The sequence below is a fragment of the Methylobacterium sp. P1-11 genome, assembly GCF_008329595.1.
Lineage (GTDB): Bacteria > Pseudomonadota > Alphaproteobacteria > Rhizobiales > Beijerinckiaceae > Methylobacterium.
The window spans coordinates 56226-103877 of record NZ_NPKS01000023.1 but is presented as its reverse complement, the minus strand read 5'-3'; the positions used below and the strand labels follow the sequence as shown (position 1 = coordinate 103877).

Genomic DNA, 47652 nt, shown 5'->3' with positions numbered 1-47652 from the left:
CTTCAAGCGCTTCACTCCGCAGGAGTGCCGCAACTACATCGCCGGAGCCGGCTACGAGAACGACTTGGCCGTCGCTACCTGACCGGGAACAGCTCTAGCCGGGCCGCTCTCGAGCAAGGAAGACGGTGCATGGTCTGCCGGGAGGGGTGAGCAGCCGGTCGCCCTCCTTCAAACGCCGGGGATCGCCACGAGAAAACACCGGCCACGCTGTGGGGCGGGAGCCGGGGAAGGAAGGCCGGCGCGTGACCGGGCCGTTCGGGTGTGGAAAAACCATCTCCATCGCGTCAGGCCTACGCCGGCAGCTTGACGACCACCGCGCCGAACGACGGATTGTCGTCCGGGTTGCGGTGCCGCGTCTCTGTCGAGGCGACCTCTGCCACAACTTGAAAGCTTGGCAACACAGTCGGGCTGAATAAACGACCGGCTCACGAGCTCAGCGGTATCCGGGAATAAAGCGAGGCATGCGGCGCGGCTACCCGACCTGACGCCCGCCTCGCCCGGCCTCACTCCGATCGAACTCGCCTTGGCCAAGTTCAGGGCCGCCTGCACGTCGAGGCACCGCACGCACCCATCAAAACCTAGCCCATGAACAAAGCCGCCTTCCGGCGCTTCACCCCAGATGAGTGTCGCAACCACCTCGCTGCGGGCAGCGACGAGGCCCATGATGCAACCCGGTCGGTTGCTGCTCCTGCCTCTGGCACGATTGGACGCTCAGATCTTGCTCATTGTTCACCTCCCGCTGCCGCCTTGCAGCGCGCAGCCGATTTGCGCGCCCGAGTTCTGCTGTAGCGTGCGATCAACGTTTCATCCTCGTGATGACATCCGGGAAGCGAATGGGATTCACGGGCCCAGGCGAAGCCCTGGAATAACGCGTCGCGACGGCCGTTCCGAAGCCGGTCTATCTTTTTACCTGCTCAAGCCTCTGAATTTTCTTGGATCCAGAGCAAGAATATGCAATATATGGCATTTGGAGAGTTCCTATTTTTATTAATCGACTGACGATCGTGATATGCTGCTCCCGGAGCATTGCCGAAAATACATGAACGATGAAACGGTGAGGGATGGAAGGATGACTTACGAGCGACCGCCGTCCTTGGCAGTCATCATAAATTGCTTCAATTACGAGAAATATATTAAATGCGCAATTGACAGCGTCCTCTCACAGAACAACAAGTCGTGCGAAATCGTCGTTGTCGATGATGGTTCGACCGACAATTCTTGGAATATAATTCAAAGCAGCGGAGTGCGTGCATTCCGCAAGGAGAATGGAGGTCAGGTCAGCGCTTGTCTGATGGGGCTCGACAATACGACGGCGCCGTTCGTTCTATTTCTCGACGCAGACGACAAACTACTGCCGAACTCGTTGGGAAAAATAATGGGCGCACTCGATGTCAGCGTCTCAAAACTTCAGTTCCAGTTGACCCGAATAAATGAGAACGGGTCGGTGATTGCCCCGCCGTTTCCAGCTCTTCAGGCAGGACGCGATCGAGATAAATTCAAAAGATTTGTGAGCGAAGCCGGAACTTACATCTCGCCGCCTACATCGGGGAATGTTTTCAGGAGAGATGTGTGCGAGTTTCTGCGCGGCGCCTCCTATGATAGCGCGGTCGACGGCGTCATTTTGCTTGCCGCACCCTTTTTTGGCGATATCGTCAGTGTCAAGCATCCGCTTGGATGCTATCGCATACATGGAAAGAATAAATCTGGCGTTCGAAATAACCCATCAATAGCGCTACTTGAGAAACATAAACGAAGATTCAAGGACCGCGTCTCCCATCTCGAGGCTATTTTACGGCAGAGGAACCTCACTGACGCCATAATACCCCCCGAGCAAATGTATTTTTACAGTATTTATCAAATAAATCAGGACATTGTCACGGGGCGCGGAATAAAGCTAAGGCAAGCGTTGAATGCCGTCATTCGTTTTCCGTCCTGGTACAGCCCGCACCGGAAGGCGGCGACGGCGCTGGCGATCGTTCTCGCTGTCGTGCTTCCAAATGCGGTGAGCGTGCAGTTTTTGAATTCATGGCGGTTCGTGCTGGTGCGGCTTGTCACCTCTTTCACCCATATCCGGGCTCTCTGGGCGCCCCAACGTTCCGCAGTCCGCTCCCCTCTTTCCAGAAACTCCCGATAGACTTTCCGCGATCTCATCGAAGGATGGAACGATACGAGCATGTATCGATGCCATTAAAGGCCCGCTATTCAATGATCGGCAGATGCATGGGCGGCTGAAGGCAACGTTTCTTGCGGCTCAATTCGAGTTCCGAGAATCGTGGTGAGCGCCTGATCCCAACGCCATGTCCGCGGGGTGCTGGCTGCAGCCGGTACCGGCACGCAAAGGTGAGCCCTGGATCCCATTGAACGGATCCGCGCTGTGTGCGCGTTTTTGCGCGCATTGTGACCCTGGAGGGGGGATGCCCTATCCCGCAAACGCCTCTGAACGAATCGATTGCCATTGTCCCACGGAGGCGGAGAACGGGGCGACGAGCAGACGAGGTCTGCCGGAAGATGGGCGTGTCCGAGCCGACCTTTTCCCGACGGAAGAAGCGGTTTGCCGGCCCGCTCCGCCACCCGGGCCTGTGTTGTGGACGGCAGGAAGGTTGAGGCAAATGGCAGCGTTTCAATTCTCGTGCAGAAGCATGGACCAGAGACCGACGTCTCGCCACCATTGGCCGCAACGGCATCAGAGACAAAGCGCTGCGCGGTTCGCAGTTCTTCTGGGATTACGAATTCTTCTGTCACCATGCGCCATTCTTGTGCTCGCAGCTGGAGGCGCCTCAAGCACTACCGGCATTCTGTTGCCGATGCCGACTCGGGGTGGGTTTCGGCAGGGTAGTCGCTGAGCCGCGCGCGCGACCCCGGCCACAAACAACTCCTTCCGCGATGCCGTGCAGGATCACGGGCCCCAGATAACAAAGGCGGAGTAGGGCCAGGCGCACGGCGTAGTGGGCCGACGATGCGGCAAGTGGGCAGGCGTCCGAGAAGCAGCGCACCGGCCTTGCAGTCGGCGACCTGCCCTCCGGTCAGCAGGAAAGCGAGCGGGCGGCAAGCGCGGTCGGTGAGCGCGTGGCTCTTGGTCGTGCGTCCGCCTCGCGAGCGACCAATGGCCTGAATCTGCTCTCCTCTCCGCCCCGGCGGCGCAGCGGTGAGCCTTCACCACGGACGCGTCGATTAGAACCTGGGCGGTCCACCAGCCTGAGCGAGCGCCGCAAACAGGCCAACCCAAACCCTCTTGGCTGTCTGGCGCACGGAGCGGCTTTAGAGAGTCTTCTTCGGGCCGTAGTTCTCGCGCGGTGCGTCTGTCCAACGGCCGCCGGATTTCAGCACGTGGACGATGCCGCTGATGACGCGCCGGTCGTCCACGCGCTCCTTGCCCCGCGTATCGGTGGGCAGATGCGGGGTGATCTTTGCAAACTGCTCGTCCGTCACGCCAGAAATGATCCATCGGCTCTTCCAGCACGAGCCGTGAATCACATCATCGCCGCCAGCCCTACGTTTATGGGTCCGGACGCTAGTTTTACAGGAACAACAATTCCTGATCATTGTTCTTCGGCTTTTGCATGGAATTCGCTGCGACATATTAATTAAAACAATTTACATTTTTGTACTGATGACGGCTCTCACGGCGCATAGCGTGTGAAGACAAAATCGTTGTCTGACGATCCGCGAGCATGGCATGGCGCGCAGGTCTTCATCAGGTCTTCGCTCCGGTTGGGCTTGCCACCTTCAAATTGCCCGTATCCCCATCCGCCCGTATTGGCGAATTTTTTCGAGTCCTTGACGCTGAACTGGACAGTCGTCGGGGAGCCGGCAACGAACGATTGTGCTTGACCGAAGATCGCATTGTTTTCGGCAGATGGCATATACTCCCAAGCTAACCGCGCGATGATCGCGCCATCCGGGAATGGACGCGCGCCCTCACGATATGCCTTGATAGCGATGTCGTTTCCAAGAACGGCACGAATGTCGTTGAGACTGCCCGCCTCGTGCGCCACGCTGATCAATTTCCAGTCGCGATACCTGTCAGGAAGTCTGACGCCGAAGATCGGAGAAGCATCGTCATCAGCGCTTTCGACCCCCAAAGGAGTGAAGGACCCGATGCAGGCGCCCAGGATGCATGCACCAAACCGAAGAGATACCGTTCTCATGGTGTCCTCCCCTGGATTCTGTACTGAACATTTTCTCGATTGATGCGGCGCCGGCAGGTAATGGCCGATCCGTGGCGCGGCGTCAGCAGAAGTCGCCACACGCGACCTAAAGCGCTCCCCGTGGTTTCGCCGGGCCTGTTCCGGCAGCCTGAAGTACGCAGGCCTCGAGCAGCCGCAAGAGAGCCTTTGCGGCATGCCTCGGATGGCCCTCCGTCAAGCCGTGACGCTCCGCCAGCCGCAGGGGTCGTCGTAACCGATCCAAGTTCGATCCGCCGGATCGCACCACATAAGGGCGCGCAGGGGCAGGTCAACGCCGATGGGTTGGTTTGCCTGCATCAGAGGAGTCCCACCTTCTGCCCTGCCGAACATGAGCAGCTGGGTCGGGCGCAGGTCGAGCCCCGCCTGGATCGCCGCGGCCGCATGATCGAGTCGAAGAAAGACCGCCAGGCCGCGCTCCGCCACGGCGCCGGCCAGGTTATCCATGGTCTCACTGGGCGGGAAACGGCCCTGATGCTTGATGAACCCGGCCGTTATGAGCGAGACTCCGCGTCCCAGCGGGCCGCAACCTCACCCCTCTTCGCTGCCAGTTCGCTCGGGGGCAGGATACGCTTCGCGAACAGAATGTTGGCGAACGTGGCGATGCAGCGCTCGTAGCAGCTGAGCGCGCCGACCATCTCCGCTCCGAGCGCTTCGCCGTACCTGCGGCCCATATTGCCACTCCTCCCGTCAAATCGCGCTCGGCCGGATCGTCCAGCGCTGTCGTCAACTCGGTTTTTGAGTTGGCCCTCCTCGCTCAGACACCTTCGTGAACCAGTCGAGTGAAGAGCGCCGGCGTAATGACGAACTGGCCCCAGACTTCGTCGAAGGCTGCCGTAGGTCTCGCCGCCACGATCTCTTCCAATGAGCGTCCCTCCGCCTTCAGCCCGGCGACCTGGTCGCGGACCGTGACGAGCATGTCGCGGAACCGCTGCAGCCCGGCACGGTCGCTCACGGGAAAGCCGTGGCCGGGGATGACGATCGTGTTCTCGGTCGCCTGGGCAAGATTGGCTTCCGCAGCACGGATGCTCCCGTCGATGCTACCGCCGGTCGAATAGTCGATGAAGGGGTAGATACCGTTCCAGTAAGTGTCGGCTACATGCAGGACGTCGAGCTCCTCGAAGTGAACCGAGATGTCGCTGTCCGTGTGGGCAGGTCCATAGTGACGTAATCCCAGGGTAGTGCCGTCGAGGCTCAGGCGGAGATCCGTCGCGAACAGCTCGGTGGGCAGAGCCGCTTCTGGAAGCGGCGCGAAATCGAAGTCCCAGTCGTCGACACGCTGCGTGGTCGACAGATGCCGGCGCGTGTTCTCGTGGGCTATGATCGTCGGAGACAGCTCGTGCAGCCACCCGTTTCCGTCCGCGTGATCGAAGTGCCAATGCGTGTTGACGAGGTGTGTGACCGGTTCCGGGCCGAGCGTCGCGAGAGCGGTGGCGACCTGCGGGCGCGACACGGCGATGCCGGCATCGACCAAAACCTTGCCGTCGCGGCCGCTGAGAACCGCGATGTTGCCGCCGGATCCTTCGAGGACCGAGATGCCGCCGCGGAGATGGTGGATCGTAATGGGAGCTCTCGCCGCCTCGGACTTGATCGTCTCGACGATCCCGCGCGCTTTAGCGAAGGATCGCCTCGGGGAGAGCCACGTGCCGTTCGCCCCGAATGTTGCACCCGGTGTGCCACAGAGACAGACGCTGCTGTGGGAGGGCTGGAACTTAGATGGCGCCATCAGGCGGCCCTCCTTCCGACGGGTGCGCCGCTAGGAGGCCGACAGGTCGTCGCGGAGCGGAGGGCGTCGAAGGTCTCTATCGGCGTTCCGTCTGGATTGTCGTCGCTCCTGAGCATCAGCGGCGGGATGGCGCCGATCAGAACGGCCTTCGCGACCCGATCCGTGCCGTGCCTGCCGATGTAGCGGGCGCCTTCGCCCCCTCCCGTCGAGTGGCCGACATGCACGACCTGTCGAAGGTCGAGAGCCCGGACCCTGCGCGGCCAGGGCGTCCGCGTCGGTATCGCGGTCGTTGCCGGTGCAGGGCTGGCTGGAGCGGCCGTGCCCCCGCCGGTCATGCGCAATGCAGCGGTACCCCTGGCGGGCGAGGAAGAACATCTGATTCTCGAAGGCGTCGGCGCTGAGAGGCGATCCGTTGCTGAAGACCACGGGTTGCCCCTCGCCCCAGTCCTTGAAGTAGATCTCGGTGCCATCTTCGACCTTGATCGTGCCCCGACACCGTCCCCTCGCGTGCCATCTGCATCTCAGCGGCCGCCAATGTTACGGTCGAGGAAGTCTCGAATCATGGGCGCCATGACGTCGAGCTTGTCTTCGAGGGCGAAGTGCCCGGTATCGAGCAAATGAAGCTCGGCATCGGTTAGGTCCCGCAGGTACGGATGTGCGCCGTCAGCCGGGAAGATGGTGTCGTTCCGGCCCCAGACGATCAGCGTCGGCGGCTTGCGCTCGCGGAAGAAGGCCTGGAATCGCGGGTAGAGCGGTACGTTGGTGCCGTAGTCGCGGAACAGGTCGAGCTGGATATCCCTGTTGCCCGGCCTGTCGAGGAGCACCTGGTCGTGCAACCAGTTGTCCGGATCGATCCGGGATATGTCGGCCACGCCGTCGACGTACTGAAACTTCGTCGTTTCCGGTGCGACGAGGAAGGCGAGAGCGTTGCGCCGCTCCGGCGTATCCTCGCGCCAGTAGGCCTTGATGGGATCCCAGAACGCCTTCAGCCCCTCCTCGTAGGCGTTGCCGTTCTGGACGACCAGCGCGCTGACGCGTTCAGGATGCTTGAGAGCGAGCCGATAGCCGACCGGGGCGCCGTAATCCATCACGTACATCGCGTAACGGTCCACACCCAATTGGGAGAGCAGGCCGTCGACGAGATCGGCGTAGTGCGCGAACGTATATGCGAACTCCCGGTGATCGGGCGCATCGCTGCCCCCGAAGCCGGGATAGTCGGGCGCGATGACGCGATAGCGATCCGCGAGGAGCGGGATCAGGTTGCGAAACATGTGCGATGAGGTCGGGAAGCCGTGCAACAGCAACACGACTGGTGCGCCCGTGGGGCCGGCTTCTCGGTAGAAGACGTTCACGTCCTCTAACTTGGCTGTGCGGTAATAGGTCACCGGAATGCTGGTGGGATAGGTCACGCACGCCCCTTCGCATCGAACCAGTTGATCGAAGGTAACGTGTTGTGATCGACGGCAAAATGCCTAATCTATGGAATCCTTGATTTCGCGAGGCGGAACAATGATCGACCGTCTCAATGCGATGCGGGTGTTCGTCACCGCCCTGGACGAAGGCAGCCTCGCATCCGCTGGCCGGCGCCTCAATCGCTCGCCCGCCGCCGTGACGCGGGCCATGGCCGCGCTTGAGAGCCATGTCGGAGCTCAACTCCTGCACCGGACGACACGACGGCTGCAGTTGACCGAGGCTGGCGAGATGTACGCCGCCGTCTGCCGCAAGGTACTGACGGACCTGGATGATGCCGACCTCGCCGTTGCCGGGAACCGGGCTGCCCCGCAGGGCGTCCTGACCGTCACCGCCCCCGTGATGTTCGGGACGCGGGTCCTGCGCCCGGTCGTGGGTGAGTTCCTGAAGGCATATCCTGCGATGCAGGTCCGCTACCTGCTGCTCAATCGAATGACGAACCTCCTCGACGAGGGCATCGATGTCGCGCTCCGGATTGCCCCGCTGCAGGAATCCAACCTGATAGCGGTACGCATCGGTGAAGTTCGCCGCGTTCTGTGTGCATCGCCGAAATACCTGGCTGGCCGGCCGCCAATCGCATCCCTGTCCGATCTGGCGCAGCACGACTTCATCGGCATAGAGCCCACGGGCCCGGACGATATCTGGAGCTTCCCGCCCTTAGCCGCAGGCAGAATTCCCCGTACGGTCCGGGTTAAGCCGCGCCTGATGGTCAACACCGACGAGGCCGCCGTCAGCGCGGCGGTCGACGGCGAGGGCATTGCGCGGATCTTCTCCTATAAGATCCAGCACGAAGTCTCGGGCGGCAGCTTGGTCGTTCTGCTTCCCGAGGACGAGCCGCCTCCGGTGCCGGTACATCTCATCACGCTCCCTGGCCGGCTGTCGCTCGCCAAAGTGCGGACCTTCATGGACTTCGCCGCCGTCCGCCTCAAGGCCGACTTCGCCCGCACCCCGCCCCACCCCGAGGACCGACGTTCATCCCGGGAACGGCTCGACGCCGAGGTCTCGCGCCAGAGATTGACGCCTCAGCGAAATGCCGCCGGCCGGCCGTCGAGATCTCCGTGACCGGTCGCCGCGTGGATCTCGCGGCATTCCGATCCTTCACCGCCTCAATATCGGATCGTCCTGCGTGACGCGGCTGCGCAGGGTGAAGACGCCGCTTCCGGACAGGATGGCACTCCGGGCGAGGAGACGGCCGCTTTGCCAGTTCGACAGCCCGAGCTCGGGCTGGTTCAGGGCGTATTGTCCGTCGACCCAGCGGGTGAACCCGTCGCCCACGAAGGGCGCGTTCACCGTGTCGTAGAAGCGCCGATGCGCCTCCGGGTCCCGGCTGATCAACGATGCGGCGAAACGCGGGCTGAGGCGATTGAACAGCATCACCGCGTGATCGAGATCATCCACGATCTTCAGGCTGACCTCGGGCGTGTCTTCCCATTCCCACTCGCGGCCGAGATCATCCTCGGACTGGATCTCCGTCAGCGGCTCGGTGCGTTCGCCTTCGGCGCGCCGGACGCGGACGGCGGCGGTGCGCCAGCCGTCCGGCAGGGCAGTCTCGTCGCCTGCTACCACGTGGAGCTTGCATCCGAAGCCGCGTGCGCGGCCGGCGGATTCCAGGGCGGTCAGAAAAATCGGCACCAGATCCGTTATTCGGGCGCGATGGATGCAGCACACGTTCAGGGTGTTGCAGACCTTCCGGTCCAGGGACGCTTCGACAGCCGCGGAGAAGAGCTCCGCATCCGCATCGCGGTCGGCGACCATCCAGGCGCCTCCGGTTCCGTGCAGGCTGACCGCCGTACCGGCCTGTCGGGCGACGCTCCCGAGTTGCGCCACGGCCCGGCCCGACCCGCGCGCCACCGCCAGCGAGAGCCGACGGTCAGCGAAGAGGGCCCAGCCTGTCGACCGCTCCAGGCTCTCGACGAGCGAGATGGCTCCGGGCGGTAGGCCGGCCTCGTTGAGCGCGGGCACGAGGGCGTGCCGCATGATGGCCTGTGCGGTGCCGAGCGCGTCGCTGCCGATGCGGAAGACGGCCGTGTTGCCGCTGCGGAGGACGCCCGCTGCATCGGCGAGCACGTTCGGGCGCCCCTCGAAGACGAAGCCGACCACCCCGAGCGGTGCCGCCACCTGCTCGATGGTCCAGCCGGTGTGGACGATGCGTTCGACGACCCGGCCGCGCAGCGTCTCGCTGTCACGCCACGCCCGCAGGCCCGCGATCATATCCTGCCGCATCCGGTCGGTGGCGACGAGCCGGGTCGTCGAGCGGCCACCGCCCTGGGCGCGCTCGACATCCTGGCGGTTCGCCTCGGCGATGGCACGCCAAGCCGAAGGGTCATCGAGGAGCGCAGCGAAACGGTCGAAGAACCGCTCGATCGCCTGATCCGGTACGGCCGACATCGCCACGAAGGCTGCATGCGCACGGTCCACCGCGGCGGCAGCCACTGCGATCTGAGCCGCGGGAATGTGCAGGAGGTCTCCGGTCTCCTGCAGGACCAGCAGATGATCACCGGGCTGGAAGGCCTCCGCGAGTTCAGGCGTGATCACGGTCACGCGGTCACCGCCGAAAGGCACAGGCATTCCCGATACGAGGCGCGCGATGGTGGTTGTCATGGGAGCGGGCATAGGGCGATCTCGGTGTGGAAACCAAGCCGTGCCGTCGTGGAAAGCGACCACCCAATCGAGCGGTGCGCCGACGGTCGGCGGGCTTGGAGCTTCTCTGCCGCTCCGGAGGGATCTGGTCGGCGAGGTGAGCACGGCGCCGGCATCACCATACCCGGAAGGCGCTGACCCGACTGCAGCACACCTCTTGCGGAGACCACGCGTTCACGGCGTTGATCGACGCGATTGCTGACGGGGCGCGCCCTTGGCGCGGGCCGCGATCGAGCGTCCCGCTTCGTCACGACCGGACTTTTCAAGACCCGTGACCAAGATATCGACGAGGCGCATGGCCGATTGCCTCCGGTCCGGGCCGGAGCTGGTCACGCTGGCCACCGCCCGCAGCAGGTCGAGCGGCTCCATGTCCAGTTGGATCTCCCCGGCGGCAACCGCGCGGTCGCACAACATGGCCATGGCCTGCTTAATCTGGGCGCCGGAGGCGGCATACAGGCTGGCTGGCCCGTCGGCCGTGGCATTGAGGGCCTCCGACATGCCTTGCTTCGTCGCCATATAGTCGACGAACACCAGCATCCATTCCCGCAACGCTTCAGTTGGGGAACGGGTGGCTGTGAGCCGCTCCGCGGCCTCAGCGAGATGTGCGGTCTCATTCCTGTAGACCGCCTCGATTAGGGCGTCGCGGGTCGGGAAATGGCGGTAGAGCGTGCCGACACCCACGCCTGCCGCGCGCGCGATCTCCTCCAAACTGGCGGCCGCACCTTTCTCGGCGAAGGTCGCCTTCGCCGTGTCGAGCAGCCGGAGGCGATTGCGTTCGGCATCGGCACGCGGCCTGCGGGCGGTCGGACGAGGATCCTCATCGTCCACGGGCCAACACCTCTTGCTAAACGGAGGATCCCTCCGTATTTAAACGGAGGCAACCTCCTCTTATCGACTGAGAGGCCGGCGAACAATGGTTTCGCGGGCGACGGGCGAGGTGTGTCCACTGACAAGAAGAGCAACATGACCGCAACATTCGGGGCGACCTCGACCACCGATGAGGTGCTCGCCGGCGTCGATCTCAACGGAAAGCGCGTGCTCGTGACCGGCGTCTCGGCAGGACTTGGCGTGGAGACGGCCCGCGCCCTTGCCGCGCACGGGGCGGAGGTCGTCGGCACGGCGCGGGATCTCACCAAGGCCGGGTCGGCGACTGCCGTGGTGCGCGATCAGGCGGCGCAGGGCGGAAGTCTCGAACTGGTCGCGCTCGACCTCGCCTCGCTGGCCAGCGTCCGTGCCTGCGCCGACGCGCTGCTGGCGGATGGCAGGCCGCTCGACGTCGTCATCGCCAACGCCGGCGTCATGGCCACACCGCTGGGTCGCACGACTGACGGCTTTGAGACGCAGTTCGGAACGAACCACCTCGGCCACTTCGTCCTCGTGAACCGGATCGCGTCCTTGATCCGGGACGGCGGCCGGCTGGTCATGGTCGCCTCGTCCGGTCATCGTTACGCGGAACCCGATCTCGACGACCCGGGCTTTGAGCGTACGCCCTACGACCCGATGGTCGCGTACGGGCGCTCGAAGACGGCCAACATTCAGTTCGCGGCGGAGTTCGACCGGCGGCACAGGACGCGCGGGGTGCGGGCGACGGCTCTGCACCCTGGCGGCATCGAGACCGAACTCGGCCGGCATTTGGGCCAGGGCGCTATCGCCTTATCGGTCGAGCGGATCAATGCCGACCTCGCAGCGGCCGGTAAGCCAGCTTTTGCGTGGAAAACCATCCCCCAAGGAGCTGCCACATCAGTCTGGGCGGCTTTCGTGGCGTCAGCGGAGGCAGTCGGCGGTCGCTACTGTGAGAACTGCCACGTGTCCGAGATCACCGACGGGTTGATCACTCCCGTCAGCGAAGGCGTGCGCTCCTACGCGCTGAATCCCGAGCGCGCGCGTGCGCTCTGGGCGAGGAGCGAGGAAATGGTCGGCGCGCGTTTCTGACGGTCGTCGTGCAGCTGGTCGAGGTGTGGCACACGCTAGAGTACAGCGACTGTGTGGCATACATGCCGCTCGCTCGACTGGGGCGTCTCCGCAAAGTCATGTGAGCCAGAGCCTGGTCATGCCAAGCGTGCCCATGGCGAGGTAGTTTGCGGCTCGCTTCTCGTCGCGGGCGGCGATTCGGCGATACTGCTTGAGCCGTCCGATCAGCCGCTCGACCTTGTTGCGCTCGCGGTAGGCGGCGTTGTCGTAATCGAGCCGGTGGGGCTGATCCTTGCGGGTCGGGATCACCGGCTCGATCCGGCGTTGTCGGAGGCGGCAACGGGCCGGCGGACGGGAGCAGCCCCGGTCGCCTGCCGTCCGGCGGGGACGCGGGCGCGGGCGGCCGCGCGTGCGCAGGATCCAGAGCATGCCGTTGAGGACTTGCCGGTGATCCTCCGCAGGCCGGCCCGTGCGCGGCTTCTGCGGAGGCAGCAGCGGGACGATCTGCTCCCACTGCGGTCGGTCCGTTCAAAGCGTCGCATCAAGCCCACATGGGCCTGACCACCCAGCCTGCGAACCCCTTTGCAGAGACGCCGTAGATTGAGCGCAGATTCTAGAAGGGAGAATACTCCTCGCTAAACGACTGAGACTCTCTTCGACGTCTGCTTAAAGGATGCAAGCAAGAGCGGTTGAATGGCCGCAATGGGCGCGAAGCAGGTAGGATTAAAGGCCGCCCCTTCGAATCAAGGCTCGTCCGAGCTGGCCTCAAAAGCCAGTCGTTCGTAATCCTGTTTCAAATGGTATGAATTTTGGCGCGCCCGAAAGGATTCGAACCTCTGACCCCCAGATTCGTAGTCTGGTGCTCTATCCAGCTGAGCTACGGGCGCCTGACGCGGCGGGGTCTTGGCCCGCCGGCGTGAAGGGGCTTCTAGAGGCTCAAATCCGGCTTGGCAAGACACTTCGGACAACGACCTGCGCGGCCCAGGCGTCGCGCGCCGCAGCCGAGGAGCCTTACGGAGCCCGGGCACTCGCGCGCACGCGCTCCTCCGCGGCCCGGATCGCCTCCGGCGTGCCGACATGCAGCCACTGACCGTCGAGCCGCATCCCGAACAGACGCCCCGCCGCGATCGCCCGGTCGAACAGCCGGTTGAGCGAGAAGGCACCGTCCGGCGTGTCGGCGAACAGGCTCGGCGTGAGGATCGCCACGCCCGCATAGATGAACGGCGCCACCGCGCGCTCGCCGCGGCGCTCCAGGCGGCCGTCGGAGTCCATCACGAAATCCCCGGCTCCCTCATAGCCGAGGCTGGTGGCGGTGGGCGCCACCAACAGGAGGCCGTCCATGCGGCTCGCATCCCAGCTCTCGATCAGCCGGCGCAGGTTGGAGGCCGGCCCCTCTAGCCAGAAGGAATCCGAGTTCAGCACCACGAACGGCGCATCCCCTAGGAGCGGCAGCGCCTTGCGGATGCCGCCTCCCGTCTCCAGCAGTGCCGCGCGCTCGTCGGACACGACCGTCGACGGCCCCCGGTCCGGCCCCTCGGCTCGACGGGCCAAGTGCCCCTCGATCAGGTCGGCGAGATAGTGGACGTTGACGATTGCGGTCCCGATCCCCGCCTCGGCCACCCGGTCGAGGGCGTGATCGAGCAGCGCCTTGCCGGCCACCTCGACCAGGGGCTTCGGCACGGTGGCAGTCACCGGCCGCATGCGCTTGCCCAGGCCCGCGGCCAGGACAAAGGCGCGGCTGACGGCGGGGCTGGGATCGCTCATGCGGTCGGGAATCCGGAGGTCAGGGTTCGGGCGCCGGGGCGACGAGACCCGGCAGGTGGTCCGCGTGCCAGGCCCGCAGCCCGGCGAGCGCCGGATGGGCGAGGTTGCGGGCGAGATAGCCCTCGATCCGCGGCAGATGGGCGAGATAGCCGGGCTTGCCGTCGCGCCGGTCGAGGCGCGCGAAGATGCCGAGGATCTTGGTGGCCCTCTGGGCCGCCAGCAGCGCGTAGGCGGTGGCGAAGGCCCCGACATCGAAGGCCGGGTCCCGCCCGCGGCGCTCGCGGGCGTAGAGGCCGAGCAGCCGCAGCTCGAACTCGGCGCTGGAATCGACCCGGGCATCCTGGAGCAGCGAGGCGACGTCATAGGCCGGGTGGCCCATCACGGCATCCTGGAAATCGATCACCCCCACCCGCTCCAGCCCGTCGCGCTCGGGCAACCAGATCAGGTTGGGGGAGTGGTAGTCGCGCAGGGTCCAGGTCGGCCGGTCCGGGATCGCGCCCCGCAGCGCCTCCCGCCACAGGTCGAGGAAGGCCGCCCGCGCCTCCGCCGACAGGCTGACGTTCCGGATCGCCGGGGCATACCATTCGGGCATCAGTTCCGCCTCGAACAGCAGCGCCTCCATGTCGTAGGGCGGCAGCACGTGCTCGATCCCGTCCGCCACCGGCAGAACCGGGGGGAGCGGGTTGGCATGGAGCTTGGCCAGCACACGCACGGCCTCGGCATAGCGCTCCGGCCGCGGGGCGCCGCCTTCGATCACCGGCTCGCTGCCGAGATCCTCCAGGATCAGCAGACCCTCGGCGAGATCCTCGCCGTAGATCCTGGGCGCCGAGAAGCCGAGCGCGCGCAGGCCGCGGTCCAGGGCCACGAAAGCGTGGACACTCTCGGCGAGGTGCACGATCGCGCTGTAGGGCTTGCCGTCCCGCACCGGCGGGCCGTCGGGGCGCGGCGGCGCGATCATCAGCACGGCGCTGGTGCCGTCGAGCTTGGTCAGGCGCTCATAGGCGCGGGAGGAGGCGTCGCCCTGCATCAGCGTCCGCTCGGCGATGTCCCAGCCGCTGCGGTCGAGGAGGCGGCGGACCGCCCGCGCCCGGTCCAGGCGGGCGCGCATGCCGCCGCTGCCGTCGATCCGGGCCAGCCGCGCCTCGGGGCCGAATTCGGCCCGCAGAGACAGGTCCACGGTCAGCACCGGGCTGCCGCGGGGCGGCATCCGGTCGGGCCACTCGACCAGGGTGATGGCGCCCTCGGCCATCTCGTCGAAGCCGAGTTCCACCAACTCGTCGGGGTCGCGCAGCCGGTAGAGGTCGGCATGGACGACCGGCCGACCGTCGCGGGCCGCGTAGGGCTGGATCAGCGTGAAGGTCGGGCTCGGCACCTCAAGCTGCGCGTCACCGGCGAGTTCGCGGATGATCGCGCGGGCGAGCGTGGTCTTGCCACCCCCCAATCCTCCGGACAGCGCCACCACGTCCCCCGGCAGCAGGAACTCGGAGAGGAACAGGCCGAGATCCTCGGTGGCCGTCTCTTCGGGCAGCACGAATTCCCAGGGGACCGGCCGCGCGGATGCACCCGTCGCCCCATCGGCCGTCTGTCCGTCCTGCTCGTCTCCGCCCAAAATCCGCCTCCGAGACCTGAAGACGCATGGTCCGAAAACACGCACCGGATGCAAGCGTTTCCGCCGGGAGCCGCGCGCTTCCCGTCCGCCCGGTGCATCGAAACCACGCTCGCGGAGGCGGCGATCACCGTCCCGGAGGCCTGGCGGAACTCCGTTCAGGCCGGGGCGGTGCGGGATCGCTGCCAACGATCGGGGCGGTCGGACGGCCCGCCGCGCCGGCCCGCCGCGTTCCAAGCGGCCGTCGCCGGCACGGGCGTCGGCCCGGGCGGCCGCCAGCCCAGCGACCTAGGGATCGGATCAAGGATGCGCCGGATCAGCCGCGCGAGATCCCGTGAGCCTTGATCCGCGAGGCCAGCGTCGTCGGGCGCAGGCCGAGGAGCGCCGCCGCGCCCCCCGGGCCGGAGATCCGGCCGCCCGCCAGCGCCAGGGCCGCGACGATCTCGGCGCGGTCGCGCGCCCGGCGCTCGGTCTCCGTGGCGGGCCGCCCGGCCTGCGCCGCGGCGGGCGCGGCCGGGTCCGTGAACCCGGTCGCCTCGCCATCGGGCAAATCGAGGCGGAGGCGGCCCCGGGCGGAGAGGATCACCGCCCGCTCGATAACATTCTCCAGCTCGCGGACATTGCCGGGCCAGGGATAGCGGCAGAGGCGACGGACATCGCCCTCCGAGAGCCGCGGCTCCGGGACGGTGAGGCGACGCGCGGCGACCCGGAGCAGGTGCTGGGCGATCGGCGGGATATCCTCGGGCCGCTCGCGCAGGGGACGCGCCTGGATCGGGAAGACGTTGAGACGGAAGTAGAGATCCTCCCGGAAGCGGCCCGCCCGGATCTCGGCGCGCAGGTCCCGGTTGGTGGCCGCGACCACGCGCACGTCCACGGCCCGCGTGCGCGCTTCGCCGACCCGCTCGAGCGAGCGCTCCTGCAGGACGCGCAGCAGCTTGCCCTGGAGGTCGAGGGGGATCTCCCCGACCTCGTCGAGGAACAGCGTGCCGCGATCGGCGAGTTCGAACCGGCCGACCCGGTCGCGGAGCGCCCCGGTGAAGCTGCCCTTGGCGTGGCCGAAGAACTCGCTCTCGAACAGCTCGCGGGGGATCGCCGCGCAATTCACGCGGATCATGGGGCCGGCGCTGCGGCGGCTCGCGTCATGGATCGCCCGGGCGATCAGTTCCTTGCCGGTGCCGGATTCGCCGGTGATCAGCACGGTGGCGTCGGTCCCGGCCACGCGCTCGATCTGCCGGAGCGTCGCCGCGATGGCCGGCGAGCGGCCGATGATGCCCTGATGCTGGCGCTCGGCCCGGATTTCCTCCTTGAGATACGCGTTCTCCAACTCGAGGCGCTCGCGGAGGGAATCGACTTCGGCCAGCGCGCTCGTCAGGCGCGCCTCGTCCTCCCGGCGCTGGCTGATGTCGCGGAAGACGATGACGGCACCGAGCAGGCTTCCCCGGTCGCGGATCGGCGTCGAGGTGTACTCGACCGGGAAGGACGTTCCGTCGGCGCGCCAGAACACCTCGTGATCGACCTGATGCACGGCCCCGTCCCGGAACGCCGCATAGATCGGGCAGTCGCGATGGGGGTAGTGGCTGCCGTCCGGGCGGGTGTGATGCACGGCGGCGTGCATGTCCCGGCCGACGAGGTCGGCGGCCTTGCAGCCGAGCATACGCGCGGCGGCCGGGTTGACGAAGGTGGTCACGCCCTCCGCGTTGACGCCGTAGATCCCCTCCCCGGCCGCGCGCAGGATCAGCTGGTTGCCCCGCTCGATGTCGCGGAAGATGCGCTCCATGCGCTGCCACTCGGAGAGGCCGGCGCGCATGTGGGCCTCGGCCTCGCCATCGACTTGACGGCGGTGGATCGCATCCGGGTCCGCAAGCGTCACGAGGAGGCGCATCGGCCTGCCGGGAAGCGGGAAGGCCACGGCTTCGACCCGCAGGTCGCGGCCCGCCGCGTCGCGCGGCGACAGCGCCCGCGTCCACCAATGCCCCTTGGCCAGGGCGGCCTGGGTGAAGACCGTGAGGGCGGCGCGCTGGCCCGGGAACAGCCCGCTCGCCCGCGCGCTCCGCAGCGCCGAACGCCCGTGGCCGAGCAGACGCGCCGCCGCCGGATTGGCGTCGGCGATCCGATCCTCCTCGGGGGCGAGCACCAGCATGGGCTCCGGGCTCCCCTCGAAGACCGGCCCGAATGTGCCGGGAACGCCGAACTCACGAGATATCGTCATCAGCTCACGATATCTCGTTTCCGACGAGATGTCGTGATCGACACCCAGCCGGCCAAGCTCTTGTCGAGACTTATGTTTCCGTGACGGCGCCGGGTGGCATACCGTTTGCCGAATGAACGGGCCCGCGTCCGATTGCGGCCGCATCCCTTCACGGTTGCGATCCCGACGCGCACCTCGCATCGGGGTGGGTGGGGCCGCCGGCCAAGCGGCCTCACCGGACCGATCGACAAGTCAAACCTGGGAGCCGACGATGAAGCGCGAGGACCTCACCGAGAAGCTGCTCGACATCAAGCGCGAGAAGGGCTGGAGCTGGAAGCACATCCACGAGGAGATCGGCGGCCTGTCGCCGTTCCTGATCACTGCGGCCTGCATGGGCCAGATGAAGCTGCCGAAGGCCCAGGCCAAGCGGGCCGCCGAGCTCTTCGGCCTCACCGCCGCCGAGGAGCGGATGCTCAACGAGCCGCCCTATCGCGGCTCGATCCCGTCGATGCCGCCCACCGACCCGCTGATCTACCGTTTCTACGAGCTGGTGATGGTCTACGGCACGACCTTCAAGGAGCTGATCCAGGAGGAGTTCGGCGACGGCATCATGTCGGCGATCGACTTCAACATGGACATGGCCCGCGAGGCCAACAACAAGGGCGACCGCGTGCGGCTCACCATGTCGGGCAAGTTCCTGCCGTACAAGTATTACGGCAACGACGACGACACGCCGGAATATGGCTTCAAGGAGGGGTGAGCGACCCGGAAGGGCATCCCCCGATCAGGATCCGATGTTCATACATCCGGATCGGGCCAGCGATACTGGCGGCGGAGCGCGACGCGCCCCGCTCCCGTGCGGGAGAGGGGACCCGAGGCTCGTCCTGCCGCCGCGGTGCCTCACGCCGCCGCCGGCCGGCCCTCCGGCTCCAGGTAATCCTGCACCGGCTGCGCCGCGCCGCCGCGCATCAGCACGTAGAGGAACGGCACCAGCAGCAGGGTCGCGGGCGTCGCGAAGGCGATGCCGCCCATCACGGCCCGGGCGAGCGCCGCGTTCTGCTCGCCGCCCTCGCCGGTGCCCAGCGCCATCGGGATCAGTCCCAGAAACATCGCCGAGGCGGTCATCAGCACCGGCCGCAGCCGGGTCTCGCCGGCGGTGATCGCCGCCTCCAGGGCGCTGCAGCCCGTCGCCTCCCGATGCTCCTTGGCGAAGGTGACGAGCAGGATCGAGTTCGCCGAGGCGATGCCCACCGACATGATCGCCCCGAAGATCGACGGGATCGAGAAAGCCGTTCCCGTGACGAACAGCGCGAAGGTGATCCCGCAGAAGGCCATCGGCAGGGCGGCGATCACCACGAACGGGTCGCCCCAGCTCTGGTAGTTCACCGCCATCAGCAGGTAGACGGCGATCAGCGCGATGCCGAGGCCGATCTCCAGCCGGAAGAAGGCCGAGCGCATGTTTTCGATCTGGCCGCGCACCACGATCTTGTCGGGTGCCTCCAGGTTCTTCTGCTCGTCCTGCACGATGGCGTCGATCTCGCGGGCCACCGAGCCGAGGTCGCGGTCCTGCACCGAGGCGAAGATGTCGAAGGTCGGCTGGATGTTGACGTGGCTGATCATGGTCTGCGTCGGCATCCGGCGGATGTCGGCGAGGCTGGAGAGCAGGGTCAGCACCCCGGGGCCGGAGCCGGAGGTCGCGGCGGCGCGCACGAACATCGGCGTGTTGCGCAGGTCGGTGAGCGAGCTGTTGCGATATTCCGGCGTCTGCACCCAGAGCTGGTAGGGGATGCCGGTCTTCGGATCGGGCCAGAAATTCGGCGTCACCTGGTAGCTGCCGGACAGCGAGATGTTCATGTTCTGCGCCACCTGCTGCTCGGTGAGCCCGAGTTCGGAGGCGAGGCGCCGGTCGACATCGACGTAGAATTGCGGGGCGTTGACGATCTGCTGCAGGTGGACGTCGACGAGGCCCTTGGTGCGCTTCAGACGCTGGACGATGCGCTGGGCGACCTCCAGATCCCTCTCCTTGTTCCGCCCGGAGACCTGCACGTCGATCGGCGTGAGGACGCCGAAATTCAGGATCTGGGTGATCATGTCGGCGGGCTGGAAATAGACGGTCACGTCGGGGAAGCGCTTCATCAGCACGTCGCGCAGGCGCTTCGCGTAGCCCGCCACCGGGCCGTGCCCCTGCTTGAGACTGATGAGCATCTGCCCGTCATTGTAGGAGACGAACGAACCGTCCGAGAACGCGAAGTTGTAGTTGTTCGAGGGCAGGCCGAGATTCTGGAGGATCTGGTCGACCTCGCCCGCCGGGATCACCTCGCGGACGGTGGCCTCGACCTCGGCGAAGACCTGCCGGGCGGTCTCGATGCGCATGCCGGTGCGGGTGCGCAGATGCATGGTCATCTGGCTCGCCTCGATCTGCGGGAAATAATCCTGGCCGACGAAGACGAACAGCGCGCCGGTCATGCCGAGCACGCCGCCGACGGCCCCCAAAGTAACGATCCGGTGGCGCAGCACCGCGTGGAGCAGGCCGACATAGCCGCGGTGGAACCGCGCGAAGCCGCGCTCGAATCCGCCATGGATCCGGCCAGCGAGCCGCATCAGGGGAGCGCCGACGAGACCGAACGCCCGGGCGATCCGCCCCCGCCGGGGCGGCTCGTGGGCATCGCGGTCCTTGGCGTGCTTCTGCCGGTATTCCGGCGCCACGATCACGTCGATCAGCAGCGGCACCAGGGTCCGCGACAGCAGGTAGGAGGTCAGCATCGCGAACACGACCGCGAGCGCCTGCGGGGTGAACAGGTACTTTGGCGTGTCGGTGAGCGCGAACACCGCCGTGAACGCCGCGCAGATCGCCAGCGTCGAGATCAAAGCCGGCTTGGCGATGCCGGCAGCGCCGTGGACCACGCTCTCGCGGAACTTCTCGCCCTCCTCGAACAGGCGGTAGGTGTTCTCGATCGCCACCGTGGCGTCGTCCACCAGGATGCCGACCGCGAGCGCGAGGCCGCCCAGCGTCATCACGTTGATGGTCTCGCCGAGCGCCGCCAGCATGGCCAGCGAGGTCATGACGCAGAGCGGGATCGAGATCAGCACGATGATCGTCGAGCGCCAGGAGCCGAGGAACAGCAGGATGGCCAGCCCCGTCAGGGCCGCCGCGGTCAGCGCCTCGTGCAGCACGCCCTCGATGGCGTTCGACACGAAGACCGACTGGTCGAAGAGCGGCTTGATCGACAGGCCCTCGGGCGCGGCGGCGCGGATCGTCGGCATCGCCGCCTTGACGTTGTTCACGACGTTCAGCGTCGAAGCGTTGCCGTTCTTGATGATCTGCATCAGCACGGCCTGCTGGCCGTCGGCGCTGACCACATTGACCTGCGGCGGCCCGCCGTCGCGGACATAGGCGACGTCGCGCACCAGCACGGGCTGGCCGGCCACCACCTTGATCGGCGCGAGGTTCAGGGTCTCGATCGAGGGGGGGGTGGCGTTGAGCTGGACCGGGTATTGCTGCTCGCCGATCTTGGCGAGGCCGGACGGCACCGTCAGGTTCTGGGCCGTCATGGCGTTGGTCACGTCCAGCGGCGTCAGGCCCAGCGCCTGCAGGGCGTTGAGGTCGAGATCGACCATGATCTGCCGGGGCGCGCCACCGAAGGGCGACGGCAGGGTCGAGCCCGGGACCTGGGCGAGGGTCTGGCGGATCCGGTACTGGGCGTAGTCGTAAACCTCGTTGAGGCTCTGCTTCGTCGAGGTCAGGGCGAGTTGGATCACCGGCACCGAGGAAGCGGAGTAGCGCACGATCACTGGCGGCTGCGTGCCGGTGGGCATCACGGCGCGGATCGAGTTGGTCGAGGACACCACCTGGGCGATGGCGAGATCCAGGCTGACCGAGGGGTCGAAGTAGATCCGCTGCACCGCCGTGCCCTGGAGCGTCGTCGACTCCATGCGGCGGATGTTGTTGACGTTGTTGGAGATGCCGTACTCGGCATAAGTCGTGATGCGCTGTTCCATCTCCGGCGCGGACAGGCCGGTATAGGTCCAGACCACCACCACGACCGGGATGTCGACGACCGGCAGCACGTCCTTGGGCGTGACGAGGATCGCGCCGACGCCGCCGAGCATCATCAGCACGGCGAGCACGTAGGTCGTGATCCGGAACTTGAGCGCGTAGAGGACGAGGCCCATGCGGTCTCCGCCGTCCGGCCCCGGGCCGGCAACCCCGCGTTCTATACCGGCTCACCGGCTAAACCCGGACTGTTTCGCTATCACGTCCGGTCAGGCAAGGGACGGGCCGCGTCGCCGCAGGTTTGCGGTGGCGACCCTTTCATGCACCGCACCCCACCCGCGCCCTCATCCTGAGGGGCCCGCGTCAGCGGTCCTCGAAGGAGGGCTCCTTCGAGACCTCCTCTGCGCTCCGGCTCCTCGGGGGGCGACCCGGAAAAAGTCGGCGCCGGGCCGCCGCGCCCGCCGGATCAGCGCAGCAGGGCGGACTTGTCGACCAGCAGCGCGGCGGCGATCTCGTCGAGCGCCTTGTGCTCGACCGCGCTGATCCCGTCGATATCGGCCACGTCCGCGCCGATCAGGAATACGTCCTGGCGCTGCTCGATCGGCCGTTCCGCGATGGATCCGACGTGGCGCAGGTTCTCCAGCCGCCCGGCCCGGGTCTTGGCCCGAGCGATCGCCTCGTAGAGTTCCTGCTCGACACGCAGCGTGTCGTAGGACTTCTCCAGAATCGGGTTGGCGCGGATGCCGCTGATCGCCGATTCGATCTCCTCCTCGCCCACATCCCCGTCCGCCACGATGACGTTGGCCGCGGACGAGACCGCGGCCTGCAGGAAGACCGCGTCGCCCGCATACGACATGATCGTGCGGCCGAACCGAAGGATGGCGTCCTGGAAAATGCTCATGCCGACCTCCCGTTAAGCCCAAGATGGCGGATATTGTGGTCACCGAGTCAAGATGCGGCCGAGCTTGCGCCGGGGATGCCGCCTTCAGGTGGCGGGCTCGTGGCCCGGCCAGTCCCGTCCGAGATGGGCCGCCACGCGGGCCGGATCGTCGCCGACGGCCGCCACGGCGGCCTCGACCTGCTCCACCGGGACCATGAATCGGCGCGCCCAGTAGGCCCGCTCCCAGGCATGGGCGGTGTTGACGGCTTTGGGCTCAGGGGGATCCTGTACGCTGTCTTCGGTCATCGGCCTTCCGCATCTGGCGAGGGCTGGACGGCCCTCCGGCGTGGAGAACGCCGGCTGGGCCGGATCGGGTCCAGATCAGCGGCAGCGGAACCTGGACACGTCCGGATTCGCAGCGGGCGTTCTCGCGGTTGCGGAGAAACGCCGCCTCCACCGGTGCCCTGTCGGGATGGGGTCGGCCTGGCCATGGTTCTCACCCGGCATCGAGAGCCCGGGCAGCGGCCGGGAGGGCGCAGTTCATGCGGCTCCGCCAACCCCGACCGGTGGCCTTGAACGCCGCGACGGTCTCGGCATCGAGGCGCAGATTCACGAGCTGCTTGGTCGGCGGCTACTGCGGTCCACGGGAGCGGCGCAGGGTGGCCGCCAGCTCAGGAAAGGCCTCGGCCAAGGCGCGCGGCCCGCGCCTGCTCGGCGCTGACCTCGGGATTGTCCGGATCGTCCGCGATGCCGGCCCGGAGCCGCGTCCGCGTCCGTGATCGGCGTCGTGTCGCGCTTAGACATTCTCGAACAGCAGGCGGTCGCGCATCCGCGAAATCGAGGCCGTGCTTGGCGAGATCGCTCTCCCGCTTCGGCCCGTCCCACACCAGAGGCATGCCTGACGGTACGATCCGGACCGCAATCGCTCGATCAGACCGTAGATACGATTTGCACTTCCCGACCGGAGGAACCCCGCCGTCGGCCCGCTGCTCAGCAGCAGCGGAAGCCCGACGTGTTGCCGACCCCGAAGCGGGCGTTCTCCCGGTTGCGGAAGAACTCCACCTCGGTCATCGGCGCCTGGTCGGGATGGGTGCGGCGGACATGCTCGGCATAGGCCGCGTAGTCCCCCTGCCCGACCATCAGCCGGGCGCCGTCGCAGACGCATTTGGACAACGTCCGGATCCGGTCCCGCAGGTTCGACGACTGCAGCATGGCGCGCCCTACTCCGCCGCGACCATGCGGGGCTCGGTTTCCAGCGCGGTCCAGCGATCCGCGCGCCACGCCTTCAGGCAGGCGGCGATGCCGAAGCCCGCGATGGCGACGACGAGGCCGATGAACAGGGCCGCCAGCACCGCGTCGATCCGGTCGTTGAGGATGATCTGGCTCATCTGGTCGGCGTTCTTGGCGGGCGCCAGGATCTTGCCCTCGGCGGCAGCCGTTGCGTAGCGCTCGGCATGGGCCAGGAAGCCGATTTTCGGATCGGCCGAGAAGATCTTCTGCCAGCCGGCCGTGAGGGTGCACAGGCATAGCCACGCGGTCGGGATGATGGTCACGAACGCGTAGCGCTCGCGCTTCATCTTGAAGATCACCACCGTGCACAGCGTGAGCGCCACCGCGGCCAGCATCTGGTTCGAGATGCCGAAGAGCGGCCACAGGGTGTTGATGCCGCCCAGCGGGTCGGTCACGCCCTGGTAGAGGAAGTAGCCCCAGGCCCCTACCGAGATGGCGGTCGCCGCGATGCTCGGCCCCCAGGCGGTCGTATTCTTGAAGGCCGGCACGGCGAGCCCGACGAGATCCTGCACCATGAAGCGGCAGGCGCGGGTCCCAGCATCCACCGCCGTGAGGATGAACAGCGCCTCGAACAGGATCGCGAAGTGGTACCAGAAGGCCATCATCGTCTTGCCGCCGATGGCCGACGAGATGATGTGGGCCATGCCGACCGCCAGTGTCGGCGCGCCGCCCGCCCGAGAGATGATCGTGTGCTCGCCGACATCCGCGGCGGTCTGGGTGATCACCTCCGGAGTGGTGGCGAAGCCGAGCTTCGTCACCGCGGCGGCCGCGGTCTCGGGCGTCGTGCCGACCAGCGCGGCGGGCGAGTTCATGGTGAAGTAGACGCCGGGGTCGATCACGCAGGCCGAGACCAGCGCCATGATCGCCACGAAGGATTCCATCAGCATGCCGCCGTAGCCGATGAAGCGGGCATCCGCCTCGCTGGCGATGAGCTTCGGGGTGGTGCCCGACGAGATCAGCGCGTGGAAGCCCGAGACCGAACCGCACGCGATGGTGATGAACAGGAACGGGAACAGGCTGCCCGCCCAGACCGGGCCGGTGCCGTCGACGAACTTGGTGATCGCCGGCATCTGCATGTGCGGCGCCACGAAGGCGATGCCGAGCGCGAGACCCACGATGGTCCCGATCTTGAGGAAGGTCGACAGGTAGTCGCGCGGGGCGAGGAGCAGCCAGACCGGCAGGATCGAGGCCACGAAGCCGTAGCCGATCAGCATCCAGCAGAGCTGTGGGCCCGTGAAGGTGAAGGCCGGCCCCCAGACCGGGCTCGACGCCACCGAGCCGCCGGCGACGATCGCCAGCATCAGCAGGACGAAGCCGAGGATCGAGACCTCGCCGATCTTACCGGGGCGGATGTAGCGCGCGTACACACCCATCAGCATGGCGATCGGGATCGTCGACATCACCGTGAAGGTACCCCACGGACTCTCGGCGAGCGCCTTGACGACGATGAGGGCCAGCACGGCCAGCAGGATCACCATGATCAGGAAGGTGCCGAACAGGGCGATGATGCCGGGGATCGTGCCGAGCTCGGCCCGGATCAGCTCGCCGAGCGAGCGCCCATCGCGGCGCATCGACACGAACAGGACCATGAAATCCTGCACGGCGCCGGCTAGGACGACGCCGGCCAGGATCCAGAGCATGCCGGGCAGGTAGCCCATCTGGGCGGCGAGCACCGGGCCGACCAGCGGGCCGGCCCCCGCGATCGCCGCGAAGTGGTGGCCGAACAGGACGCCGCGGTTGGTGGGGACGTAGTCGAGCCCGTCATTGTGGCGCACCGCCGGCGTCACGCGCTTCGGGTCGAGGCGCATCACCTTGTCGGCGATGAACTTGGCATAGTAGCGGTAGGCGATGAGGTAGACGCAGACCGCCGCGACCACGATCCAGAGGGCGTTGATCGTCTCGCCGCGCTGGCTCGCCACGATCGCCAGAGCCGCGGCGCCGAGCGCCCCTACGAGGGCCCACGGCCCATGCCTGCCGATCGCCGAACCCATGTCCCACTCCCTGACCGACTGCCTCGCGCGCGGCGCCCCGGAGGCCGCCGGCTGGGACTCGCGGGTCCCGGGCTACACGGGCGGTTTATCCTCTTCGTCCGCCGTTGACGCAAGCGATCCGAGCTGTGATGCAGCTTTGGCGGCGGCACGACGTCCAATCTGTCAGGTCGGGTCTTCGGCACGGCTCCGATCACCTTCACGAACCGGCGGCCGGGTCCCGTCGCCGCCTGTCGTGAGCGAAGGAAGGGCGCCGGCACGATCCGGCCCTGCGAGGAGCGGACAACCATGGCGAAGGTCGCATTCCTGGGTCTCGGCGTGATGGGCGGGCCGATGGCCGGCCACCTCGCCAAGAAGGGTGGCCACGACGTCACCGTCTACAACCGTACGACGCCGAAGGCCGAGGCCTGGGTGAAGACCTATGGCGGCGCGTTCGCCCCCACCCCCCGGCAGGCCGCCGAGGGCGCCGAGATCGTGTTCGCCTGCGTAGGCAACGACGACGACCTGCGCAGCGTCGTGCTGGGCGCTGATGGGGCGCTCGCCGGCATGAAGCCCGGTGCGATCTTCGTCGATCACACCACGGCCTCCGCCGAGGTCGCCCGGGAACTCGCCGCGGCTGCCGAGGCCAAGGGGCTCGGCTTCATCGATGCCCCGGTCTCCGGCGGCCAGGCGGGCGCCGAGAATGGCGTGCTCACCGTGATGTGCGGCGGCGACGCGGCGACCTACGCCAAGGTCGAGGGCGCGATCGGATCCTTCGCCCGGGCCTGCCGGCTGATGGGCCCGGCGGGGGCCGGCCAGCTCACCAAGATGGTCAACCAGATCTGCATCGCCGGCCTCGTCCAGGGCCTGTCGGAGGGCGTCCACTTCGCCAAGCGGGCCGGCCTCGACGTCGAGGCGGTGCTCGACGTGATCTCCAAGGGGGCCGCCGGCTCCTGGCAGATGGAGAACCGCGGCAAGACCATGAACGCGGGCAAGTTCGACTTCGGCTTCGCGGTCGACTGGATGCGCAAGGATCTGGGTATCCTGCTGGACGAGGCCCGCCGCAACGGCGCCAAGCTGCCGGTCTCGGCCCTCGTTGACCAGTTCTACGCCGAGGTGCAGGCCATGGGCGGCAACCGCTGGGACACGTCGAGCCTCGTGGCGCGGCTGGAGCGCTGACACCTTCCCTCACCCTGGACTGAATGACAGCGTGAGACGCGACAGGCTCCCTGTCCCTCCGCCGACGGATCTCGGGCCCGCCCGAGATCCGCACCGGTACCACCAAGTCGGGCAAGCCTCCTGCGCTCAGCGGATGGGCCGAACTCATCAGGTCAGGTCTTCGACCTTCGCCCCTTCCGGATCCACCCAGCGCCAATCCTCCCCCATCTGGTGGCGGAACCACGTGAACTGGCGCTTGGCGTAGGCCCGCGTATCCGCCTGCCCCCGACCGATCGCCGCTTCAAGGCTCACGGCCCCGTCGAGATGGGCGATCAGCCCCGGAACGCCGTGGGCGCGCATGACCGGCAGCATCGGATCAAGCCGGCGCTCCCGCAGGCGGGCGACCTCGTCCAGCGCGCCCTCCGCGATCATGGTCAGGAAGCGGGCGTCGATGCGGGCGCGCAGCACCGCGCGGTCGGGTGCGAGGAAGATCTTCCGGAGGTCCCAGCCGGCGAGAGGGCCGGGCACGGGATCGCCGTAGAAGCTCGCGATCGGCCGCCCCGTCGCGCGAAAGATCTCCAGGGCGCGCATCACCCGCATCCGGTCGCTCGGCCGCAGGCGGGCAGCCCCCTCGGGATCGTGTCGGGCGAGGTCGGCATGGAGCGCCTCGGTAGGGCGCCCGTCGGCCTCCGCCCGCACCTGCGTGCGGACCGCTTCCGGCACGGGCGGCAGTTCCGAAAACCCCTGCTCCAGCGCCCGGAAATACAGGCCCGTGCCACCGACGAAAACCGGCATCTGCCCACCGAGCGTCGCCAGCAGCGCCGCCGCGTCCCGCGAGAAATGCCCGACGGAGTAGTTCACGGCGCCGTCGACATGGCCGTAGAGCCGGTGGGGCACCCGCGCCTCCTCATCCGGATCGGGCCGGGCAGTCAGGCGGCGCAGATCCGCGTAGACCTGCATGGAATCGGTGTTGATCACCACGCCGCCGTGACGCTCCGCCAGCCGGGTGGCGAGCGCCGACTTGCCCGAGGCGGTGGGCCCTGCGATGAGGATCGCCGCCGGGCGCCCCCCGGCCTCCTCCCGGTCTGGCGGCAAGGCGAAACTCCACGATGCTGGTCGCGGTCCTGATAGCAAACCCGGATCGGCCGTCCATCACCGACGCGGTGCTGGCCGAGACGCGCGCCGTGCTGCGGACGGAGCACCAGCCCCGAATCCTGCACGGGGAGGTCGCGGCCGAGGTGCTGGTGCCGGGTGAGCCCGGGATCGCCCTGGCCCTTACGGAGAAGCTGCGGGCGGCCCTGGCCGGGGAGCCGCTCGACCTCGCGGTGCTGCCCGCCGACGCGCACCGGCGCAAGCGCCTGTTCCTGGCCGACATGGATTCCACCATGATCGAGCAGGAATGCATCGACGAGCTCGCCGGGACGCTCGGCCTCAAGGACCACGTGGCGGCGATCACCGAGCGGGCGATGCGCGGCGAGATCGCCTTCGAGCCGGCGCTCCGCGAGCGCGTGGCGCTCCTGAAGGACATCCCGGTAAGGGTGGTCGATGAACTGATCGCCCGGCACCTGACCCTGACCCCGGGCGGCCGCACGCTGGTCCAGACGATGCGGGCGCACAACGTCCACACCTGCCTGGTCTCGGGTGGTTTCACCCTGTTCACTGGCCCGATCGCCGCAATGATCGGCTTCCACGAGCACCGCTCGAATGTGCTCGGTGTGGACGAGGGGCGGCTGACCGGGACGGTGGAAGCTCCGATCGTCGGCAAGGCCGAGAAGCGCGCGTCGCTGATCGCGCTGCGCGGGACGCTGGGCCTCGGTCACGTGGATACGCTGGCAGTGGGCGATGGGGCCAACGATCTCGACATGCTGGGCGAGGCCGGCCTCGGCGTGGCATTCCGGGCAAAGCCCGCGGTCGCGGCCGCGGCGCGGGTCCGGGTCGAGCACGGCGACCTCACCGCGCTCCTGTACCTGCAGGGCTACGCGGCGGCGGAGTTCGTGGGGTGAGGCTCAGTGCAGGGTGCGGGTCGGGGCGATGACCGCGCCCAGAACCGCCAGGTCTGAAAGCCGATCGCACCGACCAGCCAGCGCTTCGTCTCGACCTTCGCGGAAGCGGTCGCGCCCTTCAGGGCTTCGATATCGCAGCGGACGACCTGGATATCCGCTTGCACATCACGGATGTCGGCTTTCGTGGCGATGTTTCCGTCAAAGGTGTCGACAAGCGCGTCGGCCAAGCCCTCCGCCCGCTCGGGCGACAGCTTCGCCGTCTCCCGCAGGGCGCGGGCGAATTTCAGGGTGTCGAAGGCGACGGCCGTCTTGGGGCCGGGATCGTTCGAGCCGCACCGACTCGCGCCGCCGCCAGTGTGCAGCGCCGCGTCAATGCGAGCCCCTGAACGCGCGAGGGCCGCCGCTCCTCGCGAAGCGACGGCCCTCTTCAGTGCAGATGAGGCCGCTCAGTCGAGGCCGACGGCCACGAAGCGCACGTCGCCGGTGGCGCTCGCCACCAGCAGCAGCACCGACTTGCGCCCGTCCTTCTTGAGGGCGTCGATCCGCTTGGTCACCTCCGCGGGGGTGCTCACCGACTCCTGGCCGACCTCGACGATCACCTCGCCGGGCTGGATCCGCTTGTCGGCGGCAGTCGAGTTCGGGTCGACGCGGGTGACGACCACGCCCTTCACGGTGTCCTTGATGGAGTACTTCTTGCGCAGTTCGTCGGTCATGCCGGAGAGGTTGAGGCCGAGCGCCTGCCGGGTCGCGCTCTCGGGCTCCGGCTGGCGCAGGTTGGCGAGTTGTGGCTTGTCGCTGTCCTCCAGGCGGCCGAGGGTGACGGGCTTCGTCACCTCCTCGCCCTTGCGCATGACGACCACGTCGACCTTCTGGCCGACCGGGGTCGAGGCGACGATGCGCGGCAGGTCGCCCGAGGCCTTCACGGGCGCGCCGTTGAACTTCAGGATCACGTCGCCGACCTCGATCCCGGCGGATTTAGCCGGTCCCTTCTCGTCGACGCCGGCGACCAGGGCGCCTCGCGGCCCACCCTTGAGGTTGAGCGCCTCCGCAGTGGCATCATCGACGTTCTGGATGCGCACGCCGAGCCAGCCGCGGCGGACCTCGCCGAAATCGCGGAGCTGGTCGATCACGGGCTTGGCCGTGCCCGACGGCACCGCGAAGCCGATGCCCACCGAGCCGCCGGTCGGCGACAGAATCGCCGTGTTGATGCCGATCACCTCGCCATCCATGTTGAACAGCGGCCCACCCGAATTGCCCTTGTTGATGGCCGCATCGGTCTGAATGTAGTTGTCGTAGGGTCCGGACTCGATGTTCCGGCCCCGGGCCGAGACGATGCCGGCGGAGACCGAGCCGCCGAGCCCGAACGGGTTGCCGATGGCGATGACCCAGTCGCCCGGCCGCATCTTGTCGGAATCCCCGAACGGCACGGCCTTCAGCGGGCGATCGGCAGTGGGCTTCACCCGCAGCACCGCGAGGTCGATCTTCGAATCCTTGCCGACGATCTCGGCCTTCAGCTTGGTGCCGTCGTGCAGGATGACCTGGATGTCGTTGGCGTCGCCGATGACGTGGTTGTTGGTCACCACGATCCCGGAGGCGTCGATGATGAAGCCGGAGCCCAGGGAGTTCGACTTGCGCTGCTGGCGCGGCGCGTCGTTGTCGCCCCGCTCGCCACCACCGCCGCGGCCGCCGCGGCGGTTGAAGAACTCCTCGAACAGATCCTCGAACGGTGTGCCCGGAGGTACCTGCGGCCCGGCGCGGCCGGCGCGCGCTTCGACCGTCGTGGAGGCGGAGATGTTCACCACCGCGTCGGTAACCTGCTCGGCGAGGTCGGCGAGCGAGGCCGGCCCCTTGGCGAAGGCAGGAACCGGCAGGGCAGCGGTCGCCACGGATGCGCCGACCAAGATCGACGCCATCAGCGCGCGGGCGCGGGATCGGGGCTGCGCCTTGGCGCGGCCGAAGGGCGCCTCAGCGGCGCTCGCGACGGGGTGCATGATCGACCTCTTCATGAACGCGTTTCCGGCTCCGCGGGCTCCCGACCCGAAGTCGGCCGCCCGCGGATTTTGACTCGTGGGGTGTCGGGGCGCCAGCGCGCCGGCACCCGCCCGATCAGCGCCCCGTTCCGGCCGTCGACCCGGTCATGGCACTCGGATCGACCGGTCCGCGCGGTCCGCGCGCCGCCGAGGCAGCCGCGCGTCCCTGCGGGTCGCTGAAGTATCGGAAGAAGTCCGAGCTCGGGCTGATCACCAGACGGGTATCGGATCCCTTCAGCCCGCTCTCGTAGGCCTGCATCGAGCGGTAGAAGCTGAAGAAGTCCGCATCCTTGCCGAACGCGTCGGCGAGGATGCGGTTCTTGTCCGCGTCACCCTGTCCGCGCAGCTGCTCGGATTTCTGAGTGGCCTCGGCCAGGATCACCGTCACCTCGCGGTCGGCCTTGGCGCGGATCGTGGCGGCAATCTGGTCGCCGTTGGCGCGGATGTCGGCGGCCTCGCGCTCGCGCTCGGTCTTCATCCGCCGGTAGACGGCGGCCGAGTTCTGCGCGGGCAGGTCGACGCGGGTCATGCGCAGGTCGACGATCTCGATGCCGAGCGCCTTGGCCTGCCGGTTCACGTCCTCCTGGATCTGGTGCATCAGCTGCCCGCGATCGGTCTTCACAATCGCGTCGCGGGTCGAGCGGGCGAGCACGTTGCGCAGGCCGGAATTGGTGAAGCTCGCCAGCCGCTGGTTGGCCAGGCCGATATTGCCCACCGCCTGATAGAAGCGCAGCGGATCGACGATCCGGTAGCGGGCGAAGGCGTCCACCTCCAGGTTCTGCCGGTCGGCGGTGAGCACCGTCTGCACCGGCAGGTCGAGGTCGAGCACGCGCTTGTCGAAGATGACCACGTTCTCCATGAACGGGATCTTGAAGTAGAGGCCGGGCTTGTCCTCGCCGGTGGCGTTGAGGACGGCGCGGACGCGGCCGAACTGCAGGACGAGCGCCTGCTGCATCTGGCCGACGGTGAAGATCGATGCGTAGAGCCCGATCGCGACGATCGCCGCGATCGCGATCAGGCCGGTGCGGAGTGCCTGTTTCATCGGGCGGCTCCCGTCTGGCTCTGGGCCCGGGCGCCGAACTCGGAGAGCGGCAGCACCGGCAGCACGCCGGCCGCGGTCGCGGCGCCGGGCTGGGTGCCGTTCTGGTCGATGATCACCTTGTTCACGGAGCCCAGGACCTTCTCCATCGTCTCCAGGAAGATCCGCTCGCGGCTGATCGCCGGGGCGGCCTTGTAGGAGGCATAGACCTCGCTGAAGCGCGCGGCCTGGCCGGTGGCGTCGGCGGTCGCCTTCGTCCGGTAGGCCTCGGCCTGCTGGACGATCTGGGACGCCTTGCCGCGGGCCTGCGGCACTTCGCGGCTGGCGTAGGTCTTGGCCTCGTTCTGCGCGGTGTCGGCGTCCTGCTGGGCGGCGTTCACGTCGATGAAGGCAGGGCGCACCTCCGGCGGCGGGTTTACCGAGACGAGCTGCACCACCTCGATGCGCACGCCGGCGCCGTACTCGTCGAGCCCCTTCTGGACCATCTCCTTCACCTCCTGCGCGATGCTCGACTGCTCGTTGGTGAGGATCGCCTGGATGTTGCGGCGGCCGATCACCTCGCGCATCGCGCTCTCGGAGATCGCCTTGATGGTGCCCTCCGGGTTCTGGAGGTTGAACACGAAATCGGAGGCCTTCAGCGGGTTGACCCGCCACTGCACCTCGAAGTCGAGATCGACGATGTTCTCGTCGCCGGTGAGCATCAGGCTCTCGTCGGGCACGTCGCGGGTACGGCCCTGGCCGTTCGGACCGGAGCGGAAGCCGATCTGGATCGAGTTCTGGGAGCCGACATCCGGCTTCACCACGCCGCCGATCGGATAGGGGAAATTGTAGCGCAGGCCCTCGCCCTTGGTGCCGACATAGCGGCCGAAGATCGTCTCGATGCCGACCTGACGGGGGTAGACGGTGTAGAAGCCGGTGGCGAGCCAGATGGCGACAGCCAGGACGGCGATCACGGCCGCGCTGCGGCCGCCGCCGACGCCGGTCGAACCGCCGCCGCCATAGCCGCCGCCCGAACCGCCGCCGCCCGGGATCAGACCGCGCAGACGGTCCTGCCCGCGCCGGAGCAGATCCTCGAGGTTCGGCGGCGTCTTGCCACCGCCGCCGCCACCACCCCAGGGACCGCCGCCGTTACCGCCGGGCCGGCCCCAGGGGCCCCCGCCGCCGCTCTGATTGCTCCAAGGCATCCTAGCCGTCGTCTCCTGCCTGTCCGCGCCCAGCCCGCACCCCGGCCCGCGCCCCTTGCCTGAACGGCCACGCTCGCCCGCCTAGTCCCGGCCAAGCGGACCGATCGCGATGCGACCTCGTCCGCGTGGAGGCCTTAAGAGCCTGCACGCGCGCATTTTCCCGCAGGATGCGCATGCCCGGCGTGAGCCTGCGCACCTGACAGGCACCTGCGGGCGCACGCCCCATGCTGTCAAGGCTGGCAGGTGGGCATGCGCGGTGCGGAACGCAAATGCGGCGGCGCGCCTCAGCGCACGCGCTCCCAATCGACGAAGGCGAAGGCGTGCTCGTCCCGCGGGCCTGCCGGGTGCGCCTCGCGGAACGTCTCCCGGAAGCGGCCGCGGTCGACGACCGGGAATCGCACATCGCCCTCGGGCTCGGCCGCGACCTCGGTGAGATGGAGCCGGTCGGCATGCGGGAGCGCGAGTGCGTAGATCTCGGCCCCACCCACCACCATCAGCTCCGTCCCGGCGGCAGCCAGCGCCGTTTCCCAATCATGGACGGTCTCGACCCCCTCGGCGCGGAAGGCGCGATCCCGCGTGAGCACCAGGGTGCGACGCCCCGGCAGGGGGCGGCCGATCGAATCCCAGGTCCGGCGCCCCATCAGCATCGGCTTGCCCATGGTCAGGGCCTTGAAGCGCTTGAGATCGCTGGAGAGATGCCAGGCGAGCCCGTTGTCGCGGCCGATCACGCCGTTGCGGGCGACGGCGGCGACCAGGGAGACGATCGGGCTCATACCGCGACCGGGGCCGCGATGGCCGGGTGCGGCTCGTAACCCTCGATGGCGATGTCCTCGTACCGGAAGGCGAACAGGTCGCGGACCTCCGGATTGAGCCGCAGCTGCGGCAGCGGGCGCGGGGTCCGGCCCAGCAGCGTCCGGGTCTGCTCCAGGTGGTTCCGGTAGAGATGCGCGTCGCCGAAGGTGTGGACGAAGTCGCCGACCCCGAGGCCGGTCACCTGGGCGATCATGTGGGTCAGGAGGGCGTAGCTCGCGATGTTGAAGGGCACGCCGAGGAAGGCGTCCGCCGAACGCTGGTAGAGCTGGCAGGAGAGCCGCCCATCGCTGACGTAGAACTGGAACAGGCAGTGGCAGGGGGCGAGCGCCATCCGGTCGAGGTCGGCCGGGTTCCAGGCCGAGACGATCAGGCGGCGGGAATCGGGATTGCGCCGGATCTCACCCAGCACCCAGGCGATCTGGTCAACCGTGCTGCCGCCGGGCTTCTCCCAGGAGCGCCATTGCTTGCCGTAGACCGGCCCGAGATCACCCTGCGCGTCCGCCCACTCGTCCCAGATCGTCACGCCGTTCGCTCTGAGCGCGGCCACGTTGGTATCGCCGGTGAGGAACCAGAGCAGCTCGTGGATGATCGAGCGCAGGTGCAGCCGCTTCGTGGTGACCAGCGGGAAGCCCGCCGAGAGATCGAAACGCATCTGGTGGCCGAACACCGAGAGGGTGCCGGTGCCGGTGCGGTCGTCCTTAACGGCGCCCTCGTCGAGGATGCGCCGGAGCAGGTCGTGATATGCGTCCATCGGGCACTCCTGCATGCCAGAATGGCGGCTGGCAGGTTCCAAGCCCGTATATGTGCATGGCGAGCGCGAGTCTCGATGCGGGACGGCTCTTGGGCGTGGTTTCTGACGCACTCTTCAGGTTCGGACCGGCGTCTTCTTGGGCGGCGAACGCATTACCCCGGCCAAAGCAGGTAGGTCACGAGGGCGAGGTTCGACCAGCCGTGCAGGGCGATTCCGGGCCAGAGCCGGCCGGTGCGCCAGCGCAGCCAGCCGAGCGCCAGGGCGAGCGGCAGCAGGGAGATCGGCCGCGCGAGCCCCCAGGACGAGATGTGGGCGGCGGCGAAGATGAGCGCGGTGACCACGATCGCCCCCGCAGGCCCGACCGCCGCGCTGGCGCGCGCGAAGGCCTCGCCGCGCAGCAGCAGCTCCTCGGCCACGGGCGCCAGGATCGCGAGATAGACGAGCCATGCAGTGACCGCGGCCTGGCTCATGAAGGGCGACAGCCGCACATGCTGGCCGAAGCTCGCGCCGAACAGCTCCGCCGTGCCGGTGACCCAGGCGATGTGCAGCACCGGCCAGACGAGGAGGAGGCTCAGCAGCGCGACCGGCCGCATCCCGTTCGGCCGCTCCCGGTCCAGGGCAAGGCGGCGGCGCCAGGCAGCCCGGTCGCGCCACCACGCGCCGCCGAGCACGAGGGCCGCGAGGAAGACCTGGCGCAGGGCGTCGATCGCGAAGGCCCGGTGGGCGAGTTCCACCGCGCCGAGAAACGGGCGCCGCTCCGGGGGCAGGAACGGGTCGATCCCGTTCCACAGGTCGAAGCCGACGCGCACGGCGGCCAGCGACAGCAGGCTCGCCGCCCCGAGATAGAGGATCACGAGGGCGACGATGGCGCCGAGCTGCCATGTCGCGGTCCAGAGACGGCCGAGAGGACCTCGGGTGCCGGGGGCGCGCGATTGCGCACTTCCGGCAACAGCTTCGCCCGGAGGCTCCAAATGAGACGGCGGCGCGACACGATCGGGCTTCAAAACCGGACCGATCCCCTCTATATCTCGGGAGCCGGTCGCGAGGCCGGCTATGGCGATAAACGTTCTTCGCAATAAACCTATCGGACCCGGGGGCGGTACCCGGCGCCTCCACCCAAGCCCAGGACATGCTGCCGCAAGGTGCATGGTCGGAGCCGGGGCTTGGGCGGGGGCGAAATAGGATCGACGAGGGCGTAAAGGTTGAGCTTTCGCTCGGCATGGTTCCGCCGTTATCGGGCCTTTGCAATAGTTGCCAACGACAACTTTGCTCCGGTGGCGGTGGCCGCGTAAGCGGTCCCCAATACCGACCTAAAGTCCTAGCGGGTAGCACCGCATAGGCGGGGTTCGGGGGGCACCTGGCAACAGAAGCCTCCACTTCATTCCTCGGTCCGGCCATCCGCGGCGGGGCGCCGGGCAGACCGGGCGAGAGCGCGACCGCAGATGGCAGACGACCTGATCCGCTACGATCTTCTGGTGCAGGACGCCCTGCGCGGCGTGGTGCGCAAGGTGTTGACCGATGCCGCCCGTGAAGGGCTGATGGGTGAACACCACTTCTACGTCTCGTTCCGGACGGAGGCGCCCGGCGTGCGGATGTCGCAGGCCCTGCGCGAGAAGTACCCGCAGGACATGACGATCGTCCTGCAGCACCAGTTCTGGGACCTCAACGTCACCGAGCACGCCTTCGAGGTCGGTCTGTCCTTCTCGGGCGTGCCGGAGCGGCTGCTCGTGCCGTTCGACGCCCTGTCGGGCTTCTTCGATCCCTCCGTGCAGTTCGGCCTGAAGTTCGATCTCAGCGAGGCCGGCGAGACGCCGGAGGAGGCGAATGCCGCCCCGGCTAAGCCCGGCCCCCGTGGGGCTGGTTCGGAACCCGGCGAGGTGCGGCCCAAGAGCGCCGGGCTCGCCACGATCGGTTCCAGTGCGCCGAAGGGGCTGCCCGCCCCCGCAGTCCAGGGGGAGAAGGCCGCCAAGCCCGACGAGAAGGCCCCCCGCCCCCCCGCCAAGAAGGACGGCGAAGAGGGCAGCGCCGAGGTCGTGAGCCTGGACGCGTTCCGCAAGAAGAGCTGAACTCTCCCCGGGCCGACTCGACGCCCGGGGGTTCATGCGGTGGACGACACGGTCGCGCAGCCGATGCTGTCGGCGGGTGAGCGGAAGCCGCGCGCCGAGCGCTTCAACGAGGGCCTGAAGCTTACCGCGACGCTCCTGAATTCGTCGGCCATCGCGACGATCGGCATCGCGGTCATCAATCCCCCCGACGACGGCAGTGCTCCCGTCAACGATCATCGCTTAGATACTTATGGACTCAGCAGTTTGACGAAAGCGGCGCCTGCGCCAAAGAAGGCGGCCGCTGCTGCCATGCCGGCAAAAGCGATCGAGAGCGGGGCAAGGACGCGGTCTCGATCGAGCTTGAGCGTTTCGGCGCGCAACTTCGCCGCCTCGGCCTGAAGCTTGGTTTCCTCATCGATCAGCTTGCGCTGTTCGGCCACGAATTTTTCCGTCTCCGCATTGGAGCGCAGCACGCGGGCGACCTGCTAGCCATAATCCAGCGTCGCGGGAGCAACGGTGTCGGCGATCGCGGTTCGTGCCTGATTCCAGCCAGCGCGACTCTGCTGACTCGTACCGGCATGTGAGAACGCACGGGGAACCCGTCAACCCGCTCAAGAGCGCTGCTCGGCCTCCATGCGTAAGCCGTGCTCCGGCCGCAGCGTCACCCGGTGGAGCGGCGTGATCGGCGGGTGATCCTCCGGCAGCCTGAAGCGCACCGCCCGGACCACGTGGGCCAGCAGGATCACCGCCTCCTGGATCGAGAAGCTCTGGCCGATGCAGACCCGCGGCCCCGCTCCGAACGGCAAATAGGCGAAGCGCGGGATCGCGTCCCGGTTCTCGGGCAGGAACCGCTCCGGCACGAAGGCCGCCGGGTCCGCCCACAGCAGGTGATGGCGGTGGAGCACCCAGGGCGCCACCATCACCAGCGAGCCCCGCGGCACCTTGATCCGGCCGAGCCGGTCGTCCCGGACCGCCTGCCGGCTGAGGAACGGCACCGGCGGGAACAGCCGCATCGCCTCCTCGATCACAGCCCGGGTGAAGGGCAGGCGCTCGACGGCGAAATCCCCCGGCCCGGCCGCGTCGACCTCGGCCTCGACCCGCGCCTGCGCGGCGGGATCCTGCGACAAGCAGTAGAGTGCCCAGGTCAGGGAATTGGCCGTGGTCTCGTGCCCGGCGGCGATGAAGGTGACGATGTTGGCCTTCACGGCGAGGTCCGAGAGCCCGTTGCCGGTCTCGGGATCCTGCGCGGCGAGCAGCAGCGTCAGCAGGTCCCGGGGCGCCCCTCCCTGTGCCATCAGCGCCTTGCGCCGGGCGATGAGTTCGTCGACCACCTCGGCGAAGAAGCGGCCCGCCGGGCGCGCCCGCAGGCGGCCGATCCGCGGCACGAAATCGGGCACGCCGAACACGTCGAGGGGGTCGATCGGCCCGACCGCCTCCAGGAAGCGCGTGATGGCGCGGCCCAGGGCATCGGGATCGCTCGGCAGGCCCTGCGTGAAGATCGTCCGCTCCAGCACGTCGAGGGTGACGCGGGTCATCTCCAGGGCGACGTCGACGGGCTTGCCGATCCGGCGGGCGAGGCGGCGGCCGAGCCGCGCCCCGGCGGCGTTCATCGCGTCGGAAAAACCCTGGACCGTGCGGGCGTTGAAGATCGGCGCCAGCGTCCGGCGCTGGAGCCGCCACTCGTCGCCCTCGGCGCTGAGCAGGCCGTTGCCGAGTCCCGGCGCCAGGACCCGGCGCTGGAGGTCGTCCTTGCGGTAGTTCTCGGCGTTCTCGATCAGCACGTAGCGGATCAGCGCCGGGTCGCTCACCAGGGTGATCCGGCCCATCGCGCCCTCGGCCGCCACCACCGGCAGCTTGAAATGCGCGTCCATCCAGGTGGTGATCGGGTTCTTCCGCGCCGCCCGCAGGAACGCGAACAGGCCGAGCGGCTCGCGCAGGGGCGGCGGCACGACGGGGCGGAACCGGGTGGCGGCCTTCGGCTCGGAGAGATCGATCGTGGCGCTCATCGGCTCCCAGTTCGGCTTCATGTCCGGCGGGAACAGAGCCCCGCCCTTGTCGGCGCACCGGGGAAAACCGGCATCGCGATTCATCCGCGCCTCATTTAAGTAGGCACCGCACTGCACCAGACGTAGAGGCCACGATGTCGCCCACCGAGACCGCCACCCGCACCGAGTCCGACACCTTCGGGCCGATCGAGGTTCCGGCGCATCGCTACTGGGGCGCGCAGACGCAGCGCTCGATCCAGAACTTCAAGATCGGCACCGACCGGATGCCGGCGCCGCTGGTCCACGCCCTCGGCGTGGTGAAGCAGGCCGCCGCCCTGGTGAACAAGGATCTCGGCGCTCTCGACCCGAAGCTCGCCGACGCCATCGCGGCCTCGGCCGCCGAGGTCGTCGAGGGCCGCTACGACGACGAGTTCCCGCTCGTCATCTACCAGACCGGCTCGGGCACCCAGTCGAACATGAACGCCAACGAGGTGATCGCGAGCCTCGCCAACGAGCGGCTCGGCGGCCAGCGCGGCGGCAAGTCGCCGGTCCATCCGAACGACCATTGCAACCGCGGCCAATCCTCCAACGACACCTTCCCCACCGCCATGCACATCGCGGTCGCCCGCGAGATCCACGGGCGCCTGCTGCCGGCGCTGAGCCATCTGCACGCGGCGCTCGACGCCAAGGCCAAGGCGTTCGATTCGATCGTCAAGATCGGCCGCACCCACCTTCAGGACGCGACGCCGGTCTCGCTCGGCCAGGAATTCTCCGGCTACGCCGCGCAGGTGGCGCTCGGCGGATCGCGCGTCGCCGCGACCCTGCCGGGCGTGCTGGCCCTCGCCCAGGGCGGCACCGCGGTCGGGACCGGCCTCAACGCCCATCCGGAATTCGCCGAGCGCTTCGCCGCCAAGGCCGCGGAGCTGACGGGCCTGCCGTTCACGAGCGCCGCCAACAAGTTCGAGGCGCTCGCCACCCACGACGCGCTGGTATTCACGCAGGGGGCGCTCGCGGCGCTGGCCGCCGGCCTGTTCAAGATCGCCCAGGACATCCGCTTCCTCGGCTCGGGCCCGCGCTCCGGCCTCGGCGAGCTGTCGCTGCCCGAGAACGAGCCCGGCTCCTCGATCATGCCCGGCAAGGTCAACCCGACCCAGTGCGAGGCCCTAACCATGGTCTGCGCCCAGGTGATCGGCAACGGCACGACGGTGAGCTTCGCCGGCAGCCAGGGCAACTTCGAACTCAACGTGTTCAAGCCGGTGATCGCCAACGCGGTGCTGCAGTCGATCCGCCTGCTGGCCGACGCGGCGGTGAGCTTCACCGACAATTGCGTGGTCGGCATCAAGGCCAACGAGGACAAGATCGCCGACCTGATGAGCCGCTCGCTCATGCTGGTGACGGCGCTCGCCCCCTCGATCGGCTACGACAAGGCCGCCGAGATCGCCAAGACCGCGCACAAGAACGGCACGACCCTCAAGGAAGAGGCGCTGCGCCTCGGCTACGTCACCGAGGAAGAGTTCGAGCGCGTGGTCCGGCCGGAGACCATGCTGGCGCCCAGCGCCGACTGATCCTTTTGAGACTGGCCGGCGTGGTGCACCTGCGCCGGTCACCACTTCGGGGAGGCGATCCGTGGCCGAGATCATCAACCTGCGCCAGGTCCGCAAGGCGAGGGCGCGTGCGCAGGCCGACGCGCAGGCCGAGACCAACCGGATCGCCTTCGGGCAGCCGAAGAAGGCCAAGACCCTCCAGCAGCGGCGCAAGGCCCTGGAGGCCGAGCGCCACGAGGGCCACCGCCTCGAGCGGCCCGAGCCGGATTCCGACCCTGCGGAATGAGACCGCCATCCTGATGGTGCGCGTACACCGTCTTTGCGAGCGCAGCGAAGCAACCCAGGGCGGCACGACCCCGGTCGGCGTGGCGCTGCCGGATTGCTTCGCTGCGCTCGCAAGGACTGGAGAGGCCGCCGCTCCGCCATGAGCGCGGGTATCACCAAGCGATCCGTGATGATCGCCGGCCACCGCACCAGCGTGTCGCTGGAGGATGCCTTCTGGGCCGCGCTGCGGGAGATCGCGGAGGCGCGGGGCCAGTCGGTCCAGGCGCTCGTCGGTGCCATCGATGCCGGACGCGGCGGGCAGAACCTGTCCTCGGCGATCCGCGTGTTCGTCCTGGAAGCCGTGCGGGCAATGCCGGAAACGTGAGCGCTGCGCGCCCTGTCCGGCCTTCTGATCCTGGATACCTTGTGAGAGTGGCGTGACCAATCCACGCAGAATCGAGATCCCATGGCCAACCGAGAACCGCTGCTCAAGACCATCCCGATCGCGGAGCTGCGTCCGACGCAGATGACGGTGGGCTACCGCGAAGTGGCCGAGAAGCGGCGGCGCTGGCGGGACTACGACGGCGAGAAGAAGAAGGCATTCCTCGGCGCCCACATGATCCCGACGCTGCTCGGACCGAAGAAGCGCCATTACATCATCGATCACCATCACCTCTCCCGGGCGCTCCACGAGGAGGGCGTCGAGAGCGTGCTCGTGACCGTGGTGGCCGACCTGCACTACCTCGACAAGGATGCGTTCTGGACGGTGTGCGACCACAAATCGTGGACCCATCCCTACGACGCCGAGGGCGTGCGCCAGCACTTCAAGGACATCCCGAAATCGGTCGACGCCCTGGTGGACGATCCCTATCGCAGCCTCGCCGGCGAGCTGCGCCGGGCCGGCGGCTTCGCGAAGGACACGACGCCGTTCAGCGAGTTTCTCTGGGCCGACTTCCTGCGGCGCAACATCAAGGAGAAGCGCATCGAGGGCGACTTCTCCTCCGCCCTGGAGCGGGCCATGGCGCTCGCCAAATCCAAGGATGCCGATTACCTGCCCGGATGGTGCGGACCGCTGACGCGTCCCATCCGCTGACGACCGCGGCGCGTTCCTAGATGCCCCAATAGGGGGCTGCGTCGTAGTAGCGGTGGATCTGATCCTCCCAGGCCCCATCCTCGGCCGGATCGGTGCCCTCCGGGGTGCGGGCCGGCGCGGCGCGCAGCTGCGCTTCCGTGACGTCGACCACGTAGGCGTCCTGGCGCGGCTCGAAGCGCAGCACCGACCAGGGCAGCGTGTAGAAATCTTCGCCGAGGCTGAGGAAACCGCCGAAGCTCATCACCACGTAGGCAACCCGACCGGAGACCTTGTCGAGCATCAGCCGCTCGATCCGCCCGACCCGGCCCCCGTCGGGCCGGCGGACCTCCGTCCCGACGACCCGATCGCTGGCGATCAGGCGGCGGGGCGGCTTGCGCATGGGATCTGCCGTGCCGGGCCGACCGCTTGCCGTCATCCTCGCCTCCCCGGCCGGTTCGCGCGGCCGTTTCGCGCGCCGCAGCCTGCTGCCCGAAAAACGCCCTGCCCCTGAGCGACGTTCCGGCGGGCACCCGCGCCCGCCCTCTCCAGACGGACGAACAGCCCCCGCATGCCGACGCCGCGTTTCGCTCAGAGCCTCGCGCTCGCCGCCCTGCTCCTGCCCGCCGCCGCCCAGTCCCAGGACCGCGGCAGCGTCAATCCGAAACCGCTGCCGCCCCTGGAGCATCCCGACGCACCCTCGACACCCGCCAAGGCCCTGTTCGGGCGCGTCGCCAAGGCGGCCGCCGGACCGGCTCACATCTACGGCTTCTATGCCAAGGGCTGCTTCTCCGGAGGCGAGGCGCTGCCGCTGGACGGTCCGAACTGGCAGGTCATGCGTCCCTCCCGCAACCGGATGTGGGGCACCCCCTATCTCGTCGACTTCATCGAGCGCCTGTCGCAGAAGGCCGTCCGGGTCGGCTGGCCGGGCCTGCTCGTGGGCGACATGGCGCAGCCCCGGGGCGGCCCGATGATCACCGGCCACGCCTCGCATCAGATCGGCATCGACGCCGATGTCTGGCTGACGCCGATGCCCGACCACCGCATGAGCCGGGCCGAGCGCGAGGAGACCTCGGCCACCGACATGGTCCGCCCTGACCGCCTCGATATCGATCCGGAGGTCTGGACGCCGACCCACCTGCAGCTGATCAAGATCACGGCCGAGCAGCCGGAGGTGGAGCGCATCTTCGTCAACGCGGCGATCAAGAAGGCGCTCTGCCGCGACGCCGCGGGCAGCCGCTGGATGTCGAAGGTGCGCCCGATGTACGGGCACAACTACCACTACCATATCCGGCTTTCCTGCCCGGCCGGCCAGGAGGATTGCCAGCCGCAGGGTGCGCCCCCCGCCGGCGATGGCTGCGACGACCTCGGCTACTGGTTCTCGGACCGGGTGCTGTACCCGAAGCCGCCGAAAGTGCCGCCGAAGCCCAAGCCCGCCATGACCATGGCGGCGCTGCCCTCCGCCTGCCGGGCGGTGCTGAAGGCGCCCTAGACCAAGGCTCCTGGCTTACAGGCGCTCAGGGCGCGTCCGCAGCCCGGCCGACCGTCGGCGGCCCGATCGCCCGCTGCGGTCGCGGCGGGCCTACGGGCTGGTCGCCGCGGAAACGCGGCGGTTGCGTCACTCGGCGTGTCGGCTTCGATGTGCTAACGCATCCGGATGCCCCGCTGGCTCTTCATCCTCCTCGCGACCGCTGTCGCCCTTTCGGTGCTGGGCAGCGTGCTGATCGTACTCCGCAGCCCGAACAGCACGCCGCCCCTGCGGGGCAACGCCGTCAACGCCCCGGCGCCGGGCCTAGCGGCGCGACCCGACAGCCGGAGCCCGTGAGGCTCAGGCCGCGACGCCTGTTCCCACCGGGCAGCTGACGCCGGTGCCGCCCAGGCCGCAATAGCCGGCCGGATTCTTGGCAAGGTACTGCTGGTGGTAGGCCTCCGCGAAGTAGAAGTGCTCCAGCGGCTTGATCTCGGTGGTGAGGTCGGGAAAGCCGCGCGTCCGCAGTGCCTCGGCATAGGCCGCGCGCACGGCCCGGGCCGTGGTCTCCTGCTCGGGGCTGACGGTGTAGATGCCGGAGCGGTACTGCGTGCCGACATCGTTGCCCTGACGCATGCCCTGCGTCGGGTCATGGCTCTCGAAGAAGGTCCGCAGCACCGCCTCCAAGGGCAGGACCGCCGGATCGAAGGCCACGAGCACGACCTCGTTATGGCCGGTCTGGCCGGTGCAGACCTCCTCGTAAGTCGGGTTCGGCGTGTAGCCCCCGGCATAGCCGACGGCCGTCACGAACACCCCCTCGGGCAACTGCCAGAACCGGCGTTCGGCCCCCCAGAAGCAGCCGAGCCCCAGCACGATCGTCTCGGTGCCTGGCGGATAAGGCCCCTTGAGCGGTTTGCCGTTGACGAAATGCGTCTCGGCGGTCGGGATCGGGGTCGGACGTCCGGGCAGGGCGTCGGCCGGGGCCGGCATCTCTGGACGTTTGCGGAACGGGAACATCGGCTTGCCTTCCGGTCTCGAGCTCCCGCTCGATATGGGGAGGCGGGAGCCGCCGGGAAAGCGTTCGGCGCCCGGCAACCCGGATCCGCGACGCAAGACTGGACCTCGGGGCTAAGTTCCAGCTTGTATCCGCGAGAGACAGTGATCGGAGTGCCGCTCTGCGCGGCGTGGGGAAGGGCGGATCCGGATGGAAACGGGCGCAACTGCCACGAGCCACGTGCCGGACAACCTGAAGTCAGAAGCGCACCCGGGCAATCCATTCGCCGCGGCCGTGCGCGCGACCCGGATGCCGATGATCATCACGGATCCGGCTCAGCACGACAACCCGATCGTCTTCGTGAACAACGCCTTCCTGACGCTGACCGGCTACACCCGGCTGGAGGTGATCGGCCGCAATTGCCGCTTCCTCCAGGGCCCCGACACCGAGCCGGCCTCCGTCGATCGCCTCCGCGAGGCTATCCGGCGGGAGGATGACGTCCGGGTCGACCTCATCAACTATCGCAAGGACGGTTCGACCTTCCAGAACGCCCTCTATGTCGGGCCGGTGCGGGATGAGACGAACCGGGTCATCTACTTCTTCGCCTCGCAGTTCGATGTCAGCGAGCGCTACGCACTGGCCGCCGAGATCGAGCGGCTGAAGGGCGCGCCAGCCGAGGGCCGAGGCCAAGCTCGCGGGCCGCTAGCGCGCTCCGCGGGACTGGACGCCATCTCGGCGCAAAGAGCGTGCGCCAAGAACAGGGACTTAGAGCCGGGCCCGATTGCAACGCGATCGGCCACGGTTCTCGGTCGCGCCGAAGCTCAGGGCTTCGTCAGGAACCCGATGGGCTCGCGGCCGGGCTGGCCGAGCCAGAGCAGCACCGCGCCGAGCCCCAGGCCGATCAGGGAGGCCGGTGCCAAGGTGAGCGGCAGGCCCAGGATGTGCCAGAGCCAGGGTGCCGCCCCCTCCACGCTGCCCTGCAGCGCACTGGCCTTGTCCTTGAACAGGGTGGCGATCACGTCGGAGAGCGGCGTCACCCGCAGGCCGTTATTGGCGATGGAGCGGGCGCCGTCATAGACCAGCGCGACGAAGCCGCCGGCCATCAGCAGGAAGCCCAGGACGCGGGCCAGGAAGCGGAACATCGCGGGGCCTTCTGAGCCTTGCCTTGCGGGCCGAGTGAGCTGTGCCGGCGCGTTCGAGAGCGCCCGCCCCGGGAGTATGGGGCCGGGACGCAAGGTGCAAGCGCCCGGGCTGAGCGGCGATACGCGCCGTTGCCGGACCTTCGCCCCCGTGCCACAGGCTCGCCCGACGGCGGCGGGCCGTGCGGGAACGGTCGACCTTGGACGCAGGCGCGAACAACCTCGACCTCGTGATCTTCGATTGCGACGGCGTTCTGGTCGACAGCGAGCCCCTGAGCCTCGCCTGCCTGACGGCCGGGCTCAACCGGATCGGTGTGGAGATCGACTTCGCCACCGTGCGGACGCGCTTCACCGGCACGGCGATGCCCTCGATCATGGCGCATATCGCCCGCGATTACGGCGTCACCGCCCCGTCCGGCTTCGTCGAAGCGGTGAAGGCCGAGACCCTGGCGCTGTTCGACACCGAGTTGAGAGCGATGCGCGGCGTCGCCGAGGCGGTCGCCGCCATCGGGCTGCCGGTCTGCGTCGCGTCGAGCAGCGATCCGGTCCGGCTGCGCCATTCCCTGACCCTGACCGGATTGCTGCCCCTGTTCGGCGACCACGTCTTCTCCTCGACGCAGGTGACCAGGGGCAAGCCATTCCCGGACCTGTTCCTGTTCGCCGCCGCGCGCATGGGCGTCGCCCCATCCGCCTGTCTCGTGATCGAGGACAGCATCCCCGGGGTCAGGGCGGCCCGGAGTGCCGGCATGCGGGTCGCGGGCTTCACCGGGGGCGGCCATTGGGGGCACGACCCGGCAGGAGCCGGCCTCGTGGAGGCCGGCGCGAGCCGGATCTTCTCGGACTTCTCCGACCTCGCCGCGGTGATCGCCGCAGCCTGACCAATTCCGCCTCTCCGAAGGCTGCCCGGAACCGGCATCCTGCCAGGCGGGCACCGAAAATCGGAAGGCCGTTCCGTTGACGGTGCGCGGTGCCGCATCCATCTTCAGCGATGCCGGCCCGACGGCGCCCACCCGGCGCTCGACCGGGTCGGCCGCGGTGATTTGAGAAGCGTAGCTTGCCCCGCGTGATCAAACGCTAAAGCACTGCGACGGCCCCGCGCCGCGCGGTCCTTCAGTCTGGAGGACGTCCGATGGTCCCTCGAACACCATCCCTTCGATCCCTGCTCCTGACCGTGTCCTGCTCCCCCGCCGCTCGGCGGCGCTGTCGACGTTAGCCCCGTCGGCCCTCCGCAGCAGTCAACGCGATCCGGCACGGCGACAGGCCGGCCCAGGGAGTTTCCAGTCCGATGAACAATCTCGCAGAGTACCCGCTCGAAGACCGTCCCAATTTCGCAGATCCGGCCATCGGCCCTGCCGCACCGGCCCGGGTGATCGAGATCGGTGAGGTGACCGCCGGGATCGCCGTCCCGGAGGGGCGCGGCGTCCGGTTCTTCTCATCCGCGCGCGATTTCGACGGCCTGGATGGCGCCGTGTTCCGCACGGCCGAACAGGCGGCCCGTGCGGCCCGCGCGCGCATGAGCGCCCGGACCCGGTCACCCGCGCGGGCGGGGCGCCCGGCGCTGCGCCGGGCCTGAGCCGCGCGCTACTTGCTGCACTCGTCCCGGGTGCGCTTCATGGCCTCCGCGAACCCGCCGAGCGCGTACTCGTCGTTCGTCGGGTTCCCACGCAGCGAGGTCGTCTTGATGATCAGCTTGGGGTTGCGGGCGCTCATCTCGGAGACGACCCGCGCCTCCTCGGACGGATTCTGCAGCCAAGCATTGCCGTCCTTCACCACGAGGCCGAAGCGGCTGGCACCGAGATTGAGGCTCGGATCGGTGGGCGCGGCCGCCGAGCCGGGCTTGACCTGGGAGGCCGCGGGCTTCGACGGGAAGCCCAGCATCACCGCCACCTCGTTCTGGACGTTTTCGCCCTTGCGCACGCTCACGAACAGGTAGGCCGTGTCGCGCTTCAGGGTCTTAGGCGAACGCGCCTGTGGCTGGGCGATGGCGTAGCAGAGCTTATTGCGGCCATCACCGTTCACGAACACGTTCCAGTCGCCGAAGATCGCCACCGGAGTGGCCTGCTGCATCCCCGGCGGGGTCGCGGCCTTCTCGGCGCGCCTGGTCCGCTCGCGGCCGTGCCGCCGCCCGCGCCGTGCCGGGCCGGCATCCCCACCGCCCGCATCGGGGGCGGCCTCCTGGGCATGGGCTGCCGTCGCGGACAGGGAGGCGACGCCGAGCACACCCCCGGCGAGGCCGGAGACCAGCCCGGATGCGAGCAGGGCGAGAGCTCCGACCGGGAGCGAGCGGGAGACGCGAACCATCTTCACTTCCTGACGACGGGCGGCTCCATCAGGAGCCGGACCGGGGATCGGGATTAGTGAAGCTTGCGTAAAACGTCGGCAAGATGGCGACGCAGGATCTGTCGAAAATCAGACCGCGCGCGCTTCCGCCGCCAGGGCCGCGATAACTCCGGCCGGTACCGGCAGGGGTTCGAGCGCCTGACCGGCAGGCACGGCGATCGCGTTCGGCTGGGCCGGCGCGGCGCGGCTGCGGGGCGGATCGTTGT

46 protein-coding genes, 1 tRNA gene, 1 other RNA gene and 4 pseudogenes (1 of these 52 cut by a window edge) are annotated in these 47652 nt (G+C 68.2%); 17 read left to right on the top strand and 35 right to left on the bottom strand.

What is annotated here, in order from left to right:
* The first annotated feature begins 1039 nt into the window (after nt 1-1039).
* Nucleotides 1040-2134, top strand: coding sequence for a glycosyltransferase (locus tag CIW48_RS22030; RefSeq protein ID WP_149312665.1), 1095 nt, complete (start codon nt 1040-1042; stop codon nt 2132-2134).
* Between the two features lie 818 nt (nt 2135-2952).
* On the opposite strand, the pseudogene CIW48_RS22025 reads toward CIW48_RS22030, so the two are convergent.
* The 6 genes and pseudogenes from CIW48_RS22025 to CIW48_RS21995 form a co-directional block, all read right to left on the bottom strand.
* Nucleotides 2953-3445 (bottom strand): annotated as a pseudogene (locus tag CIW48_RS22025) (IS5 family transposase); the annotation flags it as partial.
* Between the two features lie 175 nt (nt 3446-3620).
* Entirely contained in the window at nt 3621-4148 is a 528-nt protein-coding gene (locus CIW48_RS22020) for a cytochrome P460 family protein (RefSeq protein WP_149312664.1), read from the bottom strand.
* A 213-nt stretch (nt 4149-4361) separates the two neighbouring features.
* Nucleotides 4362-4631, bottom strand: coding sequence for a DUF302 domain-containing protein (locus tag CIW48_RS22015; RefSeq protein WP_149312663.1), 270 nt, complete (start codon nt 4629-4631; stop codon nt 4362-4364).
* Nucleotides 4632-4941: 310 nt separating this feature from the next.
* Nucleotides 4942-5910 carry an MBL fold metallo-hydrolase gene (locus tag CIW48_RS22005; RefSeq protein WP_149312662.1) on the bottom strand — a complete coding sequence of 323 codons (969 nt, stop codon included), beginning with the start codon at nt 5908-5910 and terminating at the stop codon, nt 4942-4944.
* A 53-nt stretch (nt 5911-5963) separates the two neighbouring features.
* A pseudogene (locus CIW48_RS22000) lies at nt 5964-6435 on the bottom strand (alpha/beta hydrolase); the annotation flags it as partial.
* On the bottom strand, nt 6432-7319 hold the full coding sequence (locus CIW48_RS21995; protein WP_149312661.1) for an alpha/beta hydrolase: 888 nt from the start codon (nt 7317-7319) through the stop codon (nt 6432-6434). The pseudogene CIW48_RS22000 and the gene CIW48_RS21995, both read right to left, overlap by 4 nt.
* A gap of 100 nt (nt 7320-7419) precedes the next feature.
* On the opposite strand from CIW48_RS21995, the gene CIW48_RS21990 reads away from it, so the two are divergent.
* Nucleotides 7420-8442, top strand: a complete 1023-nt coding sequence (locus CIW48_RS21990) for a LysR family transcriptional regulator (protein ID WP_173009352.1) — start codon at nt 7420-7422, stop codon at nt 8440-8442.
* 36 nt (nt 8443-8478) lie between these two features.
* On the opposite strand, the gene CIW48_RS21985 is transcribed toward CIW48_RS21990, so the two are convergent.
* Nucleotides 8479-9921, bottom strand: coding sequence for an aldehyde dehydrogenase family protein (locus tag CIW48_RS21985; protein ID WP_246695363.1), 1443 nt, complete (start codon nt 9919-9921; stop codon nt 8479-8481).
* A gap of 273 nt (nt 9922-10194) precedes the next feature.
* Complete coding sequence (locus tag CIW48_RS21980) at nt 10195-10848, bottom strand: TetR family transcriptional regulator (RefSeq protein ID WP_149312660.1); 654 nt, start codon at nt 10846-10848, stop codon at nt 10195-10197.
* A gap of 135 nt (nt 10849-10983) precedes the next feature.
* Here CIW48_RS21980 and CIW48_RS21975 point away from each other — a divergent pair, with 135 nt between their 5' ends.
* Nucleotides 10984-11952 carry an SDR family NAD(P)-dependent oxidoreductase gene (locus CIW48_RS21975; protein WP_149312659.1) on the top strand — a complete coding sequence of 323 codons (969 nt, stop codon included), beginning with the start codon at nt 10984-10986 and terminating at the stop codon, nt 11950-11952.
* 96 nt (nt 11953-12048) lie between these two features.
* Here the strand turns inward: CIW48_RS21975 and CIW48_RS21970 are convergent.
* The 5 genes and pseudogenes from CIW48_RS21970 to CIW48_RS21950 all read right to left on the bottom strand — a co-directional run bounded on the left by CIW48_RS21970 (nt 12049) and on the right by CIW48_RS21950 (nt 17510).
* Nucleotides 12049-12473 (bottom strand): annotated as a pseudogene (locus CIW48_RS21970) (transposase).
* Nucleotides 12474-12741: 268 nt separating this feature from the next.
* Nucleotides 12742-12818 (bottom strand) — tRNA-Arg (locus tag CIW48_RS21965).
* 124 nt (nt 12819-12942) lie between these two features.
* Nucleotides 12943-13695 carry a nucleotidyltransferase family protein gene (locus CIW48_RS21960; protein WP_149312657.1) on the bottom strand — a complete coding sequence of 251 codons (753 nt, stop codon included), beginning with the start codon at nt 13693-13695 and terminating at the stop codon, nt 12943-12945.
* A gap of 19 nt (nt 13696-13714) precedes the next feature.
* The gene (gene tsaE, locus CIW48_RS21955) at nt 13715-15304 is read right to left on the bottom strand and encodes a tRNA (adenosine(37)-N6)-threonylcarbamoyltransferase complex ATPase subunit type 1 TsaE (protein WP_149312656.1); all 1590 of its coding nucleotides are present in this window, start codon (nt 15302-15304) and stop codon (nt 13715-13717) included.
* Nucleotides 15305-15617: 313 nt separating this feature from the next.
* Nucleotides 15618-17510, bottom strand: a complete 1893-nt coding sequence (locus tag CIW48_RS21950; RefSeq protein ID WP_149312655.1) for a sigma 54-interacting transcriptional regulator — start codon at nt 17508-17510, stop codon at nt 15618-15620.
* Nucleotides 17511-17760: 250 nt separating this feature from the next.
* Here CIW48_RS21950 and cynS point away from each other — a divergent pair, with 250 nt between their 5' ends.
* Nucleotides 17761-18249, top strand: coding sequence for a cyanase (gene cynS, locus CIW48_RS21945; protein ID WP_091784976.1), 489 nt, complete (start codon nt 17761-17763; stop codon nt 18247-18249).
* A 140-nt stretch (nt 18250-18389) separates the two neighbouring features.
* Here the strand turns inward: cynS and CIW48_RS21940 are convergent, their stop codons facing one another.
* The 6 genes from CIW48_RS21940 to CIW48_RS21915 all read right to left on the bottom strand — a co-directional run bounded on the left by CIW48_RS21940 (nt 18390) and on the right by CIW48_RS21915 (nt 25644).
* Complete coding sequence (locus tag CIW48_RS21940) at nt 18390-21662, bottom strand: efflux RND transporter permease subunit (protein WP_149312654.1); 3273 nt, start codon at nt 21660-21662, stop codon at nt 18390-18392.
* 287 nt (nt 21663-21949) lie between these two features.
* Nucleotides 21950-22384 (bottom strand): tellurite resistance TerB family protein, encoded by a 435-nt coding sequence (locus CIW48_RS21935; protein ID WP_149312653.1) that lies wholly within the window; start codon nt 22382-22384, stop codon nt 21950-21952.
* 84 nt (nt 22385-22468) lie between these two features.
* The gene (locus CIW48_RS21930; RefSeq protein ID WP_091784984.1) at nt 22469-22669 is read right to left on the bottom strand and encodes a DUF3606 domain-containing protein; all 201 of its coding nucleotides are present in this window, start codon (nt 22667-22669) and stop codon (nt 22469-22471) included.
* Nucleotides 22670-22859: 190 nt separating this feature from the next.
* Nucleotides 22860-22976, bottom strand: a complete 117-nt coding sequence (locus CIW48_RS34175) for a BrnA antitoxin family protein (RefSeq protein WP_246695362.1) — start codon at nt 22974-22976, stop codon at nt 22860-22862.
* Between the two features lie 377 nt (nt 22977-23353).
* Nucleotides 23354-23575: a YbdD/YjiX family protein gene (locus CIW48_RS21920; protein ID WP_149312652.1), complete on the bottom strand. Its 222-nt coding sequence runs from the start codon at nt 23573-23575 to the stop codon at nt 23354-23356.
* Between the two features lie 8 nt (nt 23576-23583).
* The gene (locus tag CIW48_RS21915; protein ID WP_149312651.1) at nt 23584-25644 is read right to left on the bottom strand and encodes a carbon starvation CstA family protein; all 2061 of its coding nucleotides are present in this window, start codon (nt 25642-25644) and stop codon (nt 23584-23586) included.
* Nucleotides 25645-25929: 285 nt separating this feature from the next.
* Here CIW48_RS21915 and CIW48_RS21910 point away from each other — a divergent pair, with 285 nt between their 5' ends.
* Nucleotides 25930-26799, top strand: a complete 870-nt coding sequence (locus tag CIW48_RS21910; protein WP_091784996.1) for an NAD(P)-dependent oxidoreductase — start codon at nt 25930-25932, stop codon at nt 26797-26799.
* A 147-nt stretch (nt 26800-26946) separates the two neighbouring features.
* Here CIW48_RS21910 and miaA read toward each other — a convergent pair whose 3' ends face one another.
* Nucleotides 26947-27873: a tRNA (adenosine(37)-N6)-dimethylallyltransferase MiaA gene (gene miaA / locus CIW48_RS21905; RefSeq protein ID WP_149312650.1), complete on the bottom strand. Its 927-nt coding sequence runs from the start codon at nt 27871-27873 to the stop codon at nt 26947-26949.
* A gap of 14 nt (nt 27874-27887) precedes the next feature.
* Here miaA and serB point away from each other — a divergent pair, with 14 nt between their 5' ends.
* Nucleotides 27888-28781, top strand: a complete 894-nt coding sequence (serB, locus tag CIW48_RS21900) for a phosphoserine phosphatase SerB (protein ID WP_149312649.1) — start codon at nt 27888-27890, stop codon at nt 28779-28781.
* Here serB and CIW48_RS34740 read toward each other — a convergent pair.
* From CIW48_RS34740 to CIW48_RS21865, 7 genes are all read right to left on the bottom strand, one after another.
* Nucleotides 28754-29008: a hypothetical protein gene (locus tag CIW48_RS34740; protein WP_348645137.1), complete on the bottom strand. Its 255-nt coding sequence runs from the start codon at nt 29006-29008 to the stop codon at nt 28754-28756. The genes serB and CIW48_RS34740 overlap by 28 nt on opposite strands.
* Nucleotides 29009-29227: 219 nt before the next feature.
* Nucleotides 29228-30772, bottom strand: coding sequence for a DegQ family serine endoprotease (locus CIW48_RS21890; RefSeq protein WP_149312668.1), 1545 nt, complete (start codon nt 30770-30772; stop codon nt 29228-29230).
* A 115-nt stretch (nt 30773-30887) separates the two neighbouring features.
* On the bottom strand, nt 30888-31853 hold the full coding sequence (locus tag CIW48_RS21885) for a protease modulator HflC (protein ID WP_091785008.1): 966 nt from the start codon (nt 31851-31853) through the stop codon (nt 30888-30890).
* Nucleotides 31850-33034: an FtsH protease activity modulator HflK gene (gene hflK, locus CIW48_RS21880; protein ID WP_149312648.1), complete on the bottom strand. Its 1185-nt coding sequence runs from the start codon at nt 33032-33034 to the stop codon at nt 31850-31852. Before hflK ends, CIW48_RS21885 begins: the two co-directional genes overlap by 4 nt.
* Before the next feature lie 284 nt (nt 33035-33318).
* Nucleotides 33319-33807, bottom strand: coding sequence for a dihydrofolate reductase (locus CIW48_RS21875; protein ID WP_149312647.1), 489 nt, complete (start codon nt 33805-33807; stop codon nt 33319-33321).
* Nucleotides 33804-34598 carry a thymidylate synthase gene (locus CIW48_RS21870; RefSeq protein WP_149312646.1) on the bottom strand — a complete coding sequence of 265 codons (795 nt, stop codon included), beginning with the start codon at nt 34596-34598 and terminating at the stop codon, nt 33804-33806. Before CIW48_RS21870 ends, CIW48_RS21875 begins: the two co-directional genes overlap by 4 nt.
* A 152-nt stretch (nt 34599-34750) precedes the next feature.
* The gene (locus tag CIW48_RS21865) at nt 34751-35602 is read right to left on the bottom strand and encodes a type II CAAX endopeptidase family protein (RefSeq protein WP_153232583.1); all 852 of its coding nucleotides are present in this window, start codon (nt 35600-35602) and stop codon (nt 34751-34753) included.
* On the opposite strand from CIW48_RS21865, the gene ssrA reads away from it, so the two are divergent.
* Both ssrA and CIW48_RS21855 read left to right on the top strand, forming a co-directional pair.
* Nucleotides 35594-35976, top strand: a transfer-messenger RNA (tmRNA) gene (gene ssrA / locus CIW48_RS21860). The genes CIW48_RS21865 and ssrA overlap by 9 nt on opposite strands.
* A gap of 64 nt (nt 35977-36040) precedes the next feature.
* Nucleotides 36041-36664 carry a ClpXP protease specificity-enhancing factor SspB gene (locus tag CIW48_RS21855; protein WP_149312644.1) on the top strand — a complete coding sequence of 208 codons (624 nt, stop codon included), beginning with the start codon at nt 36041-36043 and terminating at the stop codon, nt 36662-36664.
* A 32-nt stretch (nt 36665-36696) separates the two neighbouring features.
* Here the strand turns inward: CIW48_RS21855 and CIW48_RS33415 are convergent, their stop codons facing one another.
* The 3 genes from CIW48_RS33415 to CIW48_RS21845 all read right to left on the bottom strand — a co-directional run bounded on the left by CIW48_RS33415 (nt 36697) and on the right by CIW48_RS21845 (nt 38649).
* A complete protein-coding gene (locus CIW48_RS33415; protein WP_173009351.1) occupies nt 36697-36840 on the bottom strand; it encodes a hypothetical protein in 144 nt (47 codons plus the stop codon).
* 51 nt (nt 36841-36891) lie between these two features.
* Nucleotides 36892-37116: a hypothetical protein gene (locus CIW48_RS21850; protein WP_173009350.1), complete on the bottom strand. Its 225-nt coding sequence runs from the start codon at nt 37114-37116 to the stop codon at nt 36892-36894.
* A gap of 138 nt (nt 37117-37254) precedes the next feature.
* The gene (locus tag CIW48_RS21845) at nt 37255-38649 is read right to left on the bottom strand and encodes a cytochrome P450 (protein ID WP_149312667.1); all 1395 of its coding nucleotides are present in this window, start codon (nt 38647-38649) and stop codon (nt 37255-37257) included.
* Between the two features lie 134 nt (nt 38650-38783).
* On the opposite strand from CIW48_RS21845, the gene fumC reads away from it, so the two are divergent.
* The 4 genes from fumC to CIW48_RS21825 all read left to right on the top strand — a co-directional run bounded on the left by fumC (nt 38784) and on the right by CIW48_RS21825 (nt 41529).
* On the top strand, nt 38784-40193 hold the full coding sequence (fumC, locus tag CIW48_RS21840) for a class II fumarate hydratase (protein ID WP_149312643.1): 1410 nt from the start codon (nt 38784-38786) through the stop codon (nt 40191-40193).
* Nucleotides 40194-40254: 61 nt separating this feature from the next.
* Nucleotides 40255-40458 carry a DUF4169 family protein gene (locus CIW48_RS21835; RefSeq protein ID WP_149312642.1) on the top strand — a complete coding sequence of 68 codons (204 nt, stop codon included), beginning with the start codon at nt 40255-40257 and terminating at the stop codon, nt 40456-40458.
* A 138-nt stretch (nt 40459-40596) separates the two neighbouring features.
* Nucleotides 40597-40821: a ribbon-helix-helix domain-containing protein gene (locus CIW48_RS21830; RefSeq protein WP_091785031.1), complete on the top strand. Its 225-nt coding sequence runs from the start codon at nt 40597-40599 to the stop codon at nt 40819-40821.
* An 81-nt stretch (nt 40822-40902) separates the two neighbouring features.
* On the top strand, nt 40903-41529 hold the full coding sequence (locus tag CIW48_RS21825) for a ParB-like protein (RefSeq protein ID WP_149312641.1): 627 nt from the start codon (nt 40903-40905) through the stop codon (nt 41527-41529).
* A gap of 16 nt (nt 41530-41545) precedes the next feature.
* On the opposite strand, the gene CIW48_RS21820 is transcribed toward CIW48_RS21825, so the two are convergent.
* Nucleotides 41546-41908 carry a PRC-barrel domain-containing protein gene (locus CIW48_RS21820; RefSeq protein ID WP_149312640.1) on the bottom strand — a complete coding sequence of 121 codons (363 nt, stop codon included), beginning with the start codon at nt 41906-41908 and terminating at the stop codon, nt 41546-41548.
* Between the two features lie 168 nt (nt 41909-42076).
* Here CIW48_RS21820 and mepA point away from each other — a divergent pair, with 168 nt between their 5' ends.
* Entirely contained in the window at nt 42077-42997 is a 921-nt protein-coding gene (gene mepA / locus CIW48_RS21815; protein WP_149312639.1) for a penicillin-insensitive murein endopeptidase, read from the top strand.
* A 165-nt stretch (nt 42998-43162) separates the two neighbouring features.
* The gene (locus CIW48_RS33410; protein WP_173009348.1) at nt 43163-43330 is read left to right on the top strand and encodes a hypothetical protein; all 168 of its coding nucleotides are present in this window, start codon (nt 43163-43165) and stop codon (nt 43328-43330) included.
* Nucleotides 43331-43333: 3 nt separating this feature from the next.
* Here the strand turns inward: CIW48_RS33410 and msrA are convergent, their stop codons facing one another.
* The gene (msrA, locus tag CIW48_RS21810) at nt 43334-43990 is read right to left on the bottom strand and encodes a peptide-methionine (S)-S-oxide reductase MsrA (RefSeq protein WP_149312638.1); all 657 of its coding nucleotides are present in this window, start codon (nt 43988-43990) and stop codon (nt 43334-43336) included.
* A gap of 187 nt (nt 43991-44177) precedes the next feature.
* On the opposite strand from msrA, the pseudogene CIW48_RS21805 reads away from it, so the two are divergent.
* Nucleotides 44178-44552, top strand: a pseudogene (locus CIW48_RS21805) (PAS domain-containing protein); the annotation flags it as partial.
* Nucleotides 44553-44788: 236 nt separating this feature from the next.
* Here the strand turns inward: CIW48_RS21805 and CIW48_RS21800 are convergent.
* Entirely contained in the window at nt 44789-45109 is a 321-nt protein-coding gene (locus CIW48_RS21800) for a hypothetical protein (RefSeq protein WP_020091308.1), read from the bottom strand.
* Nucleotides 45110-45306: 197 nt separating this feature from the next.
* On the opposite strand from CIW48_RS21800, the gene CIW48_RS21795 reads away from it, so the two are divergent.
* A complete protein-coding gene (locus tag CIW48_RS21795) occupies nt 45307-45984 on the top strand; it encodes an HAD family hydrolase (RefSeq protein WP_149312637.1) in 678 nt (225 codons plus the stop codon).
* A gap of 407 nt (nt 45985-46391) precedes the next feature.
* Nucleotides 46392-46679, top strand: coding sequence for a hypothetical protein (locus CIW48_RS21790; RefSeq protein WP_149312636.1), 288 nt, complete (start codon nt 46392-46394; stop codon nt 46677-46679).
* Between the two features lie 8 nt (nt 46680-46687).
* Here the strand turns inward: CIW48_RS21790 and CIW48_RS21785 are convergent, their stop codons facing one another.
* Both CIW48_RS21785 and CIW48_RS21780 read right to left on the bottom strand, forming a co-directional pair.
* A complete protein-coding gene (locus CIW48_RS21785; RefSeq protein ID WP_149312635.1) occupies nt 46688-47407 on the bottom strand; it encodes an invasion associated locus b family protein in 720 nt (239 codons plus the stop codon).
* A gap of 108 nt (nt 47408-47515) precedes the next feature.
* Nucleotides 47516-47652: the 3' portion of a hypothetical protein gene (locus CIW48_RS21780; RefSeq protein WP_149312634.1), read on the bottom strand. Its footprint extends 145 nt past the window's final position; 137 of the gene's 282 nt are visible here — the last part of the coding sequence; its start codon lies off the right edge, out of view; its stop codon occupies nt 47516-47518.

Coding starts and splice junctions, on each gene's coding strand:
- CIW48_RS21975 (WP_149312659.1), top strand. CDS start 10,984: ATGACCGCAACATTCGGGGCGACCTCGACCACCGATGAGGTGCTCGCC.
- CIW48_RS21825 (WP_149312641.1), top strand. CDS start 40,903: ATGGCCAACCGAGAACCGCTGCTCAAGACCATCCCGATCGCGGAGCTG.
- CIW48_RS21790 (WP_149312636.1), top strand. CDS start 46,392: ATGAACAATCTCGCAGAGTACCCGCTCGAAGACCGTCCCAATTTCGCA.
- CIW48_RS22030 (WP_149312665.1), top strand. CDS start 1,040: ATGAACGATGAAACGGTGAGGGATGGAAGGATGACTTACGAGCGACCG.
- CIW48_RS21950 (WP_149312655.1), bottom strand. CDS start 17,510: ATGACGATATCTCGTGAGTTCGGCGTTCCCGGCACATTCGGGCCGGTC.
- fumC (WP_149312643.1), top strand. CDS start 38,784: ATGTCGCCCACCGAGACCGCCACCCGCACCGAGTCCGACACCTTCGGG.
- CIW48_RS21820 (WP_149312640.1), bottom strand. CDS start 41,908: ATGCGCAAGCCGCCCCGCCGCCTGATCGCCAGCGATCGGGTCGTCGGG.
- CIW48_RS21990 (WP_173009352.1), top strand. CDS start 7,420: ATGATCGACCGTCTCAATGCGATGCGGGTGTTCGTCACCGCCCTGGAC.
- hflK (WP_149312648.1), bottom strand. CDS start 33,034: ATGCCTTGGAGCAATCAGAGCGGCGGCGGGGGCCCCTGGGGCCGGCCC.
- CIW48_RS21845 (WP_149312667.1), bottom strand. CDS start 38,649: ATGAGCGCCACGATCGATCTCTCCGAGCCGAAGGCCGCCACCCGGTTC.
- CIW48_RS21800 (WP_020091308.1), bottom strand. CDS start 45,109: ATGTTCCGCTTCCTGGCCCGCGTCCTGGGCTTCCTGCTGATGGCCGGC.
- cynS (WP_091784976.1), top strand. CDS start 17,761: ATGAAGCGCGAGGACCTCACCGAGAAGCTGCTCGACATCAAGCGCGAG.
- CIW48_RS21960 (WP_149312657.1), bottom strand. CDS start 13,695: ATGAGCGATCCCAGCCCCGCCGTCAGCCGCGCCTTTGTCCTGGCCGCG.
- serB (WP_149312649.1), top strand. CDS start 27,888: ATGCTGGTCGCGGTCCTGATAGCAAACCCGGATCGGCCGTCCATCACC.
- mepA (WP_149312639.1), top strand. CDS start 42,077: ATGCCGACGCCGCGTTTCGCTCAGAGCCTCGCGCTCGCCGCCCTGCTC.
- CIW48_RS33415 (WP_173009351.1), bottom strand. CDS start 36,840: ATGACCGCGATGCCGATCGTCGCGATGGCCGACGAATTCAGGAGCGTC.
- CIW48_RS21910 (WP_091784996.1), top strand. CDS start 25,930: ATGGCGAAGGTCGCATTCCTGGGTCTCGGCGTGATGGGCGGGCCGATG.
- CIW48_RS22005 (WP_149312662.1), bottom strand. CDS start 5,910: ATGGCGCCATCTAAGTTCCAGCCCTCCCACAGCAGCGTCTGTCTCTGT.
- CIW48_RS21890 (WP_149312668.1), bottom strand. CDS start 30,772: ATGCACCCCGTCGCGAGCGCCGCTGAGGCGCCCTTCGGCCGCGCCAAG.
- CIW48_RS22015 (WP_149312663.1), bottom strand. CDS start 4,631: ATGGATAACCTGGCCGGCGCCGTGGCGGAGCGCGGCCTGGCGGTCTTT.
- CIW48_RS21830 (WP_091785031.1), top strand. CDS start 40,597: ATGAGCGCGGGTATCACCAAGCGATCCGTGATGATCGCCGGCCACCGC.
- CIW48_RS21870 (WP_149312646.1), bottom strand. CDS start 34,598: ATGGACGCATATCACGACCTGCTCCGGCGCATCCTCGACGAGGGCGCC.
- CIW48_RS21915 (WP_149312651.1), bottom strand. CDS start 25,644: ATGGGTTCGGCGATCGGCAGGCATGGGCCGTGGGCCCTCGTAGGGGCG.
- msrA (WP_149312638.1), bottom strand. CDS start 43,990: ATGTTCCCGTTCCGCAAACGTCCAGAGATGCCGGCCCCGGCCGACGCC.
- CIW48_RS21935 (WP_149312653.1), bottom strand. CDS start 22,384: ATGAGCATTTTCCAGGACGCCATCCTTCGGTTCGGCCGCACGATCATG.
- CIW48_RS21885 (WP_091785008.1), bottom strand. CDS start 31,853: ATGAAACAGGCACTCCGCACCGGCCTGATCGCGATCGCGGCGATCGTC.
- CIW48_RS21875 (WP_149312647.1), bottom strand. CDS start 33,807: ATGAGCCCGATCGTCTCCCTGGTCGCCGCCGTCGCCCGCAACGGCGTG.
- CIW48_RS22020 (WP_149312664.1), bottom strand. CDS start 4,148: ATGAGAACGGTATCTCTTCGGTTTGGTGCATGCATCCTGGGCGCCTGC.
- CIW48_RS33410 (WP_173009348.1), top strand. CDS start 43,163: ATGCCCCGCTGGCTCTTCATCCTCCTCGCGACCGCTGTCGCCCTTTCG.
- CIW48_RS21930 (WP_091784984.1), bottom strand. CDS start 22,669: ATGACCGAAGACAGCGTACAGGATCCCCCTGAGCCCAAAGCCGTCAAC.
- CIW48_RS21855 (WP_149312644.1), top strand. CDS start 36,041: ATGGCAGACGACCTGATCCGCTACGATCTTCTGGTGCAGGACGCCCTG.
- CIW48_RS21940 (WP_149312654.1), bottom strand. CDS start 21,662: ATGGGCCTCGTCCTCTACGCGCTCAAGTTCCGGATCACGACCTACGTG.
- CIW48_RS21785 (WP_149312635.1), bottom strand. CDS start 47,407: ATGGTTCGCGTCTCCCGCTCGCTCCCGGTCGGAGCTCTCGCCCTGCTC.
- CIW48_RS21920 (WP_149312652.1), bottom strand. CDS start 23,575: ATGCTGCAGTCGTCGAACCTGCGGGACCGGATCCGGACGTTGTCCAAA.